Raw genomic sequence first — 52,819 nt, forward strand, 5'->3', positions numbered from 1 at the left:
CTAGCCGTTAAAGGCCTCTGGTTCCAACTCCTGCCAGAAGGCGATAATGGCCGCCGCGTTCAGTGCTGAGCGCCAGCCGTGCTGGCGGAAATGCTCGCGGTCCAGATCGCTGTCCAGACCCGACAGGAACAGCCGCTTGTCGGCATCGCGCTGGGTCGGGTTTCGCCGCGAAACCAATGTTTCGACGATATCCAGATGCCGGGCGCGATCACGGCGGGCTGCGGCGCGCGCGTCAAAGGCGGCGGCCTCTGCTGCGGCGTCGGCGTCGCGGCGCGCCTGCGCCTCACGAATGCGGGCCTCGTCCTCAGCTGAAACCGGCGGCGCGGCTGGCCCGTCCGGCGACAGGCTGTAATCGCCGTCAATCGCAGCGCGCAAATAGCCCAGCGGTGATTTCACCGCCCCCTGCCCCGCCACATAGTCCAGCTTCTGCTGCACATAGTCGGCCCCGTGTTCGGTGATCCATTGTCGAGCCAGCCGGTCAGAGACCCCCTGCCCGCGCAGTGCCTTATAGACCGGTTGCTGGCGCAGCCCATCGCTGTCGTCGATCTGGAACATCGCCATCTGGGGGTTTTCGCGGATCAAAAAGCGGATCTCGCTGACCGCACGGCCCTTCTTGCGGGTCTGCGGTTCGATGATGATGTCGGAGGATTTATTGACCTCGGCCACCGCCGGTTTGATGATCTTGGCATTGAGATGTTTGAAACTCTCGTAATATGCGGAGCCATCCACCCCCATCAGCTTGCGAAAGATGTCCAGCCCCCACCAGCCGGTGGAGCCAGTGCGCACAAACCGGTAGCAATTCTCATAGAGCGCCAGCCCGTGGCCGGAACTGAAGTTGCGCTGAATCTTGACGTTGATCAGGGCAAAGATTTTCGGGTCATGCAGTTTCTTGGCCAGCTCCGGCGAATAGGCGTATTCGCAAACACCGTTCTTCAGCTTGGCAAAGCTGAGCAGCGAGGAGACGCCCCATTCCTGATGGCCCTGCTCATCCAGCATATCCCATTCCGCGACCGTCTCCGCCAGTGCCCGCAAGCTGGCCCGCAGGCTGTCGATATCGTTGGAATTATATCCCACCATCATCGCCAGGGTGCGTGCGTCGATGGTATGGCTGCGCGCGGAGGTCAGCGTGTCATAGGCGTTGAGCAGCAGCACATTTGACAGCTTGCGCTGCAGCAGCGTCAGCTTGCCACTGATATGGATTGCAGCCACGTTTTTCTTCACCGTTTCGCGGGTCAACGCGCCGGTCAGCCGCTCTTCGTCGAAGCTGGGTTCTGCCATGGAATCACTGCCTGTCATCATCGCTCTCTTTTGCGCCATACCCTGCCACAAAAGGAACCCGTGCGACAACCGCGCATGGGTTCCTTTTGCTGACAGCCCAGCTCAGCATCAGCGCCACCCTCGGAGTTGGCCCCTGTGGCGGGTGTCGTCTAAAAGGTACCCGTTCACGGGACGCCCGCTGATTGAGGCGGCCAGCTTGCGAATCGCGGCACTGGCCTAGCATCGCATGATTCCGCCGGGTGTTGCGCCGCAGGGGCACAGAGCGCGCGCCCTGTGCGCACCACATATTTTGCCCGATCAGTGTCAAAAATAGCGTATCAGGCTCTGTATCACGGCCCTATGGCGGTCTATCATGGAGCGTCATCAGAGTGGTTTGCGCGGCAGGACAGGCCCGACCGGCACAGATCGCCATCCTGAGAATCGGCGCCTTTTGCCCCGCGTTCAGGCCCCTTTAATCCTGCTGATGGGTCCCTTTGATCCTGCATCCGGGTCCCTTTGAACCCGGAACCGGGTCCCCTAACTTGGGTAAGTAACTGTAATCAGGTGGAAAATACATGCCAAAGACTCTAAAGATTCTAAAAAATATAAACGTTTAGCTGTGATCTATTTTTGAGTTTTTGAGGGAAAACAGGAACGTTTCGCGACGAAACCTCCCTTTGTGCTGATAAGGCACCCGGAAAAATTCGCACTTTGGGTCCATCCCACCTATGCAGCGCAGAAGATGTTCCCTATTCTCAGGCATATAAGCGAAAACAGAAAACACGCGCATAGACCCAGCATAAATTATGCACAGAGATCGAGCAGCTTCATGACCTCTCCCACCTTGCCCCCGTATTTCAATCTGGACCCGGAACAGGCCGCCGCCAAGCTGCCGGATCCGATCCAGACCACCCGTTTTGCCAAGGCGGCTGCCATGTGCAGCAAGGGCCGCGAAGATCTGGCCCGGCGTGGCTATGCGCCAGACGGCGAAAAGCGGCTGCGCAAGTTCTCGACCTGGGAGATCACCCGGTACCTGATCCCGGTGGCACCGCAGCACCTGCGCCGCGTGTTGAAGAACCACCCCGACCTGCCCCAAGGCGAGGGTGAAGGCGGCTCCAAATGGTTCACGCTGGAGGAGGTTCTGGCGCTGCGACAGCATTTCGCCTCCGAAGGGATCTCAACCAAGGAATACTTGCCCTACCGCCCCAAGGGCGTGCCGGCGAAGGTGACGGCGGTTGCCAATTTCAAAGGCGGCGTTGGCAAAACCTCCACCGCTGCGCATCTGGCGATGTCGGCGGCCCTTGATGGTTACAAGGTGCTGGTAATTGATCTGGATTCCCAAGGCTCAATGACCTCCATCCTTGGCGGCACGGTGGAGGACGAATGGTCCACCGTCTTTCCGCTGATTGCCAAGGACTACGCCAAATCGGTGGTGGCGGAAAACGCTGTGCGCGCCGCCGCCGGAGAGCCGGAGCTGCCGCTGGATGAGACATTGAATGAGGCGCTGCGGGTTTCGTCGCGAAACGTCATTCAGAAAACCCATTGGTCCAACATTGATCTCATTGGCGCGCAGCTCAATCTTTACTGGGCAGAATTTCAGATCCCGGTCTGGCGGATGGGGCTGCGCAGCTGGCCGCTGTGGGATGCGCTGAGCAACTTTTTGGAGCAGGAGGGTATTCTGGACGACTACGATATCGTCTTTCTCGACACGCCCCCGGCGCTTGGCTATCTGACCATCAATGCGCTGGCGGCAGCAGATATCCTGCTGGTGCCGCTGGGGGCGTCGTTTCTGGAGTTTGACTCGACGGGGCGGTTTTTCGACATGCTTTATTCCACCTTCGCCTCCATCGAGGAGGGCGAGAATATGGCGCAACGCGCGGCGGGTTTGCCGGAAATTAAATTTGAATGGGATGTAGTAAGGGCGCTGATCACGCGCTTTGACGCCAGTCAGCAGACGGACATGGCGAATGTGATCCAAGCTTATTTCGGAGATTTCATGAACGCCTACCGTCAGGATGTCACCGCCCTTGTTGGGCAGGCGGGAGAGCAAGTGAATGGGATCTACGAAGCAGACTATCGCGACTTCAACCGCGATACCTATGTACGCGGTCGCGAAACCTTTGATCGGACCTATGCGGAGTTCAAAGAGCTGCTTATCGGCAGCTGGTGGCGCGACACCCAGATGGAAGAGGCGGAGTAACATGGCAAAACGCAGACGGCTGAGCGCCCCCGACGCATCCGAGATCGAAGCCATCGAGGAGGGTTTCGCGACGAAACCTGGCGTCAATCCTTTTGATCCGGCGCCCGGTGGTGTCGCGGCCAGCGCCCCGCCGATTGCTAAAGTCTCGGCCGAGGCGGCGCAGTTGCACGGCATGGCATCGGTTGCGGACCGGGTGGAAATGGCCCGCGACAAGGCAGACGCCGAACGCTGGCGCGCCGCCGAGGATGCGGGCGAAACCGTACTGCGCATCCCGCTGGCAGAGATTGACCGCGACTATCTGCGCCGGGACCGGATGCAGATCGACGAGGACGAGCTGGACGAGCTGACCGCGTCGATCCGCACCCATGGCTTGCGCAGCCCGGTTGAGGTGATCGCGCTGGAGGAGGGCTACGGTCTGGTCTCCGGCTTCCGCCGTCTGGAGGCCTATGCGCGGCTGAACCGGAGCGAAGACGGCTTTGCCGCTATCCCGGCCTTTCTGCGGCGCGGGGCTGACAGTGCTGGCGCCTATGTGGCGATGATCGAAGAAAACGAGCTGCGCGCCAATCTGACGCCCTATGAACGCGGGCGTATTGCAGTGCTGGTGGCGGGGCAGGGGGTGTTTGCCTCGGTCGAGGCGGCGGTGGATGCGCTGTTTGGCGCGGCCTCTAAGGCGAAACGCTCCAAGGTGCGCAGCTTTGCCGCCGTGCATGAGGGGCTGGGCGATCTGCTCCGCTATCCTAATGCGCTGTCGGAGAAGGCCGGGCTGAAACTGGCGGCGGCGCTGCGGTCGGGCGGGCAGGGGGCCTTGCGCTCCGCTCTGGCCGGGGTGGATCCTGCGGATGAGCGGGCCGAGTGGCGATTGCTGGAGGCGGTACTGGCAGATGCGGGGCCGACACCTGAGGTCAAACCCCGTGGCGGTCGCCCGCGTCAGGTCACCCGACTGGCGGCGCGGCGGTTGTCCTCAGGCGGGGATTTGTCGGCAGAAGTCGCGCCGACAGCGATGCGGATTGATCTGAAGGGCCGCAGCCTTGACCCCGATCAGGTGGAGGCTTTGCTGGGGCTGATCGAAGATCGGCTGGGTTAACGGTTGCGATGATACACGTATAAGCATATTGACCTCTTTGGCCTGTTAAGAACCGGCCAGGGGATGCCCGCGCCCGATATAGTCGCGGCGGCGCGGATATGAGCCGCAGCCCAACGATGGAATACGGGCAGAGCAGCGGCTTTCCAATCTTTGATTTGTGAGCGATGCGGAGATGGTCGACGATCCCCGCAATAAAGAAAAATCAGAATCCACGGAACCATCTTCGATCTGGTCGAGTTATCCCACCAGTAACAGCAAATACTGTCGCTGACAGCATAAGAGGATGAAAAAAATGAAAAATCTGCTTCTCTCTACCGCAATTGCCCTGACTCCTGCGACCGCCGTTCTGGCTGACGGTCACGGTGACATGTTCCGTGCCGAGGCGGACCCGATGGCGATCCACGCTTCTGAATTCATTGGCATGCGCGTCTATCGTTCCGAGGACGGTAAGGGCGCGTCTGAGCATGACGGCGTTCAGAAGGAATGGGACGATATCGGCGAAATCAACGACGTCGTGCTAAATCGCGACGGCACCGTGGACTCCGTTCTGGTTGATATCGGCGGCTTTCTTGGCATGGGTGAAAATCAGGTTGCCGTGGATATGAAATCGGTGAAATTTGTCGCCGACAGCTCCACCGCCGAAGACCTGAGCGATTTCTTCCTGGTGATGGAAGCCTCGGCTGATGTGCTGAAAGAGGCCCCGACTTATGACTGGACCCGCCAGGCGGATGCCGCTACCGACGAAATGAAACAGGACGCAACTGCGGCGGCTGGCGAGATTAAAGATGACGCCGACGCAATGGCCGAGAACACGGAAGAGACTGTCAAAGACGTCTTTGCCCGTGATGGGTTCGCCAATGTCGTGGCCACCGATCTGACCAGTGAAGAACTGACCGGTGCGCCGCTGTACGACAGCAACGACGAGTGGATCGGCGAAGTATCGCAGATCAACCTGACCGACGACGGCAAGGTAAAGTCGATCGTGGCTGACATCGGTGGCTTTCTGGGGCTGGGTGAAAAGCCAGTTGAGCTGGAGTTGACCAAGATGGACATCATGCGTGCGGACGACGGCGACGACCTGCGGGCCTATGTGTCGATGAGCAAGGAACAGCTGGAACAGCTGCCCGACTACGAAAAATAATCTGCCAATCACTTTTGATAGCTGATTTTACAACAGGGACGTGGAGCACAGCTCCGCGTCCCGCGTCGGTTTTTACGCAGCTTAATGTGTAAAATTGAAACGATCCCGAAGTCTTAACCTTCGCTTTAGCCTTTTGCCGCCTAATGGTCTGCAAAGGAAAACACGGGCGTGGGTAACGAATTGCAGGCTCTCTACAGATTGATGATCAGGCATCTGTTTGCTTTGATCTTACTGGGTGCAGGTTCCCTTGTTGCGACGGGGGCGGGCGCGGACCCCATCCGCATGACCTACGAAGAGTTCCATCCCTATTCCTTTACCGATGCAGAAGGGCAGCCGCAGGGCGTTTCGATTGATCTGATGCGCCATATTGCCAGTGTAGCAGGGCGCGAAGTTCAGTTTCACGCGAACCAAAATCCAGCCGGGATGCTGAGCGAGCTGCGCAGCGGAGCTGCGGATGTGACCTCTCTCCTGGCATTGACGCCGAAGCGGCTGACCGCTGGTTTGGGGACGCGCGAATTAGGCGCGTTTGAGTTGCGGGCCTTCGTGCGCCGAGATGGGCCCATCACCACGCTTGGTGACTTGACCGGCACCACTGTAGGTGTGGTCAAAGGCAGCTTCGCAATAACCGGTGCGCGGTTGGTTCCGTTTTCCAAAGTTGTCGAATTCGACACCACGGATGATCTGATCCTGCCGCTGCTGACCGGAGAGATCGACGCTGTTGTCTCGTCACAAAACAGTTTTCTCAGACGGCTGCGCATGGCCCATGTCGAAGATAGTATTGTGTCGCTGCTGCCATCACTTGTTATCAGCCCGTATGGGTTTGTTGTGGCCCCGGATCAGGAGTCGCTTAGGACGGCATTGAACGCTGCAATCGACAGCAGTGTGACCGCCAACTTGTTGGCTACGGTCGAGAAGAAATGGTTTGGCCGTTCTCGCACCCTTTGGGACAATAAACTGGTGCGCTGGGGCCTGTTGCTTTCCACCGCGATGTTGGCGGCGATCCTGACCCTGGGCTACTGGTTTTTCCACTATCGCCAACAATCCGCACAATTGCTGCGGGACCGGGCCGGTGATCAGCTGCTGATCCGTGCTTTGGATGAGGTGGCCGCCGCAATTGTCATCTATGACACTGAACTAAAGGCGGTACATTGGAACCACGGGTTTGAGCTGATCTTTCCCAGCGTGGTGCCTGCGCTGAAAAAAGGCGCGACAATGCGCCAGATGATCGTTCAATCCTATGTTGATGGCACCATCGAAAATGATCTGAGCGATATTCAGATTGTTGATATGGTCGACCAGTTTGTCGAAGACTTGCGTCGCGGCAAGTCAGAGCTGCGGATTGTGAGAACGAGGGACGGCCGGGTGTTTCAGGCACGGGACGTCAAACTGGGATCCCGGCATTATGCCTCGTTGCGGGTGGATATAACACAGTTGCAGCAACAGCAGGACATCATCACCGAACAGGCGGTGTCGCTGGAGGCTGCGAATGAAGAGTTGCGCACCTTCTCCTCGATTGCGGCACATGACCTAAAGGCACCGCTGTTCAGTCTGCTCAACCTGATTGATTTTATGGCCGAGGATATGCAGGAGGCCGGGATCACGCTGCCGCAGGACATTCAGGTCAATTGGCAGGAAATTGAATCGCTGTCGCAGCGCATGATGCGGTTGGTGCAGGATTTGCTGGTCTATGCCACTACCCAAAGCGAATGCCACCAGTCAGAGGTGATACAGCCGTCGCATCGCCTGCGAGAGGTGTTGGATCTGGTAGGCCCACGCGAGGGGTTTGATGTGACCATTGCGGCAGATATGCCAGATCTTCGGGTCAATCCCATCGCTTTTGACATGGTGATGCGCAATCTGATTGCCAATGCGCTACAGCACCACGATCAGGAGCGCGGATATGTTGTGCTGGAGGCGACAACCAGCGGCGATGCCGTGACGATCTCTGTGCGCGACGATGGGCCGGGCATTCCTGAGCAACACTGGGACGAGATATTTGCGCCGTTTCATCGGCTTTCGACATCGACAGAGGGCAGCGGATTGGGGCTGGCGTTCATTAAGAAAACGGTCGAGAGCTGGGGTGGGACTGTACAGGTGAAGGCGGCCGAGCCACGCGGTGCGGTGTTTGAGGTGAGTTTTCCCAGATCCACCACCGCTGAGACGGCTCTGCAACAAGTGGTCGCGGTCTGAGGCGTATTTTAGGTCGCGGCTGATTTGTTGTCCTGCATGTGCTGCGACAATTGATTGGGCTTGGCAACCAATCTTTGCAGCGTTTCTATGTCCAACCCGGTCGAGGCAATTACGCATTCGGTGATTGGCCCGGTCGTCTTGCGTAGGGGCGGATCCGGCTTCGGTCAGGTGAATATGCACCTGCCGTTCATCCGTGCTGCTGCGCTGGCGGGTGACCAGGCCCATCGCCTCAAGCCGTTTTAACAACGGCGTCAGGGTGCTGGTTTTCAACGACAATTGCCGAGCCAATGCGCCGACACCCTGCGCGTCCTGCTGCCAAAGCAAGGTTGGTATTGCCAAGTTGTTCAGGCTGATTGACTCAGCTATGTCGCGCTAATGAACTTTCCAACGATCATGCCACGCTCGTTCTGATGCGTTCAACCTCTGGGACGATTACACCGCCGAAATGGCGGCCTGAACCTTCTTTTGCCAATACCTCACAAGCTCACGCCAACAACTTGGCAATACCGTTCAAAGCCTTCCTCGCTGCGCGGGTGCCGGACCCCAGTACAGGCGCGCCCGAGCGGCTATCCGTTGCGCCATCCGTGGAGAACTGTCTGGGCAATATTGCGGATGAGCTGAGGGTTGCCGATCCTTTGGGGCGTGGCCGGTTGGTCACGCTCCTTGCATTGACTCTCCTCAAGCGAGCTGGCTACACAAAGGACAAAATCGCGACAAAACAAAGACAAATACTGCTGCCATTGTGCGGTGGCATGCCATCTTTGATGGCGGATGGGGCACGTTGCGCCGAGGACGCCGTTTCGGTGCCGCATCGCACAAGGTCGTTCCAAGATGGAGTTGACATGACAGAACCGCAAAGCATCTCTACCGCGCCCGACACCGGGGCAGGGGGGCTGTCTATTGCGCTGCATATCGGGGCGCCGTTTACTGATGAGGAACAGCTGACATGGTCGCTGCGCCGGGACACTGCACGGTTGCTAAAGGACGGTGTGCTCGTTCGCCGACCAGGCACGTATATCAAAGAGCTGACCGAACTGAAGGGCAGAGCTGCCAAAGACGATATCACTGAGTCCGAATGTGCGGCGTTTCTGGATGGGGTTCTGCGTGATGCCGATGTTTCGCGGTTGATTTTGTCGATGCCCAGCATTCTGGGGGTGCCTGCCTGGATGTTGAACGGTGGGCGTCTATACAAAAATGCTGGTGCCAATACGGCGGCGCTGCGCGCGGTGTTCCCGGATCACGCGTGTGAATTTTTCCTGGGGATGTGTAACCCGGCGACACTGGTGCCCACGGGGTTTTCAGCGCAGTCGCAAAAGGATTGGTACGGGTTTTCGGGCGATACTGATCTGATGGATCTGTGCTGGTCGGATGTGGTTGCGGATATTCTGACCGCGAATCCGGGTTGCGGTGTGACCGTCTGGTGCAATGAGGAAACGCCCGTGTTCTGGCCGCAGGTGCTGGGGCATGTCACCGGTATGGGGGCCGCATACCGGTTTGAAGGGGAAACAGATATCCTGCGCAAGGCGATGACAGAGGAGGGCACCAAACGGCTGGAGGCCTATCTGGCCGAGCGCCCGCAGCTGTCGGACCAGCAGCGCGATCAAGTGCGCGAGCTGTTTCTGTCCTATTTTCATTCCGAGGATGTCGTGGAAGAGGAAATTGATCTTCCCGGTTGGTCGCAGGGCTTTGTCGACGTCATGACCGAGCGCTATTTCAACGATGTTGAGCTGATCCGCCAGATGCCCGGTGTCACCGTCATCGGGTGAACCCCGCCGCAGAGCCATCCCCATGGCTGTTGCCTTCCGGCACGGTCAGGCCACGGGGATCGCGCGTTGTTTCATAGGGAGTGGGCGCAGATTTAACCCGCTTCATGCGCCGAGGCGCGCATCCGTCCCAGGTGTTCATCCCAGCCTTTGTCCAGCGACAGCAACAGATCAAACGCCTCGACCCCCTGTGGCAGGCCCTCGTGGCGCAGCAATAGATTGGTGCCGCCGGGTACTTCGTCCAATGTCCAGGTGACGGTACTGCTGCGATCACCCATCGGCGCGATGGTAAAGCTGTATTCGAGACGGGCATACGGCTTGGCAACCAGTACCTCGCCCCACATCAGACGCTTGCCGCTTTCGGTGCCAAACATTTCGTAGGGGCCTTCAACCAACGGGGTTTGGGGTTTGTGAAACCAGATCGCCAGCTTGTCTGGGTCGGTGAGATAGGCCCAGACCTGGGCCGGGGTGGCCCGCAGATAGATGGATTTTTGCAGGATCGTATCGGTCATTGGATGTCCTTTTCGATTTCGGATTTGAGCAAAGCAAGGCGGCTGTCCCAGAAGGCATCAAAGAATCCGAACCAGTCGAACACCTGTTTCAATCCGTCAGGGTTCAGGCTGTTCAGGCGCGCGCGCCCCTCTACCCGGACCGATATCAAATTGCCCTGGTCCAGAATGGTGAGGTGTTTTTTCACCGCGGCACGGGTCATCTGAAAATTTTCCGCAACCTCGGCAATGGTCATATTGTCCTGGGCCAGCAGTTGCAGGATCTGGCGGCGGGTTGGATCGGCGAGGGCGCGAAAGGCCATCTGTTCCGAGTGGCGTGGTGCCGGCATTTCTGGATCGGTCATGGCGGGGCGGCTTTCTAAAGTGATACCGTTTGGTATCTCATAATTATGAAACCATTAGGTATCATGTCAAGCGATATCTGCGATCCTGTTGGTTGCCACCGACCAAAACTGTGATGAGGCGTCCTGTCCTATTGGGACGGGCAGGGCTGGGCGTCCTTTCCGGCCTGGTTGGACGACAACAGGGCTGGACCGCGGATAGGGATGGAATGTGTCAGCGACTGGCTGTCCAAACACATATCACGGCCCTTCACCGACACATGTTCGTCCGACGTTTACCAAAGAGAGACCCAGCGATGCTCAGCTTTCCGTTCCAACCCCGCCATCTTACCCCGGCGTTGCGCAGGTACCGGCGCAATGTATCGCTGGTGCCTGTCATGTTCTGCATCGCACTTGGGTTTACCATTGGGGCCTCGCCTGCGACCTCGGCCGGGGCAGGGTCTGAAGATATCCAGCCCCAAGACGGGCATTGGCTGGCGCTGATGCAGTTCCGCTCTGTTTCTGGCTGCTCGGCCCAGGTCCGCCGCGAGATTGAGGCCGACGCCGAGGATGAGGTGCTGTATTCCAAACCGCTGACGTTTACCCAGCCGCTTGATCTCAACCATCTGAACGAGGCCTGGGAGGTGGATATTGATTGGACCCGCACCAGCCCTAACCGGTGGGAGGGCGCGATGACAGAGGTCGAGCGCACCTTGTTTGGCAAGATCACCACCGTGACCGAATTGCAGACGCGGGTGATTTCGGAAGGGTTGATCGACCAAAAAGCCGTCGCCACCATCAGTTTCCCACCGCGCATGATCCGTCAGATCGGCTCTGCCGACCCTTGTGTGATCCATGCCGATATCACCCACCGGCTGCGTTAGGGGCCGGATGATCTGTCCGTCTGTGCGCGGACGGACAGTCCGAACCGCCCACGCCTAGCGGATGAGACGACAACCGGCAGGCAAATTGGCAAGGACTGCGCCAGTGAGACCTGCTGAACAGCTCCGCCATATGGCGGGCCGCATTTTTCAACTTTCTAAAACACTCTGATCTAACACCTAAAAGGACACTACTATGAAGTTTCACCGCAGCGCTGCCCTTGTGACCGCGAGTATTCTGGCAGCAGCAACTGGCGCGTCTGGCGCCCGCGCCGACGGACTGTTTTCCAACGGGCAGTTCAGCCTTGGGCTGGGCGCGTTTGCCAGCTCCAGCCTTTATAAAGGCGAAAGCACCGAGTCGGCTGCATTGCCGTTTCTGAGTTATGAGAGTGACCGGCTGAGCCTGGGGTGGGGTGGGGTGGCCTATCATTTTGTGAACAGCGAGGACATGCAGGTTTCTGTACGGGTCAGTGCGGGCGAAAAACCGGACTACCCGGAAAACAAGCCGCTGTTTGCGGGTCTCAAACGTGGTACCCCAATCGAGGCCGGCTTTGATGCCACTTACCACTTTGATGGGTTCTATGTCGCGGGCAGTGCGATGATGGATGTCTCTTCCGAACACAAAGGGTATCATCTGGAAGCAAAATTCGGGACCGAATTTCAGGTTGGCGAGCTGGGGATCGATATCGGTGCCGGGGCGCGGATGCGCGATGGCAAGCTGAACAACTTTCTTTACGGTGTGTCCGCCAGCGAGGCCAACGCACAGCGCGCCGCCTATGATGTCGGCTCTACAACCGAGCCCTTTATCGACATGACCGTAGTCTACCCAATCAGCGACCGCGTGTCGGTGCTTGGCGTAGTGGATTATCAGCTGATCGACAAAAAGGTGCACAACAGCCCGCTGACCAATGACAAGGACAGTTATTCTGTTGGTCTTGGTCTGGTCTACAGCTTCTGATCCATGGGAACCCCGCTGCGATCCGATCAGCAGGCTCAGGCAAAGGGGGCGCGGCGCGAAACCGTGCCCCCGGCCAAGTCTGCGTCCCCGGTGCCCCCGATGTCTGCTGTGCCAGAGGCGTCCCCAACGTCCCCTGCCTCTTATACGCCGCCAGTACCCCCGGCGGTTGCAGCCCCATCGGAGACACAGTCCGCTTCAGCCCCGCCGCGCCCCGGCCGCGCGGCTGAAGCGGGCGCAGAGGGGGCAGCGGGGCTGGTGTTTCACAGCGATCCCGAGGCCAAATGGCCGCCGCGACTGGCGGCGCTGATCTGTCTGCTGCTGGTGGGCTGGATGGCCTTGGGCCAGATTTTGTCTGACGCCACTGATCCTGGTGCCGACGGCGCGTCTGGTCCTGCCACAGCGACAGGGGGTGTACCTTCGTCGGCCCCTGTGTCCGTGGCGGTACGCCTGTCGCAGGCGGCGCCGGTGACGCTGCGGTTTCGCACCGAGGGCTATAGCATGGCCGACCGCGACAGCATCTTGCGCGCTGAAATGTCGGGCCATCTGACCGCGGTTCCCGTGCAAAAAGGCGCCCAAGTGGAAGCCGGGCAGGTGCTGGCGACGTTACAATCCACGCAGCGGGTTGCCGCGCTGCAACGCGCCGAGGCGGGCGAGGCCCGCGCCCGGCGTGAATATGAAACCGCCGAGGCCCTGCACAAACGTGGGGCCACAACCGAAACGCGGCTGGAGCAAACGCGCGAGGCCTTGGCTGCGGCACGGGCAGAGTTGTCGCTGGCCCGGCAGGGGGTGGCGGAAACCCGTATCACAGCGCCTTTTGCGGGCCATCTGGAAACTCTGTCCCTGATCCCCGGCGCCTATGTGCAGGAGGGCGAGGAGCTGGCCCGGATCGTGGCGACAGATCCATTGCGGCTGGTGTTCCAGGTGCCTCAGAATATGCGCGCCGCGCTGGAGCTGGACCGAATGGCGCAGGTCCAGTTTCTGGAGGGCAGCCAGCGTCAGGGGCGTTTGGCGTTTCTGGGCCGTCGGGCCGATCCTTCTACCCGCAGCTTTGCCGCAGAGCTGTTGATCGACAACCCTGGCGGTACGATCCCTGCCGGGATCAGCGCCCGGATCGAGGTGCCGCTGCAAGAGGTGGACGCGCATTTTCTGTCACCTGCGCTGCTCTCGCTGGATATGGACGGAGTGCTGGGTGTCAAATCCGTTGATGACGCCGACCGCGTTGTCTTTACCCCGGTCGAGATCGTGCGGTCACAGCCACAGGGGGTCTGGGTCACGGGTCTGCCTGATCAACTGCGTCTGATTACCGTTGGGCAAGGGTTTGTCACAACTGGCGAACCTGTCCGGGTCAGTGACACAGGGCCCGTCGGCGCAGATGTGAAACCCAGCGCGGAGCTTCGGCCATGAGCGGTTTTCTCAGTGTGATCTTTGCGCGCAGTCGGGCGGTGATCCTGATCTTCTCCGGGCTATTGCTTGGCGGGGCGTATGCCTATGTCAGCATCCCCAAGGAAAGCAGCCCCGAAATTCCAATCCCATATGTTTATGTCAGCACCACCCTGTCCGGCATCTCGCCGCAGGACAGCGAGCGTCTGCTGGTGAAACCGCTGGAGGCGGGTCTGGCGGGTCTTGCCGATCTCAAGGTGCTGAATGCCAACGCCTATGAGGGCTATGCCAATGTGACGCTGGAATTTGACGCGGGTGCCGATGTGACAGAGGCGCTGGATGCGGTGCGGGTGGCGGTGGATCAGGTCCGGCCTGACCTGCCCGAGGCCGCCACCGAACCGGTGGTGATGGAAATCAACACCGCGCTGTTTCCGGTGCTGACGACGGTATTGTCGGGGCCAGTGCCCGAACGCAGCCTGAACCGGCTGGCCCGGCAACTGAAGGACCGGCTGGAGGCGGTATCGGGGATTCTGGAAGTGGATATCGGCGGCGGACGTTCCGACCTGCTGGAGGTGCTGATCGACCCGGTTGCCTTTGTCACCTATGGGCTGTCGTTTGAGACGCTGGTGGGTCAGATCAACCGCAACAATGCGATGATCGCTGCGGGGGCCATTGATGGTGCGGCGGGGCGTTTTGTGCTGAAGGTACCGGGGTTGATCAGCGGGCCCGGTGATCTGATGCGGATGCCGGTCAAGGTGCAGGATGGCACCGTGGTGACGCTGGGGGATATCGCGGTGGTGCGCCGCCGGTTTGAGGATCCGCGCAGCTTTGCCCGGATTAACGGCCAACCGGCGCTGACACTGGATATCACCAAACGCAGTGGCGCCAATATCATCGAAACCGTGGCCGCCGCCAAAGCAGTGATCGCCGCCGCGCAACAGCAGTGGCCGCAGAGCGTGAAGGTGGATTACCTGCTGGATGAGAGCCGCGAGGTGAAAACAATGCTGGGCGATCTGGAGGCCAATGTCATTGCCGCGATTGTGCTGGTGATGCTGGTGGTGATCTATGCGTTGGGGCTGCGGCCGGCGCTGCTGGTCGGGCTGTCGATACCGGGGGCGTTTCTGACAGGCGTGGCCGTACTTTGGGGGATGGGGATCACGATGAACATCGTGGTGCTGTTCTCCTTGATCCTTGTCGTGGGGATGCTGGTGGACGGGGCGATCGTCACCACCGAATTGGCTGATCGTCATTTGCAGGATGGTGCCAGTGCCGCGCAGGCCTATCGCGCCGCCGCGCAACGTATGGCGGGGCCGCTGGTGTCGTCGACTGCCACCACGCTCAGCGTGTTTGTGCCGCTATTGTTCTGGACGGGGACCACCGGTGAGTTCATGAAATTCCTGCCCATTACCGTGATTGTGACGCTGGCGGCCTCTTTGGTGATGGCCCTGGTGTTCATTCCGGTGCTGGGGGGCATGATCGCGCGGCGCTCACCACAGAGCGCCCGCGCCAAACGCGCGCTGCACGCGGCCGAACATGGGGATCCGCGCTTGGGTGGCGGTATGGCCGGGGTTTACGCGCGTGGCTTGCAGCGCGCCTTGCTGTTCCCCGGCACCACGGTTTTGCTGAGCCTTGCGCTGTTGCTGGGGACGTTTGGCCTATATGGGTCATTCGGGGCAGGTCTGACGTTTTTCCCCAAGGTAGAGCCTGAATTCATGCAGGTGCAGCTGCGCGCCCGCGACAATTTCTCGATCTATGAACGCGACGCATTGGTGCGGCGGGTCGAAGATAGATTGCTAGAAACGTCGGGGATTTCCAGTGTCTATGTGGTAACCACGCTGGGGGGCGGTGACGATCTGGATCTGATCGGCACCATCCAGATCGAGCTGGACCCATGGGACCAACGCCCGCCTGCCGCTGAAATTGGCGCTGGCATCCGGGCAAATGTCGCGGATCTTCCTGGCGTCGAAGTGCGGGTGGAAATAGACGATGACGGGCCAAGCGGCGACAAGCCGCTGGATCTGCACATCATGGCGCGTGACCCGGCCGCATCCGAGGCGGCGGTGGTGCAGATCCGCGAGATCATCAATCGGATGGGCGGGTTCACCGATATTGCGGACAGCCGCGCCCTGCCGGGGGTCGAATGGCGGATCGAGATCGACCGTGCCGAAGCCGCACGCTATGGCGCTGATCTGAATTTGCTGGGGCAGGCGGTACAGTTGCTGACACATGGGGTGACGGTGACGACCTATCGCCCGGATGATGTGGCTGGTTCCGTGGATGTGCGGGTCCGCTTTCCTGCGCCTGATCGCAGCTTTGACGGATTGCTGGCGTTGCGCGTTCCCACCAGCGCCGGGTTGGTGCCCATCTCAAACTTTACCCGTTTTGCGCCGGTGCCCCGTTCTGGCGCGATCCAACGGCGTGACCAAAGCCGTGTTCTGACCCTGACGGGCAATGTGGCACCGGGGCTGTTGGCGGATGCGCAGTTGGCCAACCTGCGTCGCGCGCTGGACGAGACACCGCTGCCCGATGGCGTGACCTGGACCTTCAAGGGGGAGGCCGAGGAGCAGGACGATGCGATGCGTTTTCTGAGCCTGGCCTTTGCAACGGCGGTGATGCTGATGGCGGTGATCCTGATCGCGCAGTTCAACAGTTTTTATCAGGCGGCGGTGGTGATGTCGGCGATCATCTTCTCGATTGCGGGGGTGTTGTTGGGGCTGATGTTGGCCGGGCGGCCGTTTGGCGTGGTCATGGGCGGCATCGGGGTGATTGCGCTGGCGGGTATCGTGGTTAACACCAATATTGTGCTGATCGACACTTATAATGCGCAGCGCCGTGCCGGGCAATCTCCGCGAGAGGCGGCGCTCCGCTCGGGCGCGCTACGGCTGCGGCCGGTGGTGCTGACCGCGCTGACGACGGTGCTGGGGCTGATGCCGATGGTTCTGGGTATGAAGCTGGATTTGCTGGCGGGCAGCATGGTGTTCGGTGCCCCCTCTAGCCAGTGGTGGACTGAACTGTCCACCACCATCGCCGGCGGACTTGTGGCGGCGACGCTGCTGACGCTGCTGGTCACCCCGGCGATGCTGGTGCTGGGGGACCGGCGCCGCGCGGATGGGGCTGATGGCGCGCGGTGCTAACATGCTTTGCCGATGTTGTCGTGATCTGACCGCGCTTAGGTCTAGGGAGCGGGCCGAGCGGCCCGTAGGGCTGATGGGGTGGTATTCATTTCACGTTTGAAGGCGTTGTAGAAAGACGAGCGTGAATTGAACCCGACATCATGGGCGATCACCAGAATGGTCTCATCCGTATCATGCAGCTGCTTTACAGCATCCTGAATGCGCCATTTGTTCACATAGTCGAAGAAATTCGATTGCAGCGTCATATTCAGCGTCTGCGACACGTAGTTCGAAGTGACGCTGATATGTTTGGCCAGATCCCAGAGCGACAGGTTCGAGTCGCGGTAGAGCAGATCCTTGGTCATGGCACGTTCAATCTTGGTCGCGATGCGGGTGGCGTGATCATCGGTGAGGGCGGAGCGTTCGTATTTTGCGGCGACCAGTTCCTGTTCGGCGGCGGCGGGGGCGCTATGGGTTTTGGGCATCAGTCCCGGTTGCTGGCGCACGCCCCAGATGCCGATCACCCAGGTGATGGCCAGGCTGGACAGGCCGCTGGTCAGGTCGGAGGCGTCGCTGAACAGCTGGAACATCTCAATGCCGAAGAGGTCAGCGAGGATCTCGGCGACGCTGAGCAGGAGATAGGCCGATATGGTGGTGGTGATCCACCAGACCCAGGTCAGCTCGCGGTCTTCGGTGGTGGCAAACAGATCCTTCAGCCGCGCGCGATATCGCGACAGCATTTTCATGATCAAGACCAGATAGAGGGTCACCTGAATGTAGAACAATACCTCGACCAGCTGGAAGTAGATCAGGATCGCCTGGATGTATTGGCTGAGGTCGGCGAACTCCAGATCGTTCTGGGCGAACAGGGATTTCGGGATGGTCCAGAACAGCACCACCATGCTGATCGCCAGCAGGATGGGCACCGCATGCCAGAGTCTTTGGCGGATTGGCGGGCCGTTATCCTCCGACGTGAGGGCGCGGACATAAAGCCACAGCAGTAGTGGTTGGGCAAAGACGGCTGGCACATGCAGGCTGTTGAAGCGTGAGACGACATAGTCGTAGGACTCATCCACGACCACCAGATCCAGAATGCTGAGCATTTCGGTAACGGACTGGGTCACGAAGAATAGCGCCAGCGGCACGTAGACACGCTGGTGGCGTTGATGCAGCAGCAGTTGATTGGTGCAGAACAGCGCCATGCCAAGGTGAAAGGCCGATAAGGCCAGTAGATATTTATCGTCCACCATCACGCGCCCGACCCTGAATTCCGGTAATCAGCCTGTAGCAGGCTACAGTGCATAGTTACAAGTTTGCAGGGGGGGCGCACTGTCCTTACCGACAGGGAAGAACCATGGACGGGGGTTTGATTGGGGATCAGATCGGCCTTGTTGCACAAATCGGCTTGGGGATTCACTGCGTGAATTCAGTGTGATAGCTGGTTGGTATGAGCAGTTGGGCCCCTACGAAATACAAGACCAGGAACTGGCCTTCGTAAAACACAGCACTAAAGCGGCGCGGATCGCTTTCGATCTGGTTTGATCCCGAGATGGTCTGGGTGCCGCTGCCGACCGGCAAGCGGGCCCGACAACAGCAATTCAGCGACGCTGCGATCCAGACCTGCCTGACCTTGAAGATGTTGTTCGGCATGCCGCTGCGACAGACGACCGGATTTGGCGTAAGATACACATGGGGATCGACAAAGTAACGCTGGAAGTTCGGGCGGCCGAGGTCACCACCAGTAATGTTGGTGATGCGCCGATGCTGCCGGAACTGCTCGCGCAAATGCCGTCTGATCAGGACAGCGGATCAGTGACCGCCGACGGAGCCTATGACACGCGCAAATGCCCCGACGCGATTGCTGCCCGTGGTGCCGGCGCCGTCATTCCGCCCCGCAAGAACGCCAAACTCTGAAAGCCCACAAGCGCCGGGGCCGCTGCCCGGAACGAAGCGGTCAACGCGTCGCGATACTTGGGTCGCGCCCTGTGGCGGCGATGGAGCGGATACCACCGCAGAAGCCGTGTCGAGAGCAAGATGAACTGTGTGAAACTTCTTGGCCAGTCACTCATGGCACGCGACTTTGACAGACAAGTCGCGGAAGTCCAAATCCGCGGCGCCGCGCTCAATCGCTACACCGCTCCGGGCATACCAGTCACAGAGCCCGTAAGACAAGCCCGTCCGGGAAAGGGTAAGCCTGCCCATCAACGGATTTGCGCAACAAAGCCGCAGTGCGCAGCAAATGGCACTGACTTTTGCAGGTTCCTATATTGTTCTGATTTTTGGCCGCTTTTACACGTTCGGCCCTCTCAGGCCTATCTGGCTCATAGCGACAGGCTAGGGCGGCGGGTGCGCCCAAGACGGCAACTTGGATTGGTATTGCGATGAAAAAACCGACCTCTGTGACATGGCTGGATCATTGCCTGCCTGGCACTCGCGCAGCGCTGACGGACGCGGGCAAAGCCGATACTATAGTAAGGACGAGATGGTGCACCAGATCAGGGATCTGGCGACCGAGTTGTTTTTTATTCAGTCGGGAACGGTGCGGTTCGGCGCAGTCGACCATGAAGGCAAAGAGCTGATCGCACGGGATTTGGACAGCGACCATTGGTTCATGTTCCGCTGAAGGAAGTGGAGGCAAGGCGATGACGCTATTTAGAGGCTTGTTCACAAGGTGGTGTCTGATTTGATTGCTCACGGCCATCATATTGTATCGAACCTGTTTGTAGGTGTGTTCCGGGAAATTGTGCAGTTGCGGCATCTGGTCGCCTTGTCCTGTACGCGATGAGATGCCGGCCTTGTTTCAACAGGCGGACCATTCTGAAAATGGTGATTTCCGTCTGCTTCGGCAGCGGAAAATTGCTCATCTTAGCGTTGTGTAAATTTCACAAAACTGCCGCTTGACGGATGTTAACTATCCTGTAAGTTGCATGAAAACACGTGAAGGGCGAAGGAAACTTCACAACTAAACCTATTGAAATACTGCCAAAGGCTCCGTCACGTCATGAAAATAATTCTGTTCGCACCGCCAAAAATCATTCTACAGCATAGTGTTACTGAATGGGTTGATGCAATCGGCCCGAACAGTGTGATCTTGACCTGTGCCAGTGCCAAGGACGCGCTGATGCGCCGCTTCTCTGATGGGCTGGATATTCGCTTCTTTCAAAATTTCAATGACAGCCCTGAGGTTGAGTTGGCAGCGATTGATATCGCGCAGTCGCTGTCACAGCCCTTGTGTGTGGCGCTCGCGGAGATTGATGTGCTGCGGGCGGCGCGGGTGAATGACTACCTTGGACTGTCTGCAAATGCTGCGGTGCAGCTAGAAATGTACCGCGACAAATACGCAATGAAGGCACGGGCCCAAGAGGCGGGGCTGCCGGTTAGCGAGATGGCGGTGGTCCGCAGCGCGATGGACATTCGCCGCTTTATCGACAGGTTGGGATATCCTGTGGTGTTAAAGCCGCGGGACGGGCGCGGCTCCAACGGTGTCTGTGTGATCCGGGGTGATGCGGATTTGGCGGCCTGGCTGAAGACGCAGGACAGTTCCACCTTTTACAACACCATGATCGAACGGTTCGTTGCCGGAGATCATTATATCGTCAACGGGCTCTATGTGGCGGGACGGCCAATTATGATCTCGCCAGTTCGGGTGCTGACCTCTGCACTGGATTTTCTCGGCGGACGGTCACATGATCTGCATATGCTGGAGCCGACAACGCCTTTGCGTGACCGGCTGGTGGCCTACTCCCGCCGTCTGGTCGAGGAGGTGATGCCGTCGCCGCCAACCTTGCTGTTTCACCTTGAGGTGTTTGTTAGCCCGGATGGAACCATCATTCTGGGAGAGATCGCCTCGCGGCTGGGGGGCGTGTTCTTCAATCAGGAAATGACCGAGGCCTGGGGGATCGATCCGCGCATGACCTTCCTGCGGGCGATGCAGGACCCAGAGTTTGAGCGAGCACCGGAGCCACAGATGATGGTGGAGCCGGTGCGGCTGGTTGGTCAGCTTTGTGTGCCGCCCCGCGAGGGCGTTTTGCAGAGCGTGCCAGAGAGTTGCCCGTTTGACTTTGTGCGGGCCTATCGGATGAGCGGCGTGGCCGGGAGACAGTATGGTCAGATGGCTTTTACCAATGCGGAAATCCTGAACGCCATTGTGGAAGGGCATAGCGAGGCTGAATTGCGCGCCCGTCTGCGCCAGCTGGAGGATTGGTTCCACACCGCCTGCCAATGGGAAACCAGCGCCGCGGCCTGACCGGTGGACCCATAAGAAAACCCAAGGCTCCAATAAGGATGTACTCCATGAAGATCGCAGTTCTTGGCGCGGGCTATGCCGGTGTCTCTGTCCTGGAAAATCTGGTCGCCACTCTGCCTGATCTGTCGGTGCTCTCGGTGGATGTTTTTGACAAGAGCCGTAGCTTCGGGCCCGGCGTGGCCTATCAGGAAGATGCGGAGACCAATCTTCTCAACCGGCCTCTGAAGCTGATGTATCTGTCGCGCCGCAATGATTTCCGCGACTGGCTGGTGCAGATTGGCGCACGGGAGGCCGCAGCGGATGAGGACGGATTCTTGCAGCGCGCGCTGTTTGGGCGGTTCCTGCAAAACCGGTTTGATGAACTGTGCGGCGCCGTGCGCGCTGCGGGTGGGCGGATCCGTATCATCGGGACCGAGGTGGAGGCGATCGCCCCCAGTCGCCGTCCCGACGCGCTTTATCAGCTGTCCTGGGATAGCAGCGGATCTGATTATGACATGGTCTACCTGTGCCTTGGCACCAATCTGGAAGCCGATCCCTACGGGTTGAACGGCACGCCGGGCTATTTCCGTTCGCCTTATCCGGCGGCACGCCTTCAGGCATTGCAGCACCTGCGGGTGGGCATTCTGGGCTGTCGTCTAACCGCCTATGATGTGGCGCTTGGGGTGAATGGGCGTCAGATGCTGATGACCTCGCGCCGGGCGGGACTGCCCAAGGCGGTTACCGCCTATCGTCCGGTGACACTGCGCCACCTGACGGCGGACGGGTTGACGGCCTTGCGGGATGGCTGCGAGGACGGGCGTGTGTCGCTCTCGGCGGTGATGGATCTGTTTGAATCCGAGATGCAGCATCAGGGGGTTGATGTCAGTTTTGCTGAGTTGCTGCGCGGCGTCGACAGTGCCGACAACGATCTGGTGTCGAGCATTCTGGCCGAGACAAACATGCTGATCCCGCAGCTTTGGGCCAGTCTGAGTGACCGCGCGAAGGCGACGTTCCTGCGCCATTTTCATCGGCTCTGGTCGAATATGCGGGTGCCGATCTCGCGCACCAATGCGGACCGGATTGCGGATTTGCAGGCCAGCGGCGCGCTGAGCCACCGCAGTGGTCTGCGCGATGTCACCTTCCGCAATGGCTGTTATCGCATGGCATTTGCCGATGGCACCGTCGAGGTGGACGCAGTGATCAATGCAACAGGGCTGCAACGGGGGCTGGACGAGGCGAATCCGCTGATCCGAAGCCTGCTGGAGCAAGGGTTTGCCGAACGGGATGCAACCGGCGGCATCAAGGTGCAGTTGAAGGACTGTCGGGTCACCACCCGCGACGGGCGTCCGTCGCCTGGATTGTTTGCACTGGGCCAATTGACCTGCGGAACCTTCTACATGGTCAACAATATTGACGTGATCCACCATCAGGCTCGGATTGCCACCCGCTCTGCGCTGTCCCCGGCTGTACCCTTACGGAGCGTGGGCTGATGCTTCGGAATTTTACGATCACTTTGCTGCTGGCCTGTGCCGGGTCAATCCTCGGCTATCTAAGCGGACTGCCATTGGGGCAGCTCCTTGGGGCGGCGGCGTTGGTACTGATTGCCTGTCGAATGGGCTTGGCGCTGGCCACACCGCCTGCGGCGATCGTAGTGATCCAGCTTATTCTGGGGGCCAGCGTCGGGGCGTTGCTTAATGCTGAGATGCTGCATGGGATGGCAGATCTGACGATCCTTGCGGGCTTGCTGATCTGCATGTCTGCGCAGCTGGTTGCCGGTTTTACATGGCTTTACCGGGTGGAGAAATGGACCCGCGCCGAGAGCCTCTTGGGGGCGGTGCCTGGCGCCATGGCGGCGGTGATGACCCTGACCGGCGAGGAAGGTAAGACATCGGCCAAGATGGTCTTTGCCCATATGGTGCGGATGATTGCACTGCTGGTTGCGGTGTTCCTGATTGCCGGTCCACAGGAGAGTTCGCAGGAAGTTGCCGCGCTGCCCGATGGGCCGGACGGCCGCGCCCTATGGGTTGGATATGTCGCCTTCCTACTGCTGGCGACCGGGGCCTATGTCGCGGGGCGCGTGCTGGAGAGGTTTGCCATGCCGGCACCCTATATGGTGACTGGGTTGATCCTCGCGGCGGGGGTGAACCTCTGGCTGGGCAGTGATCCGATTGTGGTGCCAGAGCCGCTGGTGCTGTTTGCCATGGCGCTGCTTGGCGGGCTGATCGGCATCCGGCTGAAGGATATCACCCGTCAGGATATCGCGAGCTACTTGCGGGCGGCGCTGATTGTTACCTCGATCACCTTTGGCATCACCGTGGTCATGGCGTTTGGCTTCAGCCTGCTGACCGGCCAACCGTTTCTGGTGCTGTTCATGTCCTGGGTGCCCGGCGGGGTAGAGGTCATGGTGGCAACCGCGCTGGCACTGGGGCTGGAACCTGCTTTTGTGATGCTGAACCATGTGTTGCGGATGTCGGTGCTGCATATCGCGCCGATGTTTATGAGCCGCGACTTCTTCCGGCCCGAACCACAGGATACTCAAACAACCAAACATGAGGGGGGCCGTCATGTCTGAGCCTAAGCGCAATATCCTGATGATTGGCGGGCGTGACCACACCTTTGTCCGCATCGGTGACATGGGGCTGCGGTACAGCGCGCTTCAGATCCGCGCCCATCTGACCGATCACCTGCTGGATCATGCCGAAACCGTCGTGGTGACGGATTATGAGGATATCGACAGCAGCGTGGCGCTGGCGCAGGCCCTGCATCGCAAGACGCCGTTTGATGCAGTGTTTTCCTTTGCCGAATATGGTTTTCTGACCGCCGCGCATATCGCTGAGGTGCTGAATCTGCCCAGCAATTGTCAGGTATCGACGGTGCAGCTGACCCGCAACAAGCGGCTGATGCGAGAGGCGCTACGCGCAAGCGGTATTAAGGATGTGCCCTTCGCCCGGGTGCGCTCTGCGGCGGAGATTGCCGATTTCGTGGCCCACCACGGCGAGTGTATTATCAAACCGGCAGAGGGCGGCGGCAGTGAGGGCGTCTATCTCGTCGATGCCACCACGGATATCAGCAGGGCGCTTGCCCATGCCGTGCAGGTGGGCCGCGACGAGCTGATCGCCGAGGCCTTCATACCCGGCCCGGAGTATAGCGTCGAAACCATGTCGGTCGAGGGTGCGCACCGCATTCTGGCCGTCACCGAAAAAACCACAAGCGGAGCGCCATACTTCATTGAAAGCGGCCACGTCCAGCCGGCTGCCTTGAGTGCGGATGACGCCGCTCGCATTGGGGAGCGGGTCCGCGTATTGCTGGATGCTGTCGGCTACCGGACCGGGCCCGCCCATACGGAGGTCAAGCTGAACGACGGGGCGGTCCATGTGATCGAGACCCAGACCCGCAATGGCGGCGACCAGATCTGGGAGCTAACCCTGGAGACCACCGGCGCGGATGTTTTTAAGGAAACTTTTGCCGCAGTTCTCGGGCTGGACTACAGCGCGCCACCCCCCGCCGCGCGGGCGATGGCGATCCGCTATATGTTGGCGCAGGACCGGGTGCTGGACGCCATCACCGGGCTGGATTGCGCTGCCCGCGCCGAGGGCGTGGCGCGTGTACAGTCGTCGGCCAAACCGGGCACGCGGTATGACGCGGTGCTGTCGGCCGCGTCGCGGGTGGCCTATGTTCTGGCACGCGGCGACAGCCGGGAACAGGCGCTGGCCCATGCCGAAGCAGCCGTTGCCCAGATTGAACTGAGGTGATCCGGCAGCATCGCGCAGCACGCCCCCTTCTAATTTCATCCCTTATCCCTGATCCATGACAAGGAGCCAGACCATGGCCATTGCCATTCACGACCCGACTCTGCGCGACGGTAACCACGCCATTGCCCACACGCTCAGTCTTGATGATATCGCTGCCTATTGCCGGACCGTTGATGACTGCGGGCTGGATGTGGTTGAGGTTGGACATGGCAACGGACTGGGGGCGTCCTCCCTGCAGCTGGGGATGGCGCGCCATGCGGATCACGAGATGCTAGAGACCGCCCGCGCGAATCTGACCCACACTAAACTGGGTATTCACGCGATTCCGGGTTTTGCCAAGATCTCTGACATCAAGGCCGCAATTGATATTGGTGTCGATGTGTTTCGCATTGCCTCACATTGCACTGAGGGCGATCTGACTCAAAGCTATATCGAATACGCCCGCAGTCAGGACAAATGTGTGCAGGGCGTGCTGATGATGACCCATATGGCGCCGGCGGAGGTGCTGCTAGCGCAGGCGCAGCGGCAGGTCTCCTATGGCGCAAACGCCATTGTCCTGATGGATTCCGCAGGCAATTACGACCCGCGCGACACAAGCGAGAAGATTGGCCTGCTGGCCGCTGAACTGGAGGTGCCGGTTGGGTTCCATGCCCACAACAATCTGGGCCTTGCGATTGCCAATTCCGTTGCTGCCGCCGAAGCGGGCGCAACCATATTGGATGGCACCATGCGTGGGTTTGGGGCCGGTGCCGGCAATACCCAGCTGGAGGTGCTCTGCGCGGTGTTGGAACGCTACGGGTTTGAGATCAGCACCGATGTTTTTGCGCTCTGTGAGGCGGTGGAGGCACTGCTGGAGCTGCCGCCGGTGCAGCGACGCACGATTGTGGGAACCTCCAATCTGATCAGCGGCATCTATGGCGTCTGCGCCGGGTTTGAGAAACATGTGACCCGCGCCGCACAGGATTTTGGTGTCGCGCCCCGTTTCATCTACGAGGAATTGTCGCGCTGCAACGCCGTTGCGGGGCAAGAGGATCTGATCATCTCGACTGCGGCGCGCCTGTCCAAATCTACGCCGCAACCATCGACGCAACCGCGTGAAGGAGTGACGACATGACCCTGAGAACCGCCATTATCGGCAGCGGAAATATCGGCTGTGACGTGTTGTGCAAGGTGCAGCGCTCAGCTCTGCTGGATTGCACATTGTTTGCAGGGCGCAATGCGGCCTCGCCGGGGTTGGCATTGGCCCGCACACGGGGCGTTCCGGTGACGGATCGCGGCGCCGAGGGGCTGTTTGCTGCGCTCGACACCTTTGATCTGGTGTTTGACGCTACATCCTCGGCCGCGCATCAGGCTCATGCGCCGATGCTGGAAGCGGCGGGCAAGGTGGTGGTCAATCTGACCCCGGCCCCCAATGGCGCGCTCTGCGTGCCGTCGCTGAATGGCGATGATCTGCTGACGGCCCGCAATATCAACATGATCACATGCGGCGGTCAGGCCTCAATCCCGATCGCGCAGGCGATGACAGAGGCCAACCCGGATATCCATTACGTTGAGGTGGTCTCGTCAATCAGCGCTGAAAGCGCGGGACCGGCAACACGGTTGAACCTCAATCACTATATCGAAACCACTGAAAGCGCGCTGAGGCAGTTCACCGGCTGCTCCAACGTCAAAGCGATCTTGAATATCAACCCGGCCAAGCCGAACGTGTATATGCAAACCGCGATATCGGCGCTGGCGGCGCAGCATGATCTGGCAGCGACTGAGGCAGCCATCGCCAAAGCGGTGACACAGCTGCGGGCGGCTGTGCCAGGCTATGACGTGATTGTCGAGCCGCATGTCACCGGCGACCGGCTGTTCACGATGGTGCGGGTGACCGGCGCCGGTGATTACCTGGATCCGTCAGCTGGTAATCTGGACATTATCACAGCTGCGGCCACAAGGATGGCCGAAGCGATCGCCCGTGGTCGGGGCAAGCGAAAGGCTCCTCCGGCGGAGGCATTGCCGATGGAGAGTGTGGCGTGATGTATTACCTGGAGAGCCGCCCGGATGTTCCCGTCCGCATGGTTGAGGGAGGGCGTGATGCCTGACCTCGCCACGGCACATCGCAACACTCCGTTCTGTCCTATCTTGGAGCTGGCGGGCCGCATCCAGTCGCGGGACAAGCCGGTAGTGGATTTCTCTATCGGGGTGCCAAATTTCACGCCGCCGCAGCGGGTCTATGACGCCGCCATTGCTGCTATCCATGCGGATCAGTGCCGCTATGGTCCCAGCCGCGGGGAGGCGGGGCTGATCGCCGCCTATCTGCACTATTTGGCGCAGTTGGGACAGGATCACTTTGGCCCGGTGAACATTGCCGTGGGGCAGGGGGGCAAACATCTGCTCTATTCGCTGTTTCAGGTGCTATTTGAACCCGGTGATACCGTGGTCATTCCCGCGCCCTGCTGGCCGACCTATTTTGACATCGCAAGACTGAGCGGGGTTGCAGTGCGCACCCCTTACTGTGGGTTGCATCAGGGTTACAAACTGGACCCGGCGACGCTGGAGGCGGCGCTGAGGGGGCGGGTTGTGGCGCTCGTGTTGAACAACCCATCTAACCCCACTGGTGCGCTCTATAGCCAGGCGGAGCTGGCGGCCCTGGCCGATGTACTGCGCCGCCACGATGTCTGGATCATCAGCGACGATGTTTACCAGCGGTTTGTCTACACGGATGAGCCCTGTCCGCATCTGCTGGATGTTGCCCCGGATCTGGCTTCCCGGATCATCAAGGTGGACAGCATTTCAAAGCTTTACGGGATGCCGGGGTGGCGTGCCGGGTTGTTGGCTGCGCCGCCTGAGGTGGCAGAGGCTGTAACGGTGCTGAACAGCAATTCAATTTCCAACATGCCGCCCATGGTTGCCGCCGCGGCAGCCGCGGCACTTGGCGGCGATCAGGGCTTTTCGCAGCAGATGACGCACGGCTATCAGGCCCGGCGGGACATCCTGTTGACCGCCTTTGACAGTGCGCCGCAGATCCGCTGCGCCCGCCCCGGCGGTGCGTTTTACCTGTTTCCTGACATTTCACGGGTGTTCGGGTCCATGCACGGCAAGCAAATGATCAGCACGGATGAGGATCTTTGCAATCTGCTGCTGGAAGATTACGGCGTCGCGGCTGTGCCTGGGCGTCACTTCGGAGCGCCGGACAATATCCGCCTGTCCTATGCGATTGATGCGGATCAAGTCAAAACGGGCGCGCGTCAGATTTTGCGGTGTCTGGCAGAGCTGGAAGAAAAGCCAAGAACCACACGGCAGACCCAACCTGGATCAGAGGCACGGGTGCCAGTGATGGAGGTGGTTTCCTGACAGATCTGCGATGGGCAGGCTTCCTGCCCGTCGCCCAGATCGGTTGTCCTATTCTAGTCACGTTAGGCCAGTTGTGTCGGTCCTGAAGCAGCCGGGCGTTGGTACTATGGACCCAGCTCAAGACACGGTGATCGCCTGCCAGACCAATAGCGACCATCTCGGCTTCGAACACCTGAATTGGGCGCTCTCGGGTGCTGCCTTCGAATTTACAGTAATATAGCGGCGCACGGCGTTTCTGGATCAGATCCTGGATGTCAGGAGGCGCGGTTTATGTGCGTTCCGCAGTCGCTTAGCCAGCCACCAACAGCGGTCTGAATGTTGGCCGCCGCCGTGTGGGCCGCTGCACGCACCACACCGGCTTCTATACTCCGCGCTGCCTCCGGTTGGAGACCTGAGGCCTCTTCCCACTGACGCCAGCTACATCGCTCGGGTTTCGACTTGGGTGGTTTCCGACTGACGGAACCGGCGAGGGCGCATGGTTTCCGGGGCAACCCCGCGAAAGGCGCTGCGGCGAATGACATCCGGCGAATGGCCATAGGTCTCGCGGATATGCTGGCTAAGGCTCTGATAGCTGCCAAATCCGGTGGCGACCGCGACTTGACGTATCGGAATATCGGTCTGGGTCAGCAGCTGATGGGCGCGCTCCACCCGTAGCGCGCGATAAACACTGAGCGGTGAGCGGTCGAAATGGCGGGTAAAGCGGCGTTGCAGGCAGCGGGTGGAGACATTGAGCGCTGCGGCCAGTTCGGCAACCGACAGGGGCACTTCGATATGATCCTGCATCACCGCCAGCGATTGCGAAATCAGCTGATCACCAGCGGATTTCTGTTCCAGATTGAGCGCAATGCGGCTCTTGATGGGGCGTTTGCCGGTATCAAGGCCAAGGTAATGCGCCATTCCGTCGGCGGCAAGACGTCCGCAATCAGTAGCGATGATGTCCAGTAACATCCGTGGAATCGCAAATCCGCTGATCGCGGAATGAACTGAACCGGAGATGGCGGTCGCCGCACCATTTTTATCCTGTCGCAGGCTGCATTCGCCCGCTGAGGCCAGGAAATTCGGATGGATCGCCAGATCATGATCCTGACCACGCGCCAGCGCATCTAGCAAAAACACAGCCCCCCCAACAAAGGCGCTGCGATCGGCAAGCCGCATCACCTGATTGACGCGGGCGCGTTCTTTGGCATCCAGCTGCCAGCGGGTGTGAATGTCGCCGAGAAAAATGACCAATCTACGGGGCCGGGCAACCGCAGAGTCGCAGGACAACATGTCCAGCCCGCAGACGCGCACTCTATACTGCACCTCATCCAAAAGATCGTTTGCGGCCTGAAACAGGTCGGTGACAATCTGTGCGCTTGACCGGGGTGCGCCTTCGGGCAGGATCACGTCGATATGGCGCAGCTGGCGGCCTTGGGCGAGAGCAAAGCCGGTGTCGCTGTAGCGGGGAGAATACTGGGTCATCTGTCTGCCTCTCGTACGGTGGTGACGTGGATGGGTCCGGGCAGGGGCGCCGCCGACGGATCGGCGACGCCTCATGTTTTAGGGAGCAGGGGTTATTCTGCGTCCTCTGCGTAATCCTCCATCGGAGGGCAGGTGCAGATCAGGTTGCGATCGCCATAGGCGTTGTCGACGCGGTTCACCGCCGGCCAGTATTTATCAACACCAAGGTTACCCGGAGGGAAGCAGGCCTGCTCGCGCGAATAGGGGCGATCCCACTCACCGACCAGATCGCGCACAGTGTGCGGTGCGTGCTTCAGCGGGTTGTTTTCGGCATCAATCTTACCGTCGATGATATCCTGTGCTTCCGAACGGATGGACAGCATAGCCTCGCAGAAGCGGTCCAGCTCGTCCTTGGGTTCGGATTCCGTCGGCTCCACCATCAGGGTGCCTGCGACCGGCCAGGACATGGTCGGTGCGTGGAACCCGCTGTCGATCAGACGCTTGGCCACATCGTCCACGCTGACTCCGGCCTCGGTGTCGAGGGGGCGGGTGTCCAGAATGCACTCATGCGCAACCCGGCCTGTGGTCGAGGTGTAGAGGATCGGATAAGCATCCTTCAGGCGCGCTGCGATATAGTTGGCGTTGAGAATTGCCACCTTGGTTGCCTGAGTCAGGCCTCCGCCACCCATCAGCAGGATATAAGCCCAGCTGACCGGTAGGATCGAGGGCGAACCGAACGGCGCCGCCGACACCGGACCCACGGCGGTGCCGTATTCCGGGTGACCTGGCAGGTGCTCTATCAGATGCGCCTTGACGCCAATCGGACCCATGCCGGGGCCACCACCACCATGCGGAATGCAGAAGGTCTTGTGCAGGTTCAGGTGGCTGACGTCACCGCCAATGTCACCCGGACGAGACAGACCCACCATTGCGTTCATGTTGGCGCCGTCGATGTACACCTGACCGCCGTGATCATGGGTGATCTGGCAGACCTCTTGCACGGTTTCTTCAAACACGCCGTGGGTAGAGGGGTAGGTGATCATGCAGCCCGCAAGATGGTCAGAATGCTTCTCTGCCTTTTCGCGGAAATCTGCGACATCAATGTTGCCATCTTCGTCAGCTTTGATCGGAACCACTTTCCAGCCAACCATCTGTGCGGAGGCAGGATTGGTGCCGTGGGCCGACGTGGGGATCAGGCAGACATTGCGATGCGCCTGGCCACGCGATGCGTGGTAGCCGCGAATGGTCAAAAGGCCTGCGTATTCACCCTGCGCACCAGAGTTCGGCTGCTGGGAAATCGCGTCATAGCCGGTGATCTGGCACAGCTTGTCGTTCAGATCGTCGATCATCTGGTGGTAACCCTGCGCCTGATCTTCGGGAACGAAGGGGTGCAGGTTACTGAATTCCGGCCAGGTGACCGGGATCATTTCGATGGTCGCGTTCAGCTTCATGGTGCAGGAGCCAAGCGGGATCATCGCGCGGTCCAGCGCCAGATCGCGGTCGGCCAGACGGCGCATGTAGCGGGTGATCTCTGCTTCGGCCCGGTTCTTGTGGAAGATCGGGTGCGTGAGATACGCGCTGTCGCGCAGCATGGCTTCGGGCAGACGGTACTGCTTGTTGGAGCTGTCGTCCTTGCGTTCGATGCCAAAAGCACCCCAGACGGCCTCGATGGTTTCGGGGCGGGTCTGTTCGTCCAGCGAGATACCAACCTTGGTTTCGCCGACGCGGCGCAGGTTGATGCCCCGCTGCACAGCGGCTTCCATGACGGTTTTTTGCAGGTGACCAACTTCGACGGTGATGGTGTCAAAAAAGACTTCCGGCTCAACCTTGAACCCGGCCTCTTCCAGACCAGCCGCCAGACGCGCAGTCTTGCGGTGGACGGACTGGGCAATCGCCTTGATGCCATCGGGGCCGTGGTAGACGGCATACATCGATGCGATCACCGCCAGCAGCGCCTGTGCAGTACAGACGTTGGAGTTGGCTTTTTCGCGGCGGATGTGCTGTTCGCGTGTTTGCAACGACAGGCGATAGGCCTTGTTGCCACGCGCGTCGATGGACACACCAATGATCCGGCCGGGCATGGAGCGTTTCAGCTTGTCGCTGGTCGCCATATAAGCCGCGTGCGGGCCGCCGTAGCCCATGGGAACGCCAAATCGCTGGGTGGAGCCGATGGCGATATCTGCGCCCATTTCACCGGGGGGTTTCAGCAGCGCCAGCGACAGGATGTCGGCGGCCACAACTGCGATGCCCTTGTGTTCGTGCAGGGCGGCGATCTGGTCGCTGAAGTCGGTGACGTGACCATGGGTGCCGGGATACTGGAAGATCGCGCCAAAGACGGCGCCCGCGTCCAGCTCTGCCGGTTCGGCAACCACAACATCGATGCCCAGAGGCTCGGCGCGGGTCTTGATCACGGCGACGGTTTGCGGGTGGCAGTTCTTGTCCACGAAGAAGGCCGCGTTATTCGCCTTGGAGCGCGACCCACGATGGGCCATCGCCATGGCTTCGGCGGCGGCAGTGGCTTCGTCGAGCAGCGAGGCATTGGCCACCGGCAGGCCGGTCAGATCGCTGACCATGGTCTGGAAGTTCAACAGCGCCTCAAGACGGCCCTGCGAAATCTCGGGCTGGTAGGGCGTGTAAGCCGTGTACCAGGCGGGGTTTTCCAGAATATTGCGCAGGATCGGCGCGGGCGTGGTGGTGCCGTGGTAGCCCTGGCCGATCAGGGAGGTCAGGACCTTGTTCTTGCCCGCGATCTCTTTCATGTGGAAGAGCGCATCGCGTTCGGTCATCGCCGAACCCCAGTCCAGCGCCTCTTTCTGGCGGATGGCAGGCGGCACGGTGGCGTCGATCAGCTCATCGAGGGTGTTGAAGCCGATCACCTTCAGCATATCAGCCATTTCACGCGGGCTTGGCCCGATGTGGCGGCGATTGGCAAAGTCGTAGGCTTCGTAATCAGTCAGTTTGAAGGCCATGGGAATGTCCTAATTCGTGGTGGTCCCGCCGGACCATACCGGCGGGTAATCAAGGGAGGGATCGGGCCAGCACGACAGCCGGCCCGGCCCATCAGCAGGATCAGCCGATCAGGGCCTTGTAGCCGTCCAGATCCATCAGATCTTCCAGCTGGGCGCTGTCGGAGAGCTTGATCTTGTAGATCCAGGCCGCGCCTTCGGGGTCTTCGTTCAGGGCGCTGGGGTTGTCGGCCAGATCTTCGTTCACGGCGGTGATTTCACCATCCAGAGGCGCGTAGATTTCCGACGCCGCTTTCACCGATTCAATGACGCCGATCTCGCCGCCTTTTTCGAATTCTTCACCGCTGTCCTGCTGCTCGACAAAGACAACTTCGCCCAGCTGATCAGCCGCGTGTTTGGTGATGCCGAGCGTGGCGGTGTCGCCCTCGACGGTGATCCATTCGTGATCTTCGGAATAATAGGTGGTCATCTCGGGTACTCCTGGAGCTTAGCGTTTGTAGTTCTGGGTGACGAATGGCAGGGCGACGATTTCTGCGTCATGGGCCTTGCCACGAATGATCAGTTTGACCTGTTCGCCGGTTTTGCCGTGCGGGGCAGCGACATAGCCCATGGCGACCGGGCCGCCGACGGTGGGTCCAAAACAACCGGAGGTGATTTCACCAATGGTGTTGCCTTCGGCGCATTGGATCTCAACGTGCTGACGGGCAGGGGCGCGACCGGAGGGTTTGATCCCGACCAGTTTCTTGGCGGCACCGTCGGCCAGCTCTTTCTGGATACGGTCAGCACCGGGGAAACCGCCCTCTTCCTTGCGGCGTTTCTGGATCGCCCAGGCCAGCGAGGCCTCAATCGGAGAGGTGGACTGGTCAATGTCGTTACCATAGAGGCAGAGACCCGCTTCCAGACGCAGGGAGTCACGCGCGCCCAGACCAGCCGGCTCGCAGTCATCATGCGCGAGGAACAGTTTGGTGATGCGTTCGGCGTCTGCATCGGGGATGGAAATCTCATAGCCGTCTTCGCCGGTGTAGCCGAGGCGCGACAGGCGGCATTCCACACCGTCGATATCGGCGACGATGGTTTCCATGAATTTCATCTCACGGGCAGCGGGGCACAGATCGCCCACTACATTTTCAGCGGCGGGGCCCTGAACAGCCACCAGCGCGCGGTCGAAGATCTCGGTCACTTCAACGCCGTCGAGATGCGCCTTCATGTGGGGGATGTCCTGATGACGCAGGGCCGCGTTCACCACCACGAAATAATGGTCGCCCGCGTTGGAGACGATGAGGTCATCCATGATGCCGCCGTCTTCATTGGTAAAGAAACCATAGCGCGCCTTGCCTTCCTTGAGGGTGGCATAGGCCTGCGGGCAGATCGCTTCCAGTTTCTCGCCGACGTTGTCGCCGCGCAGGATCACCTGACCCATGTGGCTGACATCGAACAGCGCAGCTTTCTCGCGGCACTGCTTGTGCTCTCCCATGATGCCCATGGGATATTGAACCGGCATTTCCCAGCCGGCAAAGTCGACCATCTTGCCGCCGAGGGCGACATGCAGGTCATAGAGCGGAGTACGTTTCGGCGCGTCGGTCATAGCGTCTTGCCCTTGAATTGGAGTGTGAAAGGAACCGGGGCGCGACGCCTGCCGCGCCCCGATGTAGATTGATTTTGGTTATTCTGCCGCGCCTTTGCTCGGCTCTTCAGTCTGCCCGTTGGAGGCAAAAAACTCCTTGGTCACCTTGAAGACAACCGGGCTCAGCAGGGCGAGAGCGATCAGGTTCGGGATCGCCATCATGGCGTTCAGCGTGTCTGCCAGCAGCCAGATGAAGCCAAGATCAGCGGTCGCACCGAAGTAGATCGCCACGATCCACAACACACGGTAGCCGATCAGCACCTTGGCGCCCAGCAGGTAGCCGACGCATTTCTCGCCATAGTAGGACCAGCCCAGAATGGTGGTAAAGGCAAAGATCGACAGCGCGATGGCAATCACATAGCCGCCAAAGCCGGGCAGGGAGGTTTCAAACGCCAGCGAGGTCAGCGCAGCACCACTTTCGCCCGATGTCCAGGCGCCGGAGGCGATGATGGCCAGACCGGTGATGGAGCAGACGATGATGGTGTCGATGAACGTGCCCAGCATCGCGATCAGACCCTGGTTTACCGGACCTTTGGTCTCAGCTGCGGCATGCGCAATCGGAGCGGAGCCCAGACCAGCTTCGTTCGAGAACACGCCACGCGCCACACCAAAGCGGATCGCGGCCCAGACAGCGGCACCGGCAAAGCCACCTTCAGCAGCGGAAGGGGTGAAGGCATAGGTGAAAACCAGACCCAAGGCGTTGCCCAGTTGGTCGGCGTTGATGATCAGCACCAGCAGACCGATGGTGATATAGCTGACGGCCATGAAAGGCACCAGCTTACCGGCCACCGCACCAATGCGGGTGATGCCGCCGAGGATGACGGCACCGGTCAGCGCCATCAGCACGATACCGGTGATGGACGGGTTGAAACCAAAGTTGGTTTCCAGCACCTGCGCCACACCGTTGGCCTGCACACCGTTGCCGATCCCAAAGGCGGCAATTGCACCGAACAGGGCAAAGGCAAAGCCCAGCCAAGCCCATTTCTGGCCAAGACCATTTTTGATGTAATACATCGGGCCGCCGACATAGTTGCCCTGACCGTCCTGCTCGCGGTATTTCACCGCCAGCACGGCCTCAGAATATTTGGTGGCCATGCCCACGAGTGCGGTCATCCACATCCAGAACAGCGCGCCGGGACCGCCGAGGAACACGGCGGTTGCAACGCCGGCGATGTTGCCAGTGCCGATGGTGGCGGACAGCGCGGTCATCAGCGCGTTAAACGGGGTGATCTGACCGTCGCCATCGCCAGCTTCACGGCCTTTGAACAGCAGCGCAAAGCCGGTGCCAATGCGCAGGATCGGCATCAGCTTCAGCCCGATCTGCAAGAACAGACCGACGCCGAGAATGAGGACCAGCATCAGCGGGCCCCAGACGATCCCGTTGATATAGCCCACAATTGAATTCAGAACTTCCATATTTTTCCTCCCTTTAGGTGGTATTCTCTGGCCTTAGATTGCCTGTCCCAGCCTTTGCTGCGGTTCGCGACCGGTGACAAGTCGTTTTCTGGGTTCCGCCCCTCCTGCCGCGACCGACCAGCCGCGGGGCAGACCCCAAATGCGGGGATTTACGCTGTGCCGTCTCCCCCTGCATTGACGCTGGCGAGCTGCCGGTTCCGGGCTTCTTTCAGCGCTGCAAAATCTTCATCCGCGTGGAAGGATGAGCGGGTCAGAGGTGTCGCCGAGACACCAAGGAACCCTTTGCTTCGGGCCATCCGCTCAATCTGCTCGAACTCCTCAGGGGTGACGAAGCGATCAATCGGATGGTGTTTCGGGGTGGGCTGCAGATATTGACCCACGGTCAGGAAATCGACGTCGGCTGCGCGCAGATCATCCATCACCTGACGCAGATCTTCCAGTGTTTCGCCCATGCCAACCATCAGGCCGGATTTGGTGAACACCTGCGGATTGGCGCGTTTGGCATCATCCAGCAAGCGCAGCGAGCTGTAATAGCGCGCGCCGGGGCGAACACGGGGGTAGAGGTGCGGTACGGTTTCCAGATTGTGGTTGAACACATCCGGCGCGGCCTCAAACACGATCTCTGCGGCGTTGCCCTTGCCGAGGAAATCCGGGGTCAGCACCTCAATCGTGGTGCCGGGGGTCTGGTGGCGTACGGCGCGGATGGTCTGGGCGATATGTTCGGCGCCGCCGTCCTCCAGATCGTCGCGGTCAACGCTGGTGATCACCACATGGCGCAGCGCCAGTTTCTTCACGGCCTGTGCCACGCGGCCGGGTTCAAAGGCATCCAGCGCATCGGGGCGGCCGGTGGAGACATTGCAGAAGGAACAGCCGCGGGTGCAGACCTCGCCCATGATCATCATGGTGGCGTGGCGTTTGGACCAGCATTCGCCAATATTGGGGCAGGCGGCCTCTTCGCAGACGGTGGTCAGATTGTGGTCCCGCATCAGGCGGCGTGTTTCGAAATATTCCGCGCTCTCGATTTTCTTGCGGCGAATCCACTTCGGCTTGCGCGGGATCTCGCTATCGGCCTTTTTCGACTTTTCCGGGTGGCGGAGCCGCGGCATCGGGACGTTCATCTGGGGTACCTCCTCAGGGCGAGAGATCGGACAGCGATCAGGCGTGAATGGCCCGACCCATGGCATCAAGGCAGGCTTCCTTCACCGCTTCGGCCATCGCCGGATGCGCGTGGCAGGTGGCGGCTACTTCACCAACGGTGGCGCCTTTGGTCATCGCCAGCACCAGTTCGGCGATCAGATCACCGCCATGTGCGCCGCAGATATGGGCACCCAGGATCTGGCCCTCGGGCGTTGCCAGAACTTTGACCGCGCCGTCAGTTTCGCCCTGCGCACGGGCGCGGGAATTGGCCATGAAGGTGAACTTGCCGACGATGTAATCCGTTCCCGCGTCTTTCAGCGCCTCTTCGGTCTTGCCTACCGATGCCACCTCGGGATCCGTATAGACGATGCCGGGAACGGTGTTGTAATCCACATGTCCCGCCTGACCGGCAAGCATCTCGACACAGGCCACGCCGTCCTCCTCGGCCTTATGCGCCAGCATCGGGCCGGGCACACAATCACCAATCGCGTAAATGCCTTCGACAGATGTGGAGAAACGTTCATCCACCTCGACAAAGCCGCGCGCATTGACGGAAACACCCAGCGCCTCCAGCCCCAGACCTCGGATCACCGGGCGGCGCCCGATGGCGATCAGCACCTTATCGGCGACCAGCTGTTCTTCTTTGTCTTTGCCGACGCGGTCCAGCGTCAGGGTCAGGCCCTCGTCGCTGCGGTCGATGAACTTCAGCGCGCGGCCCAGCTGGAACTTCAGCCCCCGTTTGGACAGGGCGCGCTGTGCCAGTTTGGCGATTTCGCCGTCGATGCCCGGCAGGATCCGGTCGAGATATTCGACCACGGTGACCTTCGCACCAAGCCGCGACCAGACCTGACCCAGCTCCAGCCCGATGACACCGGCGCCGACCACCACCAGATGCTTGGGCACCTCTGGCAGGGTCAGCGCGCCGGTGCTGGAGACCACGTCGCCCTCGTCGATGTCGACACCCGGCAGCGGGGTGGGTTCGGAACCAGTGGCAATCAGGATATTCTTGGTCTCGTGGATCTCGTCACCGACCTTCACCTTGCCAACAGCAGGGATGCTGGCCCAGCCTTCGATCAGATCAACGCCGTTCTTCTTGAACAGGAAGGCGATGCCCTTGGTGAGATCGCCGACAATCTTGTCCTTGCGCGCCATCATCGCGTCCAGATCCAGCCGGGCGCCATCAATAGCAATCCCGTGACCGGCCAAATGCGACAGGCTTTCGTATTTACCGGAGGAGGAGAGCATCGCCTTGGAGGGGATGCAGCCCACATTAAGACAGGTGCCGCCCAGGGTTCCACGCCCTTCGACACAGGCAACCTTCAGACCAAGCTGAGCCGCGCGAATGGCTGCGACATAGCCGCCGGGGCCACCACCAATAACGATCAGGTCATATAGGCTCATAATCTGCCCTCCAGTTTGTCTGTCAGGGAACATATGTCCCTAACTCTCCCGCGAGTTTCCTTTAAGAAACTTTTCCACCATAAGCAACTATTGGTTTCACATAGAAACTTTGACCTAAGTTTGAGAGGGAGTTAAACATTGGGAAACTCAGGAGATTGCCCGCCAATGGAACCCATCAATCCGGAAGACGGCACCCCCGTGGCAGAGGTGGCCGAGGCCCCGGACGGCAATGCCCTGGGGAAAATGATTCGAGATTCACGTAAGGAAAAAGGCCTGACTCTGGAGGAGGCAGCCAAGGCTGCCAATATCGGCCGCTCCACCCTGTCGAAGATCGAGAACAATCAAACCCGCCCCAGTTTCGAGATCATCCGCCGCCTGATGCAGACGCTGGATCTGCAGACGCCGCAGCTCTTTGTGCAATCCGCCAAGAGCGATATCTCCGGTCGGCGCGACTACACCCGCAAGGGCAAAGGCGAGCATCAGGAAACCGAGACCTACGACCATGAGCTGCTCTGTACCGAGCTGACCAGCAAACGGATGCTGCCCTATTTCAGCCGGATCAAGGCGCGGGATGTGTCGGAGTTCGAAACCTGGATCCGCCACAGCGGCGAGGAATTCATGTTGGTGATCAGCGGGGAGCTGATCCTTTATACCGAACATTATCGCCCGCTGCCGATGAAGGCCGGCGATACGGTCTATTATGACAGCGGCATGGGCCACTGCTGTGTCTCGACCAGCGAAGACGATGCGCATGTCTTGTGGGTCTCGCTGGACTGACCTCGACCTGTTGCCACTGGATTTGGCCAATAGGGAGGGATTTTTGCGGGCGAATGTGGAATCCTACGCCAAGTATAAAGCTGCCGTTTATGATTTGCGCAGCCAATTGCGGCAAAGAGCCCATTGAGTACCATGGAACTTTGCACTGCATGTGCTCGCAGCGCGTATCTCACTGCAGCCGCGAAATTATTGAGGCTGCAACGCGGCTGGAAATCCGGTCATTGGGGACGACTGCAGAATTTGGTATTGCCAAGTTGTTGAGGTGAGCTTGTGAGGTATTGGCAGGTTCAGGTCGCCATTTGCGGCGATCGCGCGCCACAGCCAGTGCTTACTGCCACGGATCAGGATCACCGTCTGGTCCATGTGCCACTTGTCGTTCGGCGGCGGTCGATCACGGCGAATGCAATCTCCAAAGTGCTGACCGAAGTGATTTACCCACAGCCGAACTGCTTCGCGGATGACGATCACGCCCCTCGCAGCCAACAGATCTTCGACGTCAGCTGTGCTCAACGCAAAGCGATGGTAAGCCCAAACCGCGTAAGCGTTGATCTCGCGAGGACAGCAAAAACCCTTCAGGCGTGGCATGATCGTTGGGATGGTCACTAGCGCGACATAGCCGGATCACTCAGCCTGAACAACTTGGCAATACCGGTCAAACATGTGCCTGAGACCGCATAGAGAGCTGTCCTCTTCAATGGCCAACGGGGCGTTAGGTGCATGACCAAAGAAAAAGATGTTTGTGCCTATCTTTTTACGATGAGTTGTCGAAAAAATTAACCTCGACTACTGGAGTCTTGAATACCATGGTCAATTAGTTCCCTCCATAATGGCTGCCGAGATTTATAATGATTGATATTCAAGTCTTTGTTTTTGACCCTTCCGTAGAACAGTACCAGACATTGCTGCAAGACTTGCCCGAGCAAGCGAAAATTGTCCTGCTGGACAGCGATAAACCCGGTCTGGCCCAAATCGCGGATGCTCTACGCGATATGAGTGGCCTGTCTGCCCTGCATGTTGTCTCACATGGTGACGAGGGCAAACTGTTTATTGGGAATGAGGTTGTCACAAAAAGCGTCATTACAGATAATCCCGAGGTGATGGAGGTGCTGGGCGAAGCGCTCTATCCAACTGGCGACATCCTTCTCTATGGCTGCAAGGTCGCTGCGACAGCGCAGGGCGAGGCCTTTGTCACCGCTCTGGCAAAGGCGACCGGCGCCAATGTGGCCGCGTCGCAGACGTTGACGGGGGCGGCGGAACTGGGCGGCGACTGGACGCTTGGCCTGCAACGAGGTGCCGTGACGACACCAGTTGGTGTGTCGGCGACAGCGCAGGCCCAGTTTTCCGGGGTTCTGTCCACAGTTATTGACTATAGCGCCTACTCTAACGGTGGGGACAACAAGGCAGATTGGGCCGACGGCAGCGATGGTATAGCGGATTTTCCCGGCATCACGGTGACCCTGGACTATGGAGATGGGACCGAAGGGGCAAATACCTTCACCAATTTGAATATTCGCGGCGCGATGAACATGGCGGTAGGTGCCGTGCTCGGTGGCAATGTTGGTAATACAGACGGCACCTTCTTCAACAATGATAGCAATGGTTTCCAATTGTCTGGAGACGGCGACTTCAGCTTTGAGGGTTTTACGGTAATAGGCCGTGCTAACAGCCTCAGCGGTGACACGTTTACGATCCGCGGGTTCAACAGTTCCGGAACTGAGGTTGTCACAGACAGTCTCGATTGGGGAGCCAGCGGAGCGAATGTCACGGCAACTTACAATATCGGGTCCGGAAGCTGGGATAGCGATGCTGCATGGGCATCCGTCCGAACCGTGGTCGTTGACTATTCCAATGACCCCGATTTTCAGGAATTTGCAGTTGTGAGCATCACTGTCGATGCCGCCACGCCATCGAATGTTGTGCCTGCACTCGGCGGGACACCGGCAGATGATACAGCGACCGAGGATGTCGCAACGGCGATTGATCTCTCTGCCTATAATGTATCGGACGCGGATGGCGATATCATTACTCTGACCCTGGCTGTAGATCGCGGTACGATTGCCTCTACCGATGGCAATGGGGTCACTGGGGGCGTGACGGTTGCAAATTCCGGCACCGGTTCGATGACCCTTCAGGGCAGCGCCGCGACCCTGAACACCTATCTGAATGACACGACCAAAATTGAATTCACCACCAGCAGCAACGACACGACCACCGCGACGTTGACTGTTACGCCCAGTGATGGAAGCGCTACCGGCACTGCAGACACCATCAGCATCAATGTGACTTCGGTCAATGACGCACCGACACTGGTCGCAACCGGCGATAACCCCACATATGTAGAAGGCGCTACAGCGTCCGGTCTGTTCAACACGGTGACCGCCAGCACTGTCGAGATTGGCGAAGTGTTCACCGGATTGACCCTCACCGTTACCAACGTCAGCGATGGCGCGGCTGAGGTGCTGAATTTCGACGGCTCTCAGGTGACACTGACGCATGGGTTCTCTGCCACCACCGCGACCAATGGGTTGAGCGTGACAGTCTCTCTCAGCGGCACCACCGCGACTGTCAGCTTCTCTGGCGCGTCTCTTTCAGCGGCGGGTTTGCAGACATTGGTGGATGGCCTCTCCTATGAGAATACCTCTGACGATCCGACGACTAGCGCCAACCGAGTTGTCACGCTCACCGAGACGACAGACAGCGGCGGCACCGCAAATGGCGGCGACGATTCTGCGACGCTGTCCTTAACAAGCACAGTTTCCATCACCGCTGTAAACGACGCGCCGGGTCTGAGCAATCTGAGCGGTGACAATGCCACGCTGCTACCGGGCACCGTCGAAGATATCGACGCAGGCGGGAATACAACCCTGACGAATGCGGACTCAGGTGATTATGACGGTGGCTTCCTGCTGATCACCGATAACGGGGGCAACAATACAGCCAGCGGCGATTTCTCTGTGGATGGTACAACTGTTACATCGGACGCGGACGCCACAATTGCAGCCGGTGAAATCATCGCGGTCAACGGCGTGAGCATTGGTACGGTTCACGCGACTGACGACGGCCAAGGCGGCAATGATCTCAGGATAGATTTTGGGGCCAATGCCACCAACGCCACCATCCAGTCCTTGATCCAGAACCTGAGTTGGGGCGCTGCCGCGGGATCCGGTCAGCAGACCTTTACCATAACATTGAACGACAACGACGGCACCGCCAATGGCGGCGATCAGGATGTCTCCGTCGACTTTTCAATGTCCATTGGCAACAAACCTGTGATCGCCAATCTTTCTGGTGACACTGTTGCATTCGTTGAAAACGGTGGCAATGTTGCCTTGGATACAAACGCAGACATCACTGTCAGTGATGCAGATGGCGGCAATTTCAACAGCGGTTCGTTGACCGTCGCGTTTCAGAGCGGGCAAACCGCCCATGATCGCATTGTCATTGACACCAGCGCAAATGTTGCGCTGTCTGCCGGACAGACTGCTGGTTCAACGGTGACGGTGCAGGGGGTGATGATCGGAACGCTCGTTGCAGGGTCAACAGGTGGCGCGAGTGAAAACCTTGTGGTCGACCTTAACGCCAACGCGACCCCAGTACGGGTACAGGCCCTCATAACCGAGCTGTCATATAGCAACACCAGCGATGAACCAAATACAGCAAACCGAACGCTGGGTGTCACAATCGTGGATGATGTTGGCATCACTTCAGATACGGCGACCGTGACCGTAACCGTCGCCGCGACGGATGATGCACCCACGTTGACCGCAACCGGCACCGATCCGAATTTTATCGAAGGCGGCGCTGCTATGGATCTGTTCCAGACAGTCAGCGCCGATACGATAGAGACCGGGCAAACCTTTACCGAGCTGCGTTTGACCATCACCAACTTGGCCGATGGCAGCGCGGAAATCCTGAACATTGATGGCAGTGCGCTTGCGTTGACCGATGCCAACACGCTCACCACTGCAACAAATAGCCTATCAGCCACAGTTTCGGTCACTGGCACAACCGCCACCGTCACGCTGACAAGCGGCACGATGAGCTCGGCAGCCGTTCAAACCTTGGTGGACGCTATCACCTATGAGAACACGTCAGAGGATCCGACCAATGCCCCTAACCGTGTGGTCACAATCACAGGCTTGACCGACAGTGGCAGTGCAACGGGCAGCAATGAGAACAGTGCCACGCTGTCACTGGCGTCGACTGTAACGGTGAGCCCGGTGAATGACGCACCCGTGGTGGACGCGGTGTTTGCCGAGGCCGCCAGCCAGATTGTTCTCGGGACGGGTTTTGCAGACCTCAGCGGGCTCAATGATGCCGCGGTCTCGAACCTCGATTCGGATGACTACCAAGGGGGTTCTCTGACCATCCAACAGACCTCGGGAACTGCAAATGGGTCCTGGGGCGTGGATGGTACGCTTGTCACATCAGATGGGGATGCAGTCATTGCCGCAGGGCAGACTGTGCAGGTCAATGGGGTGACGGTTGGGACCATTGACTCCACCGATGTCGGTGCCAATGGTGGAACGCTCACAATTAATTTCACAACCGGAAGTGCGACCAGCGCCAACGTGCAAACGCTTCTGCAGAATCTCACCTATTCTGCACCCTCCGCAAGCGGAACGCGGACCTTTGGTCTGACATTAAATGATAATGATGGTATCACAAACGGCGGCGATCAGGATGTTTCTGGCACGTTCGATATCCTTGTTGTCAGCAGTCCTCCGGTCATCGGAAACTTGGACGGCGACAGTTTTACGTTTACCGAAGGCGATAATGCGACCCCCATTGATGTGGGTGGTAATCTGACCGTCAGCGACCCGGACGATGCAAATTTTGATCAGGGGACCGTGACGATTTCCTACGAAAACGGCATGCAGCCCGAAGACCGTATCTCGGTGGATGTCAGCGGCGTCGTTTCCCTATCCGCAGGTCTGGGCAATGGGTCTGTCGTATCGGTAAGCGGCGTAACCATCGGAACTGTTTCGGCCACCGGAACTGGCGGCGCGGGAGAGGATCTGGTGATCAACCTTACCGCAGGCGCAACCCATGCGGCGATGCAAAGCTTTCTCAGTACCGTTCAATATGACAACACATCTGGCGGCGCACCGACAGATGGAAACCGGGAGATCGGTGTCAGGATCGTTGGCGGTGATGGTGCAATATCTGATTTGGCCGTGATTACGATCAATGTAGATCCCGCGTCCTCAGGTGGTGGATCGTCAGGCGGAACGCCAGCTCCTGTTGAAACACCGATGGATGTGTCGGCAGGTGATGACAATGACACCTTCAGTGGCACCAACTACAATGACACCATCAACGGCGGCGGTGGAAATGACCGCATTACCGGGGATCGAGGCGAAGATCTCCTCCATGGTGGCAAGGGCGTTGATACATTGCGCGGTGGTGACGGTGACGATCGGCTGTTCCTCGGTTTAGGCAACGACCGCGGTGTTGCGGGCGCGGGGAATGATCAGCTGAACGGTGGCGGCGGGAATGACATGCTGCATGGCGGGCAAGGCGATGATACGCTGCGCGGTGGCCAAGGCGCGGACCGTGTCTATGGCGGCCAGGGCTCCGATAGTGTCCGTGCCGGGCAGGGTAACGATACGGTCTTTGCCGGTTCTGGTGCCGATCGTGTCCGCGGTGACCTCGGGAACGACCAGATCTCCCTCGGTACCGATGATGACAGGGCCTTCGGCGGCAGCGGCGATGATAGCCTCGCTGGTGGCAACGGCGCGGACACATTGAACGGCGGCATGGGCGATGATCTGTTACGCGGAGGCGCGGGTCGTGATACGTTTATTTTTGCCGGCGGGCGCGGCAACGACCGAATTGCAGATTTCAATGTGCAAGATGATCAGCTTAATCTCAGGGATTTCGGCTTCACTGACCGTGAGCAGGCGCTTGCCTTTGGCATGCAATCAGACGGCGATTTCATCTTCAGTTTTGAGGATGGCAGCACGCTAACCCTCCACAATATATCGCTGGCGGATCTGAATGAGGCTGTGTTCCTATTTTAGGATCCGGGCTCATTGAGTTTCAGAGCCATTAGTTGACCGTTGGGTATTGCCAAGTTGTTCAGGCTGAGTGATCCGGCTATGTCGCGCTAGTGACCATCCCGACGATCATGTCACGCCTGAAGGGTTTTTGCTGTCCTCGCGAGATCATCGCTTACGCGGTTTGGGCTTACCATCGCTTTGCGTTGAGCACAGCTGACGTCGAAGATCTGTTGGCTGCGAGGGGCGTGATTGTCATCCGCGAAGCAGTTCGGCTGTGGGTAAATCACTTCGGTCAGCACTTTGGAGATTGCATTCGCCGTGATCGACCGCCGCCGAACGACAAGTGGCACATGGACCAGGCGGTGATCATGATCCGTGGCAGTAAGCACTAGCTGTGGCGCGCGATCGCCGCAAATGGCGATGTGCTCGACATTTTCGTGCAAACGCGTCCCGCCACGCCCATTCTGATGCGTTCAACCTTTGGGACGATTATACCGCCGAAATGGCGACCTGAACCTGCCTTTGCCAATACCTCACAAGCTCACCTCAACAACTTGGCAATACCGGTATGGGTCATTCGCGCTCCTCTTGGCGAAATTGTTTTTATATGCCATATACTGTCTTATTCTTTGGGCATTCACGCCCCTTTCAGACAATATCCTTTCTATAAGTGACAAAATTCTAGTAGGAAACCTGTCATGAAAACGCCCGATCTGACCGGCCTTGCGACCGTATCCTCGGAATTTATTGAGGATTGGCTGACGGCATTGCGCGGGCATTGCCGGGATGCACAAATGGCATCCTTTCTGGATCGTTCGGGCATGACCGCCCACGCGGGAAACCCGGCTCAGCGGGTGACGCTGGATCAGATTTTTCGGCTCTATCAGATTGCCGCAGTTGAAACAGAGGACGAGATGATGGGGCTGTGGAGCAGGCCTATTCGCGCCAGAGCGCTGCAACATCTGCTGACAACCGTGCGCGAGGCCAGTTCGCTCCCTTCGGCACTGTACCGGTTTTCCACCTTTTGGAATCTGCTGCTGGATGACCACCAGTTTGCTTTGCGCGAATTTGGCGACGATGTTGTGCTAAGCCTTGTGCCGCAAGGTGATCCAGAGGTTCAGCGCTTTGGTCACATGCTCATCTTGAAACTGGCCCATGGTCTGCTGTCCTGGCTCGCCGGATATGAGGTGCCGGTACGGGCGGTTCAATTCGCGTTTGAATGCCCGGAGTTCGCAGAGGATTATTCAACCATTTTCCCGGTGCAGGTCAGTTTTGGCGCGCGTCATTCGTCGATATCCTTTGAGCGTTCGAAACTGGGACCGCCCCAGGCGCGCAGTACCCATGAACTGATCACCTTTCTCAATCGTGCGCCACGGGACTGGATTTTTACCAGCTGCTGGGAGCACACGCAGTCACTGCGCATCCGCGAGTTTCTGTATCAGGCGAATTGGGTGGATTGCCATCTGGTGGATGCTGCAAAGGCATTGCGGATCACGCCACGGACGTTGATCCGGCGGCTGGACGCAGACGGCACATCCTTTCAGGCGATCAAGGACGGGCTACGCCGTGACATTGCCATTCGCGATTTGCAGGACGGGCGGAAAACAACCGAGGAAATCTCGCAGGATGTCGGGTTTTCCTCGGCAGCCAATTTTCATCGGGCATTCCGGCGATGGACAGGTGTCACGCCAAGTTCATATCGGCGCGCAAATAGCTGACTGTGGGATTCCGGGTTTGCCATAGATATTTACCATAACCCTGATTACAGTCGCAGTTCACGTATCGCTCACATCAGCTGTCAGGACGTAGTGGATGTTGTTGAAATTGGCATCATACCATGCGGCATGAAAAAATCTTGTGTCCCAGATTTCGGGTGCTACTCGCCAGCCAGTACAGCAAGCGCTGATACCTTTGCCAGTGCTTGCCCCTGCCCGTCGAGGGATCTGCTCATCACGCCCGGCGCGAACTGGTTCTTCTGACGAACTACAGCGCGTCCGGTGTTTGGAAAATCATCTGACCGCACACGGTTCATCACTATGCTGCCGATTGCGATCATCCCATCCCGGCTTGAGCGGTTAGACTCAAAGTACATGGCCCGTGCCATGCAATTGACATCCGATGCAGATGCGTGGGCCCTGCCTAATCGTGTTTGACGCGTGCAGCTGGTTAGACGGTATTGCCAAGTTGTTGAGGTGAGTTTGTGAGGTATTGGCAAAGGCAGGTTCAGGTCGCCATTTCGGCGGTATAATTGTCCCAAAGGTTGAACGCATCAGAATGGGCGTGGCGGGACGCGTTTGCAGTGAGTTGATATCGGCGGGGACGGAAGATCAGGTTGATCTGGTCATGCGCTGACAGAAATCTCTGAGCCTGCCGGTGAGACTTGAACCGGCTCATTATTTTCTCTCGTTTGCGGGTCGCTCGGTGCGACACTTCGATTGCGTTGTTTAGACCTTTGTGAGCGCGATGATCCGCGTCCGGTGCCCGTGTTTTGATTGACTTGATGGAGCTGCGCAATTTGTCAGTCACGACGGCCCTGGGTTCGCCAAGTTTGGCAACCAGTCTTTTAAAGAAGCGATTTACCCACAGCCGAACTGCTTCGCGGATGACGATCACGCCCCTCGTAGCCAACAGATCTTCGACGTCAGCTGTGCTCAACGCAAAGCGATGGTAAGCCCAAACAGCGTAAGCGATGATCTCGCGAGGACAGCAAAAACCCTTCGGGCGTGACATGATCGTTGGGATGGTCACTAGCGCGACATAGCCGGATCACTCAGCCTGAACAACTTGGCAATACCCACCCTTGTCCTGAGCCAAAAAAACCCGCCCGGCATCACTGCCGGACGGGGTTATGCAACTCTCAGATCCGATCAATGCAGGTCAAAGCGATCTGCGTTCATCACCTTGGTCCAGGCGGCGATGAAATCCTTGACGAATTTCTCGCGGTTGTCGTCCTGGGCGTAGACTTCGGCATAGGCGCGCAGGATGGAGTTGGAACCGAACACCAGATCCACATTGGTGGCCGTCCATTTCACAGCGCCGCTCTGACGGTCGGCAATTTCATAGACCTCATCACCCGCCGCGCGCCAGACATTGCCCATGTCCAGCAGGTTGACGAAGAAATCGGTGCTCAGTGTGCCTTCGCGCTGGGTAAGGACACCGTGCTTGCGGCCGCCATGGTTGACACCCAGCATCCGCAGACCGCCGATCAGAACGGTCATCTCCTTCGCCGTCAGCCCCATCAGATGGGCCCGATCCAGCATCATCTCCACCGCTGAGGCCGCGAAATCACCCTGCAACCAGTTGCGGAAGGCGTCATGCACCGGCTCCAGCACCGCAAAAGAGGCAACATCGGTCTGCTCGGCGCTGGCATCGCCGCGACCGGGGGCAAAGGGCACCTCAGCGGTGAAACCGGCAGCCTCGGCGGCGGCCTCAATTGCGACAGCCCCCCCCAGCACGATCACATCGGCCAGGCTTGCGCCGGTCTGTTCGGCGATTACCTCATAGCTGCTCAGCACCGTCGCCAGACGCGCCGGTTCATTGCCAACCCAGTCCTTTTGCGGCGCCAGACGGATGCGGGCGCCATTGGCCCCGCCGCGCAGGTCAGACCCACGGAAGGTCCGCGCGCTGTCCCAGGCGGTGGCGATCATATCGGCCTGCGACAGACCGCAATCGCGCAGCAGCTGCTTGGTCGCGGCGACATCATAGGCCGTGCTGCCTGCAGGGATATTGTCCTGCCAGATCAGATCCTCCTGCGGTGATTCCGGGCCGATGTAGCGATTGCGCGGCCCCATATCGCGGTGCAGCAGCTTGAACCAGGCGCGGGCGAACACATCGGCGAAATAGGCCGGATCGTTGTAGAACCGTTCAGAGATCTTGCGATACTCCGGGTCCTTGATCATCGCCATATCCGCATCGGTCATGATCGGGTTGAGACGGATCGAAGGATCCTCCACATCGACCGGCTTGTCCTCTTCCTTGATGTTCACCGGCTCCCACTGCCAGGCACCCGCCGGGCTTTTCTTCAGCTCCCAGTCATAGGTGAACAGCAGGTAGAAATAGCCATTGTCCCATTTGGTCGGATTGGTGGTCCAGGCGCCTTCGATGCCGCTGGACATGGTGTCACGCCCATGGCCGGTGCCGTTGCTGTTGCTCCAGCCAAGACCCTGTTCGGCCAGACCGCCGCCTTCGGGATCAGCCCCGATCGCATCCGCGCGGCCATTGCCATGCGCCTTGCCGATGGTGTGACCGCCGGCGGTCAACGCCACGGTTTCCTCGTCGTTCATCGCCATGCGTTCGAAGGTGATCCGCACATCCTGCGCTGTGCGCAGCGGATCCGGTTCCCCGCCGACACCTTCGGGATTCACATAGATCAGACCCATCTGCACCGCCGCCAGCGGGTTGGCGAGCGAGTCGCGATCCGCGCTGTCCTCATAACGCCCTGCGGCCAGCCATTCCTTTTCCGCGCCCCAGTAGACGTCCTTTTCCGGCGACCAGATGTCTTCGCGGCCAAAGGAGAAGCCATAGGTCGGCAGACCAACGGATTCATAGGCGATATTGCCCGCCAGTGCGATCAGATCCGCCCAGGACAGGCTGTTGCCGTATTTCTGCTTGATCGGCCACAACAGGCGGCGCGCCTTGTCCAGATTGACGTTATCCGGCCAGGAATTCAGCGGTGCAAAGCGCTGGTTGCCGGTGGTCGCCCCACCCCGGCCATCCGCCGCGCGATAGGTGCCGGCCGAATGCCAGGCCATCCGCACCATCAGACCCGCATAGCTGCCCCAATCGGCGGGCCACCAGCTCTGGCTGTCGGTCATCAGCGCGGTCAGATCCGCCTTAAGCGCCTCAACATCCAGCGATTTCACTGCCTCGCGGTAATCAAACCCCTCTGCCATCGGATCAGTCATCCGGTCGTGCTGGTGCAGAATATCGAGGTTCAGCGCATTGGGCCACCAATCCGCCACACCGGCGCTGGTGTTTGTGTTGCTTCCGTGCAGAACCGGGCATTTTCCGCCTGTGTGTCCGTCACCTTGCTGCATGTTGTCTCTCCTGGATCTTGGATCATGATGAGCCGGTTTCATCCCCCTGGCAGAACGCTGGGACCGGATCTCTCGGGCAAAGGCTAACAGGGTGGTGTGATTATCAGAAATGATAAATCAGGATTTCTTATATAGGAAATAGCTATCACCAAATCCCCCTCCCCTGCTGTCGTCCACCCTAGCACATGCCACCTGAGTCGGGGCGAGAACCTTACCGGCACCGCTTGCCTGCCTTCGTAAAAACGGATTAAAAACGGCAACATGATAGACGCACCCTATAATACCAACCTCACCCTCCGGCAGCTGCGCTTCCTTGTGGCCGTCGCAGATGAGCTGAATTTTTCCCGCGCAGCAGAGAGATGCTATGTCAGCCAGCCCACTCTCAGCGTCGGCCTGCGGGAGCTGGAGGAGCGGCTGGGCGTCACCCTGGCAGAGCGCACCAAACGCTCGGTCATCCTCACTCCGGTTGGCGCTCAGATCGCCGAACGCGCGCGCAAGCTCTTGCAGGACAGCCGCGAGATTGAGGAACTGGCCGCCGCACAGGCCAGCCCGGAGGGCGGCACCCTGCGCATGGGCGCAATCCCAACCATCGGCCCCTTCCTGATCCCCCGCGCCATGCCTGCGTTGAAATCCAGCTTCCCCGATCTGCAACTTTACCTGCGCGAGGAAATGACCGGCCAGCTGCTGGAGGGCGTCCACAGCGGGCGGCTGGATCTGGTGATCTATGCCGAACCCTATGCGCCTGCCGGGCTGGACACGCTGCATCTGTTTGACGATGGCTATCATCTGGCCGCCCCACCTGCGGTCAGCCCACTCTCTCCGTGTCCCAGCCAGCCAGATTTGGGCCTGCGCGGCGCGGATCTGGACGGGCGGCAGCTGATGCTGCTGGAGCAGGGCCACTGCCTGCACCGCCACGCACTCAGCGCCTTTCCCGAGCGGGATATCCAGCAGGACGAAAGCTTTGCCGCCACCTCGCTCTCCACCCTGATTTCCATGGTGAGCGAGGGGCTGGGGATCACCCTCCTGCCCGATCTGGCGATTGATGCCGGGGTGGCGGCGGGTCAGGATGTGGTGATGACGCCCTTGGCCGATGCCTGCCCCCGGCGCATCACCCTGGCCTGGCGGCCCACCAGCGTGCGCGCCGATCTCTTCCGCAAAATCGGGGAGGTTCTGCGTGATGCCCGCGGCTCACTGGTGGCCCCTTAGAAACCGGGGTATTCCGTCGCAGACTGCGCGCCGGATCTTACCCCCGCCGGGCAAAGCCGCTAGCCTGCGCCTGACAGCCACGGCAGCCAAGCCCCTGCCCCGCCAACACCCGAGCAACACCCGGTGATCTCATGACCTCAGCCCGTCGTTCCCCGCGTCTAAACCGTCGCCGCGCCCTGCAACTGGGCACCGCCGCCGGGGTGCTAGCCCCGCTTGGCCTCGCTGGGCCGCAGATCACCGGCTCGGCGCGCGCCAGCACCGAGCCCACGACCGCCCCCCTGCCCCTGCGCATTCAGACCGCCCGCTACACCATCGCCGATCAGCCCACTGATGATCTGGTTTCCACCCGCCCTGACGGGCCGCCGCCGGTTATTCGCCTTAAGAAAGGCCAGCCCTTTGCCGCGCGGGTCACCAATACCCTGCCCGATTACACCGCAATGCACTGGCACGGCATCCGGCTCGACAATGCCATGGACGGGGTGCCCTATCTGACCCAGTTCCCCATCGGCGAGGGGGAGAGTTTCGACTACCACTTCACCCCGATGGACGCGGGCACCTATTGGTATCACCCGCACTGCATGACGATGAATCAAATGGCCATGGGGCTGACCGGCGTGCTGGTGGTGGAAGAGGCGGAAGACCCCGGATTTGACGCCGATATCGCCCTGAACCTGCGGGATTTCCGACTGCGCCCCAGTGGCGAATGGCTGAAGCTCTGGACCGCGCGCGGGGCGGCGCGCTCCGGCACCTTTGGCACCGTGATCACCGCCAATTGGGACAGTGACCCGATCTATGAGGCGCCCACCGGCGGGTTAGTGCGACTACGGCTTGCGGCCACCGATACCGCGCGGATTTACAAACCCTATGTTGCAGGCGCCCCCGGTCAGGTGATCGCCGCTGATGGCCACCCGCTGCGCGAGGCCATCGACTGGCCCACCGATAAGGCCCCTGCCCTGCTGTCACCCGGCCAACGTCTGGATATCGCGGTGCAGATGCCCCGCGTCGAAGGCGCTTATGTTGATGTCATGACTGCCTTTCCCGGCGGCCCCCGCCGTCTGGCCCGGATCCGCGCCACCGGGACAAACCTTGGTCGCGATCTGGCTGAGCAGCCCCCCCTGCCCGCCAATAACGTGCCAGAACCCGATCTGACCAATGCGCGGGTGGAGGATCTGGTGTTTGGCTGGACGCCCGAAGGCGGCGCACCGCAAAACGGCTATTGCGGCTCGCTGGGCTATACGTTCTGGTCGATCAACCGCAAACCCTGGCCCGGTGACGCTGCCGATCCCGACACCCCCGGCGCCGGCCCGCTTGCGGTGCTGAACCGCGGCGAAAGCGTGATCTTGCGGCTGCGCAATGAAAGCCCGAACGCCCATCCGATCCACCTGCATGGTCTGGTGTTCCGCCCCCTGCGCTCCAACAAGCGCAGGCTGCCGTCGAACTGGACCGACACCGCGCTGCTGTTAAAGGACGAGATTATCGAGGTCGCGCTGGTCGCCGACAATCCGGGCGACTGGGCGTTTCATTGCCATGTGATCGAACATCAGAAAACCGGGCTGGCGGGCTATATTCGGGTGTTGGCCTGACCTCCCCCGTCAAACACGATCCAAATAGCGCGTCAGCAGCGCTCACACTCAGCGCTAAAGCCAAAACCACAAATCAACCGACAAGGGTTGGACCAGAACATCCTGTAGTGGCTCCGCAG

General features: G+C 59.6%; 37 protein-coding genes and 4 pseudogenes. 25 read left to right on the top strand and 16 right to left on the bottom strand.

What is annotated here, in order from left to right; genetic code table 11:
* Positions 1 to 1,278 (bottom strand): replication initiation protein, encoded by a 1,278-nt coding sequence (locus tag PhaeoP97_RS19840; protein ID WP_072506998.1) that lies wholly within the window; start codon positions 1,276 to 1,278, stop codon positions 1 to 3.
* Between the two features lie 808 nt (positions 1,279 to 2,086).
* Between PhaeoP97_RS19840 and PhaeoP97_RS19845 the strand changes: the two genes are divergently transcribed.
* The 5 genes from PhaeoP97_RS19845 to PhaeoP97_RS20760 all read left to right on the top strand — a co-directional run bounded on the left by PhaeoP97_RS19845 (position 2,087) and on the right by PhaeoP97_RS20760 (position 8,115).
* Positions 2,087 to 3,457, top strand: a complete 1,371-nt coding sequence (locus PhaeoP97_RS19845) for an AAA family ATPase (RefSeq protein ID WP_014876591.1) — start codon at positions 2,087 to 2,089, stop codon at positions 3,455 to 3,457.
* A 1-nt stretch (position 3,458) separates the two neighbouring features.
* Complete coding sequence (locus PhaeoP97_RS19850) at positions 3,459 to 4,541, top strand: ParB/RepB/Spo0J family partition protein (RefSeq protein ID WP_072506965.1); 1,083 nt, start codon at positions 3,459 to 3,461, stop codon at positions 4,539 to 4,541.
* 292 nt (positions 4,542 to 4,833) lie between these two features.
* Positions 4,834 to 5,682: a PRC-barrel domain-containing protein gene (locus PhaeoP97_RS19855; protein WP_072506994.1), complete on the top strand. Its 849-nt coding sequence runs from the start codon at positions 4,834 to 4,836 to the stop codon at positions 5,680 to 5,682.
* A 282-nt stretch (positions 5,683 to 5,964) separates the two neighbouring features.
* Positions 5,965 to 7,872, top strand: coding sequence for an ATP-binding protein (locus PhaeoP97_RS19860; RefSeq protein WP_237029072.1), 1,908 nt, complete (start codon positions 5,965 to 5,967; stop codon positions 7,870 to 7,872).
* Positions 7,873 to 7,959: 87 nt separating this feature from the next.
* Positions 7,960 to 8,115 carry a hypothetical protein gene (locus PhaeoP97_RS20760; RefSeq protein WP_237029074.1) on the top strand — a complete coding sequence of 52 codons (156 nt, stop codon included), beginning with the start codon at positions 7,960 to 7,962 and terminating at the stop codon, positions 8,113 to 8,115.
* Here the strand turns inward: PhaeoP97_RS20760 and PhaeoP97_RS20870 are convergent.
* Positions 8,083 to 8,211: pseudogene (locus PhaeoP97_RS20870) on the bottom strand (MarR family transcriptional regulator); the annotation flags it as partial. The gene PhaeoP97_RS20760 and the pseudogene PhaeoP97_RS20870 sit on opposite strands and share 33 nt — an antisense overlap.
* A 503-nt stretch (positions 8,212 to 8,714) precedes the next feature.
* Here PhaeoP97_RS20870 and PhaeoP97_RS19870 point away from each other — a divergent pair.
* Positions 8,715 to 9,638 (top strand): hypothetical protein, encoded by a 924-nt coding sequence (locus PhaeoP97_RS19870; RefSeq protein WP_072506996.1) that lies wholly within the window; start codon positions 8,715 to 8,717, stop codon positions 9,636 to 9,638.
* Between the two features lie 92 nt (positions 9,639 to 9,730).
* Here the strand turns inward: PhaeoP97_RS19870 and PhaeoP97_RS19875 are convergent, their stop codons facing one another.
* The gene (locus tag PhaeoP97_RS19875; protein WP_072506966.1) at positions 9,731 to 10,147 is read right to left on the bottom strand and encodes an SRPBCC family protein; all 417 of its coding nucleotides are present in this window, start codon (positions 10,145 to 10,147) and stop codon (positions 9,731 to 9,733) included.
* Positions 10,144 to 10,488 carry an ArsR/SmtB family transcription factor gene (locus PhaeoP97_RS19880; protein ID WP_096740494.1) on the bottom strand — a complete coding sequence of 115 codons (345 nt, stop codon included), beginning with the start codon at positions 10,486 to 10,488 and terminating at the stop codon, positions 10,144 to 10,146. Before PhaeoP97_RS19880 ends, PhaeoP97_RS19875 begins: the two co-directional genes overlap by 4 nt.
* A gap of 293 nt (positions 10,489 to 10,781) precedes the next feature.
* Here PhaeoP97_RS19880 and PhaeoP97_RS19885 point away from each other — a divergent pair, with 293 nt between their 5' ends.
* The 4 genes from PhaeoP97_RS19885 to PhaeoP97_RS19900 all read left to right on the top strand — a co-directional run bounded on the left by PhaeoP97_RS19885 (position 10,782) and on the right by PhaeoP97_RS19900 (position 16,817).
* Entirely contained in the window at positions 10,782 to 11,348 is a 567-nt protein-coding gene (locus PhaeoP97_RS19885) for a hypothetical protein (protein ID WP_237029073.1), read from the top strand.
* Between the two features lie 193 nt (positions 11,349 to 11,541).
* Positions 11,542 to 12,303 carry a MipA/OmpV family protein gene (locus tag PhaeoP97_RS19890; protein ID WP_072506968.1) on the top strand — a complete coding sequence of 254 codons (762 nt, stop codon included), beginning with the start codon at positions 11,542 to 11,544 and terminating at the stop codon, positions 12,301 to 12,303.
* A gap of 3 nt (positions 12,304 to 12,306) precedes the next feature.
* Entirely contained in the window at positions 12,307 to 13,707 is a 1,401-nt protein-coding gene (locus PhaeoP97_RS19895) for an efflux RND transporter periplasmic adaptor subunit (protein ID WP_072506969.1), read from the top strand.
* Positions 13,704 to 16,817 carry an efflux RND transporter permease subunit gene (locus PhaeoP97_RS19900; protein WP_072506970.1) on the top strand — a complete coding sequence of 1,038 codons (3,114 nt, stop codon included), beginning with the start codon at positions 13,704 to 13,706 and terminating at the stop codon, positions 16,815 to 16,817. Before PhaeoP97_RS19895 ends, PhaeoP97_RS19900 begins: the two co-directional genes overlap by 4 nt.
* 41 nt (positions 16,818 to 16,858) lie before the next feature.
* Here PhaeoP97_RS19900 and PhaeoP97_RS19905 read toward each other — a convergent pair whose 3' ends face one another.
* Positions 16,859 to 18,046, bottom strand: a complete 1,188-nt coding sequence (locus PhaeoP97_RS19905; protein ID WP_072506971.1) for a helix-turn-helix domain-containing protein — start codon at positions 18,044 to 18,046, stop codon at positions 16,859 to 16,861.
* Between the two features lie 197 nt (positions 18,047 to 18,243).
* Between PhaeoP97_RS19905 and PhaeoP97_RS19910 the strand changes: the two are divergent.
* The 9 genes and pseudogenes from PhaeoP97_RS19910 to PhaeoP97_RS19950 form a co-directional block, all read left to right on the top strand.
* Positions 18,244 to 18,962: pseudogene (locus PhaeoP97_RS19910) on the top strand (IS5 family transposase); the annotation flags it as partial.
* A 238-nt stretch (positions 18,963 to 19,200) separates the two neighbouring features.
* A complete protein-coding gene (locus PhaeoP97_RS19915) occupies positions 19,201 to 19,419 on the top strand; it encodes a cyclic nucleotide-binding domain-containing protein (protein WP_072506972.1) in 219 nt (72 codons plus the stop codon).
* Positions 19,420 to 19,797: 378 nt separating this feature from the next.
* On the top strand, positions 19,798 to 21,042 hold the full coding sequence (locus PhaeoP97_RS19920; RefSeq protein ID WP_072506973.1) for an ATP-grasp domain-containing protein: 1,245 nt from the start codon (positions 19,798 to 19,800) through the stop codon (positions 21,040 to 21,042).
* A gap of 47 nt (positions 21,043 to 21,089) precedes the next feature.
* Positions 21,090 to 22,511: an FAD/NAD(P)-binding protein gene (locus PhaeoP97_RS19925; protein WP_072506974.1), complete on the top strand. Its 1,422-nt coding sequence runs from the start codon at positions 21,090 to 21,092 to the stop codon at positions 22,509 to 22,511.
* Entirely contained in the window at positions 22,511 to 23,593 is a 1,083-nt protein-coding gene (locus tag PhaeoP97_RS19930) for an AbrB family transcriptional regulator (protein ID WP_072506975.1), read from the top strand. The genes PhaeoP97_RS19925 and PhaeoP97_RS19930 overlap by 1 nt, the downstream gene beginning before the upstream one ends.
* The gene (locus PhaeoP97_RS19935; protein ID WP_072506976.1) at positions 23,586 to 24,773 is read left to right on the top strand and encodes an ATP-grasp domain-containing protein; all 1,188 of its coding nucleotides are present in this window, start codon (positions 23,586 to 23,588) and stop codon (positions 24,771 to 24,773) included. Before PhaeoP97_RS19930 ends, PhaeoP97_RS19935 begins: the two co-directional genes overlap by 8 nt.
* A 73-nt stretch (positions 24,774 to 24,846) precedes the next feature.
* Positions 24,847 to 25,887: a 4-hydroxy-2-oxovalerate aldolase gene (dmpG, locus tag PhaeoP97_RS19940; RefSeq protein ID WP_072506977.1), complete on the top strand. Its 1,041-nt coding sequence runs from the start codon at positions 24,847 to 24,849 to the stop codon at positions 25,885 to 25,887.
* Positions 25,884 to 26,795 carry an acetaldehyde dehydrogenase (acetylating) gene (locus tag PhaeoP97_RS19945; protein ID WP_072506978.1) on the top strand — a complete coding sequence of 304 codons (912 nt, stop codon included), beginning with the start codon at positions 25,884 to 25,886 and terminating at the stop codon, positions 26,793 to 26,795. Before dmpG ends, PhaeoP97_RS19945 begins: the two co-directional genes overlap by 4 nt.
* Positions 26,796 to 26,852: 57 nt before the next feature.
* The gene (locus tag PhaeoP97_RS19950; RefSeq protein WP_072506979.1) at positions 26,853 to 28,112 is read left to right on the top strand and encodes an aminotransferase class I/II-fold pyridoxal phosphate-dependent enzyme; all 1,260 of its coding nucleotides are present in this window, start codon (positions 26,853 to 26,855) and stop codon (positions 28,110 to 28,112) included.
* Positions 28,113 to 28,529: 417 nt separating this feature from the next.
* On the opposite strand, the gene PhaeoP97_RS19955 is transcribed toward PhaeoP97_RS19950, so the two are convergent.
* The 7 genes from PhaeoP97_RS19955 to lpdA form a co-directional block, all read right to left on the bottom strand.
* On the bottom strand, positions 28,530 to 29,573 hold the full coding sequence (locus tag PhaeoP97_RS19955) for a helix-turn-helix domain-containing protein (RefSeq protein ID WP_072506980.1): 1,044 nt from the start codon (positions 29,571 to 29,573) through the stop codon (positions 28,530 to 28,532).
* Between the two features lie 92 nt (positions 29,574 to 29,665).
* Positions 29,666 to 32,521, bottom strand: coding sequence for an aminomethyl-transferring glycine dehydrogenase (gene gcvP / locus PhaeoP97_RS19960; protein ID WP_072506981.1), 2,856 nt, complete (start codon positions 32,519 to 32,521; stop codon positions 29,666 to 29,668).
* Positions 32,522 to 32,621: 100 nt separating this feature from the next.
* The gene (gcvH, locus tag PhaeoP97_RS19965) at positions 32,622 to 32,987 is read right to left on the bottom strand and encodes a glycine cleavage system protein GcvH (RefSeq protein ID WP_014876560.1); all 366 of its coding nucleotides are present in this window, start codon (positions 32,985 to 32,987) and stop codon (positions 32,622 to 32,624) included.
* An 18-nt stretch (positions 32,988 to 33,005) separates the two neighbouring features.
* Complete coding sequence (gene gcvT, locus PhaeoP97_RS19970) at positions 33,006 to 34,103, bottom strand: glycine cleavage system aminomethyltransferase GcvT (RefSeq protein WP_072506982.1); 1,098 nt, start codon at positions 34,101 to 34,103, stop codon at positions 33,006 to 33,008.
* A gap of 78 nt (positions 34,104 to 34,181) precedes the next feature.
* The gene (locus PhaeoP97_RS19975) at positions 34,182 to 35,558 is read right to left on the bottom strand and encodes an alanine/glycine:cation symporter family protein (RefSeq protein WP_072506983.1); all 1,377 of its coding nucleotides are present in this window, start codon (positions 35,556 to 35,558) and stop codon (positions 34,182 to 34,184) included.
* Between the two features lie 149 nt (positions 35,559 to 35,707).
* Complete coding sequence (gene lipA / locus PhaeoP97_RS19980; RefSeq protein ID WP_072506984.1) at positions 35,708 to 36,676, bottom strand: lipoyl synthase; 969 nt, start codon at positions 36,674 to 36,676, stop codon at positions 35,708 to 35,710.
* 37 nt (positions 36,677 to 36,713) lie between these two features.
* The gene (gene lpdA, locus PhaeoP97_RS19985) at positions 36,714 to 38,096 is read right to left on the bottom strand and encodes a dihydrolipoyl dehydrogenase (RefSeq protein WP_072506985.1); all 1,383 of its coding nucleotides are present in this window, start codon (positions 38,094 to 38,096) and stop codon (positions 36,714 to 36,716) included.
* A 165-nt stretch (positions 38,097 to 38,261) separates the two neighbouring features.
* Between lpdA and PhaeoP97_RS19990 the strand changes: the two genes are divergently transcribed.
* Positions 38,262 to 38,873 carry a helix-turn-helix domain-containing protein gene (locus PhaeoP97_RS19990; RefSeq protein ID WP_072506986.1) on the top strand — a complete coding sequence of 204 codons (612 nt, stop codon included), beginning with the start codon at positions 38,262 to 38,264 and terminating at the stop codon, positions 38,871 to 38,873.
* Positions 38,874 to 39,167: 294 nt separating this feature from the next.
* Here PhaeoP97_RS19990 and PhaeoP97_RS19995 read toward each other — a convergent pair.
* A pseudogene (locus PhaeoP97_RS19995) lies at positions 39,168 to 39,458 on the bottom strand (IS6 family transposase); the annotation flags it as partial.
* Between the two features lie 260 nt (positions 39,459 to 39,718).
* On the opposite strand from PhaeoP97_RS19995, the gene PhaeoP97_RS20000 reads away from it, so the two are divergent.
* From PhaeoP97_RS20000 to PhaeoP97_RS20010, 3 genes and pseudogenes are all read left to right on the top strand, one after another.
* Positions 39,719 to 44,896 (top strand): DUF4347 domain-containing protein, encoded by a 5,178-nt coding sequence (locus PhaeoP97_RS20000; RefSeq protein ID WP_072506987.1) that lies wholly within the window; start codon positions 39,719 to 39,721, stop codon positions 44,894 to 44,896.
* A 107-nt stretch (positions 44,897 to 45,003) separates the two neighbouring features.
* Positions 45,004 to 45,264 (top strand): annotated as a pseudogene (locus tag PhaeoP97_RS20005) (IS6 family transposase); the annotation flags it as partial.
* A 309-nt stretch (positions 45,265 to 45,573) separates the two neighbouring features.
* Complete coding sequence (locus tag PhaeoP97_RS20010) at positions 45,574 to 46,593, top strand: AraC family transcriptional regulator (protein ID WP_072506988.1); 1,020 nt, start codon at positions 45,574 to 45,576, stop codon at positions 46,591 to 46,593.
* 158 nt (positions 46,594 to 46,751) lie between these two features.
* Here PhaeoP97_RS20010 and PhaeoP97_RS20015 read toward each other — a convergent pair whose 3' ends face one another.
* From PhaeoP97_RS20015 to katG, 3 genes are all read right to left on the bottom strand, one after another.
* A complete protein-coding gene (locus tag PhaeoP97_RS20015) occupies positions 46,752 to 46,967 on the bottom strand; it encodes a cell wall hydrolase (RefSeq protein WP_237029071.1) in 216 nt (71 codons plus the stop codon).
* A 131-nt stretch (positions 46,968 to 47,098) separates the two neighbouring features.
* A complete protein-coding gene (locus PhaeoP97_RS20020) occupies positions 47,099 to 47,623 on the bottom strand; it encodes a DDE-type integrase/transposase/recombinase (protein ID WP_096740495.1) in 525 nt (174 codons plus the stop codon).
* 119 nt (positions 47,624 to 47,742) lie between these two features.
* A complete protein-coding gene (katG, locus tag PhaeoP97_RS20025) occupies positions 47,743 to 49,911 on the bottom strand; it encodes a catalase/peroxidase HPI (protein WP_072506991.1) in 2,169 nt (722 codons plus the stop codon).
* Positions 49,912 to 50,172: 261 nt separating this feature from the next.
* Here katG and PhaeoP97_RS20030 point away from each other — a divergent pair, with 261 nt between their 5' ends.
* Positions 50,173 to 51,117: a hydrogen peroxide-inducible genes activator gene (locus tag PhaeoP97_RS20030; RefSeq protein WP_072506992.1), complete on the top strand. Its 945-nt coding sequence runs from the start codon at positions 50,173 to 50,175 to the stop codon at positions 51,115 to 51,117.
* Between the two features lie 131 nt (positions 51,118 to 51,248).
* A complete protein-coding gene (locus PhaeoP97_RS20035) occupies positions 51,249 to 52,700 on the top strand; it encodes a multicopper oxidase family protein (protein ID WP_072506993.1) in 1,452 nt (483 codons plus the stop codon).
* Positions 52,701 to 52,819 lie beyond the last annotated feature (119 nt).

Source organism: Phaeobacter porticola (assembly GCF_001888185.1).
Taxonomy (GTDB): Bacteria; Pseudomonadota; Alphaproteobacteria; order Rhodobacterales; family Rhodobacteraceae; genus Phaeobacter; species Phaeobacter porticola.

Excerpts from the sequence above, each read along its gene's own strand:
- PhaeoP97_RS19840 (WP_072506998.1), bottom strand. The coding sequence starts at position 1,278 with ATGGCAGAACCCAGCTTCGACGAAGAGCGGCTGACCGGCGCGTTGACC.
- PhaeoP97_RS19845 (WP_014876591.1), top strand. The coding sequence starts at position 2,087 with ATGACCTCTCCCACCTTGCCCCCGTATTTCAATCTGGACCCGGAACAG.
- PhaeoP97_RS19850 (WP_072506965.1), top strand. The coding sequence starts at position 3,459 with ATGGCAAAACGCAGACGGCTGAGCGCCCCCGACGCATCCGAGATCGAA.
- PhaeoP97_RS19855 (WP_072506994.1), top strand. The coding sequence starts at position 4,834 with ATGAAAAATCTGCTTCTCTCTACCGCAATTGCCCTGACTCCTGCGACC.
- PhaeoP97_RS19860 (WP_237029072.1), top strand. The coding sequence starts at position 5,965 with ATGACCTACGAAGAGTTCCATCCCTATTCCTTTACCGATGCAGAAGGG.
- PhaeoP97_RS20760 (WP_237029074.1), top strand. The coding sequence starts at position 7,960 with ATGTCCAACCCGGTCGAGGCAATTACGCATTCGGTGATTGGCCCGGTC.
- PhaeoP97_RS19870 (WP_072506996.1), top strand. The coding sequence starts at position 8,715 with ATGACAGAACCGCAAAGCATCTCTACCGCGCCCGACACCGGGGCAGGG.
- PhaeoP97_RS19875 (WP_072506966.1), bottom strand. The coding sequence starts at position 10,147 with ATGACCGATACGATCCTGCAAAAATCCATCTATCTGCGGGCCACCCCG.
- PhaeoP97_RS19880 (WP_096740494.1), bottom strand. The coding sequence starts at position 10,488 with ATGACCGATCCAGAAATGCCGGCACCACGCCACTCGGAACAGATGGCC.
- PhaeoP97_RS19885 (WP_237029073.1), top strand. The coding sequence starts at position 10,782 with ATGCTCAGCTTTCCGTTCCAACCCCGCCATCTTACCCCGGCGTTGCGC.
- PhaeoP97_RS19890 (WP_072506968.1), top strand. The coding sequence starts at position 11,542 with ATGAAGTTTCACCGCAGCGCTGCCCTTGTGACCGCGAGTATTCTGGCA.
- PhaeoP97_RS19895 (WP_072506969.1), top strand. The coding sequence starts at position 12,307 with ATGGGAACCCCGCTGCGATCCGATCAGCAGGCTCAGGCAAAGGGGGCG.
- PhaeoP97_RS19900 (WP_072506970.1), top strand. The coding sequence starts at position 13,704 with ATGAGCGGTTTTCTCAGTGTGATCTTTGCGCGCAGTCGGGCGGTGATC.
- PhaeoP97_RS19905 (WP_072506971.1), bottom strand. The coding sequence starts at position 18,046 with ATGGTGGACGATAAATATCTACTGGCCTTATCGGCCTTTCACCTTGGC.
- PhaeoP97_RS19915 (WP_072506972.1), top strand. The coding sequence starts at position 19,201 with ATGGCTGGATCATTGCCTGCCTGGCACTCGCGCAGCGCTGACGGACGC.
- PhaeoP97_RS19920 (WP_072506973.1), top strand. The coding sequence starts at position 19,798 with ATGAAAATAATTCTGTTCGCACCGCCAAAAATCATTCTACAGCATAGT.
- PhaeoP97_RS19925 (WP_072506974.1), top strand. The coding sequence starts at position 21,090 with ATGAAGATCGCAGTTCTTGGCGCGGGCTATGCCGGTGTCTCTGTCCTG.
- PhaeoP97_RS19930 (WP_072506975.1), top strand. The coding sequence starts at position 22,511 with ATGCTTCGGAATTTTACGATCACTTTGCTGCTGGCCTGTGCCGGGTCA.
- PhaeoP97_RS19935 (WP_072506976.1), top strand. The coding sequence starts at position 23,586 with ATGTCTGAGCCTAAGCGCAATATCCTGATGATTGGCGGGCGTGACCAC.
- dmpG (WP_072506977.1), top strand. The coding sequence starts at position 24,847 with ATGGCCATTGCCATTCACGACCCGACTCTGCGCGACGGTAACCACGCC.
- PhaeoP97_RS19945 (WP_072506978.1), top strand. The coding sequence starts at position 25,884 with ATGACCCTGAGAACCGCCATTATCGGCAGCGGAAATATCGGCTGTGAC.
- PhaeoP97_RS19950 (WP_072506979.1), top strand. The coding sequence starts at position 26,853 with ATGCCTGACCTCGCCACGGCACATCGCAACACTCCGTTCTGTCCTATC.
- PhaeoP97_RS19955 (WP_072506980.1), bottom strand. The coding sequence starts at position 29,573 with ATGACCCAGTATTCTCCCCGCTACAGCGACACCGGCTTTGCTCTCGCC.
- gcvP (WP_072506981.1), bottom strand. The coding sequence starts at position 32,521 with ATGGCCTTCAAACTGACTGATTACGAAGCCTACGACTTTGCCAATCGC.
- gcvH (WP_014876560.1), bottom strand. The coding sequence starts at position 32,987 with ATGACCACCTATTATTCCGAAGATCACGAATGGATCACCGTCGAGGGC.
- gcvT (WP_072506982.1), bottom strand. The coding sequence starts at position 34,103 with ATGACCGACGCGCCGAAACGTACTCCGCTCTATGACCTGCATGTCGCC.
- PhaeoP97_RS19975 (WP_072506983.1), bottom strand. The coding sequence starts at position 35,558 with ATGGAAGTTCTGAATTCAATTGTGGGCTATATCAACGGGATCGTCTGG.
- lipA (WP_072506984.1), bottom strand. The coding sequence starts at position 36,676 with ATGAACGTCCCGATGCCGCGGCTCCGCCACCCGGAAAAGTCGAAAAAG.
- lpdA (WP_072506985.1), bottom strand. The coding sequence starts at position 38,096 with ATGAGCCTATATGACCTGATCGTTATTGGTGGTGGCCCCGGCGGCTAT.
- PhaeoP97_RS19990 (WP_072506986.1), top strand. The coding sequence starts at position 38,262 with ATGGAACCCATCAATCCGGAAGACGGCACCCCCGTGGCAGAGGTGGCC.
- PhaeoP97_RS20000 (WP_072506987.1), top strand. The coding sequence starts at position 39,719 with ATGATTGATATTCAAGTCTTTGTTTTTGACCCTTCCGTAGAACAGTAC.
- PhaeoP97_RS20010 (WP_072506988.1), top strand. The coding sequence starts at position 45,574 with ATGAAAACGCCCGATCTGACCGGCCTTGCGACCGTATCCTCGGAATTT.
- PhaeoP97_RS20015 (WP_237029071.1), bottom strand. The coding sequence starts at position 46,967 with ATGTACTTTGAGTCTAACCGCTCAAGCCGGGATGGGATGATCGCAATC.
- katG (WP_072506991.1), bottom strand. The coding sequence starts at position 49,911 with ATGCAGCAAGGTGACGGACACACAGGCGGAAAATGCCCGGTTCTGCAC.
- PhaeoP97_RS20030 (WP_072506992.1), top strand. The coding sequence starts at position 50,173 with ATGATAGACGCACCCTATAATACCAACCTCACCCTCCGGCAGCTGCGC.
- PhaeoP97_RS20035 (WP_072506993.1), top strand. The coding sequence starts at position 51,249 with ATGACCTCAGCCCGTCGTTCCCCGCGTCTAAACCGTCGCCGCGCCCTG.